The sequence below is a fragment of the Neotamlana sedimentorum genome, assembly GCF_000943565.1.
In the GTDB taxonomy this organism is placed as follows: domain Bacteria; phylum Bacteroidota; class Bacteroidia; order Flavobacteriales; family Flavobacteriaceae; genus Neotamlana; species Neotamlana sedimentorum.
Genome location: NZ_JTDW01000005.1, coordinates 346,028 through 403,698, shown reverse-complemented (window position 1 = coordinate 403,698; position 57,671 = coordinate 346,028). Strand labels below are relative to the sequence as shown.

58 protein-coding genes and 7 tRNA genes (2 of these 65 running past the window's edge) are annotated in these 57,671 nt (G+C 32.8%); 42 read left to right on the top strand and 23 right to left on the bottom strand.

Annotated elements, in window-relative coordinates:
• Positions 1-22, bottom strand: partial view of a YciI family protein gene (locus PW52_RS09090; protein WP_044632600.1) — the 5' end (the start) only. Its footprint begins 326 nt before the window's first position; the window shows 22 of its 348 coding nt (coding positions 1-22); its start codon is at positions 20-22; its stop codon lies off the left edge, out of view.
• Between the two features lie 110 nt (positions 23-132).
• On the opposite strand from PW52_RS09090, the gene PW52_RS09085 reads away from it, so the two are divergent.
• The 24 genes from PW52_RS09085 (at position 133) to PW52_RS08970 (ending at position 22,051) form a co-directional block, all read left to right on the top strand.
• Complete coding sequence (locus PW52_RS09085) at positions 133-1,425, top strand: DUF2851 family protein (RefSeq protein ID WP_044632599.1); 1,293 nt, start codon at positions 133-135, stop codon at positions 1,423-1,425.
• 14 nt (positions 1,426-1,439) lie between these two features.
• Positions 1,440-1,667, top strand: a complete 228-nt coding sequence (locus PW52_RS09080) for a PspC domain-containing protein (RefSeq protein WP_044632598.1) — start codon at positions 1,440-1,442, stop codon at positions 1,665-1,667.
• A 6-nt stretch (positions 1,668-1,673) separates the two neighbouring features.
• The gene (locus PW52_RS09075) at positions 1,674-2,693 is read left to right on the top strand and encodes a potassium channel family protein (protein WP_044632597.1); all 1,020 of its coding nucleotides are present in this window, start codon (positions 1,674-1,676) and stop codon (positions 2,691-2,693) included.
• A 108-nt stretch (positions 2,694-2,801) separates the two neighbouring features.
• Positions 2,802-4,502: an alanine/glycine:cation symporter family protein gene (locus tag PW52_RS09070; protein WP_044632596.1), complete on the top strand. Its 1,701-nt coding sequence runs from the start codon at positions 2,802-2,804 to the stop codon at positions 4,500-4,502.
• 21 nt (positions 4,503-4,523) lie between these two features.
• Positions 4,524-5,405, top strand: coding sequence for a ComEA family DNA-binding protein (locus tag PW52_RS09065; protein WP_044632595.1), 882 nt, complete (start codon positions 4,524-4,526; stop codon positions 5,403-5,405).
• Entirely contained in the window at positions 5,398-6,564 is a 1,167-nt protein-coding gene (locus PW52_RS09060; protein ID WP_044632594.1) for an acyl-CoA dehydrogenase family protein, read from the top strand. Before PW52_RS09065 ends, PW52_RS09060 begins: the two co-directional genes overlap by 8 nt.
• Before the next feature lie 86 nt (positions 6,565-6,650).
• Entirely contained in the window at positions 6,651-6,845 is a 195-nt protein-coding gene (gene rpsU, locus PW52_RS09055) for a 30S ribosomal protein S21 (protein WP_044632593.1), read from the top strand.
• A gap of 116 nt (positions 6,846-6,961) precedes the next feature.
• On the top strand, positions 6,962-7,852 hold the full coding sequence (locus PW52_RS09050; protein WP_044632592.1) for a tyrosine-type recombinase/integrase: 891 nt from the start codon (positions 6,962-6,964) through the stop codon (positions 7,850-7,852).
• A 36-nt stretch (positions 7,853-7,888) separates the two neighbouring features.
• Positions 7,889-8,191: a ribosome hibernation-promoting factor, HPF/YfiA family gene (hpf, locus tag PW52_RS09045; protein WP_044632591.1), complete on the top strand. Its 303-nt coding sequence runs from the start codon at positions 7,889-7,891 to the stop codon at positions 8,189-8,191.
• A 101-nt stretch (positions 8,192-8,292) separates the two neighbouring features.
• Positions 8,293-8,366, top strand: a tRNA-Thr gene (locus PW52_RS09040).
• Positions 8,367-8,430: 64 nt separating this feature from the next.
• Positions 8,431-8,512: transfer RNA gene (locus PW52_RS09035), tRNA-Tyr, on the top strand.
• A gap of 57 nt (positions 8,513-8,569) precedes the next feature.
• Positions 8,570-8,642 (top strand) — tRNA-Gly (locus PW52_RS09030).
• A gap of 80 nt (positions 8,643-8,722) precedes the next feature.
• Positions 8,723-8,794 (top strand) — tRNA-Thr (locus tag PW52_RS09025).
• Positions 8,795-8,869: 75 nt separating this feature from the next.
• Positions 8,870-10,057: an elongation factor Tu gene (tuf, locus tag PW52_RS09020; protein ID WP_044632590.1), complete on the top strand. Its 1,188-nt coding sequence runs from the start codon at positions 8,870-8,872 to the stop codon at positions 10,055-10,057.
• Positions 10,058-10,120: 63 nt separating this feature from the next.
• A tRNA-Trp gene (locus tag PW52_RS09015) sits at positions 10,121-10,193 on the top strand.
• A gap of 67 nt (positions 10,194-10,260) precedes the next feature.
• Complete coding sequence (gene secE, locus PW52_RS09010) at positions 10,261-10,452, top strand: preprotein translocase subunit SecE (RefSeq protein WP_044632589.1); 192 nt, start codon at positions 10,261-10,263, stop codon at positions 10,450-10,452.
• Between the two features lie 26 nt (positions 10,453-10,478).
• Positions 10,479-11,033, top strand: a complete 555-nt coding sequence (nusG, locus tag PW52_RS09005) for a transcription termination/antitermination protein NusG (protein WP_044625858.1) — start codon at positions 10,479-10,481, stop codon at positions 11,031-11,033.
• A 72-nt stretch (positions 11,034-11,105) separates the two neighbouring features.
• Entirely contained in the window at positions 11,106-11,543 is a 438-nt protein-coding gene (gene rplK / locus PW52_RS09000; RefSeq protein WP_044632588.1) for a 50S ribosomal protein L11, read from the top strand.
• Between the two features lie 20 nt (positions 11,544-11,563).
• Positions 11,564-12,253: a 50S ribosomal protein L1 gene (gene rplA, locus PW52_RS08995; RefSeq protein ID WP_044632587.1), complete on the top strand. Its 690-nt coding sequence runs from the start codon at positions 11,564-11,566 to the stop codon at positions 12,251-12,253.
• Positions 12,254-12,272: 19 nt separating this feature from the next.
• Positions 12,273-12,794: a 50S ribosomal protein L10 gene (gene rplJ, locus PW52_RS08990; protein WP_044632586.1), complete on the top strand. Its 522-nt coding sequence runs from the start codon at positions 12,273-12,275 to the stop codon at positions 12,792-12,794.
• Between the two features lie 64 nt (positions 12,795-12,858).
• Positions 12,859-13,236, top strand: coding sequence for a 50S ribosomal protein L7/L12 (rplL, locus tag PW52_RS08985; RefSeq protein ID WP_044632585.1), 378 nt, complete (start codon positions 12,859-12,861; stop codon positions 13,234-13,236).
• Between the two features lie 186 nt (positions 13,237-13,422).
• Positions 13,423-17,235 (top strand): DNA-directed RNA polymerase subunit beta, encoded by a 3,813-nt coding sequence (rpoB, locus tag PW52_RS08980; RefSeq protein WP_044632584.1) that lies wholly within the window; start codon positions 13,423-13,425, stop codon positions 17,233-17,235.
• 70 nt (positions 17,236-17,305) lie between these two features.
• Positions 17,306-21,607 (top strand): DNA-directed RNA polymerase subunit beta', encoded by a 4,302-nt coding sequence (gene rpoC / locus PW52_RS08975; RefSeq protein WP_044632583.1) that lies wholly within the window; start codon positions 17,306-17,308, stop codon positions 21,605-21,607.
• Between the two features lie 126 nt (positions 21,608-21,733).
• The gene (locus PW52_RS08970) at positions 21,734-22,051 is read left to right on the top strand and encodes a DUF3467 domain-containing protein (protein WP_044632582.1); all 318 of its coding nucleotides are present in this window, start codon (positions 21,734-21,736) and stop codon (positions 22,049-22,051) included.
• A gap of 50 nt (positions 22,052-22,101) precedes the next feature.
• On the opposite strand, the gene PW52_RS08965 is transcribed toward PW52_RS08970, so the two are convergent.
• A complete protein-coding gene (locus PW52_RS08965; RefSeq protein WP_044632581.1) occupies positions 22,102-23,691 on the bottom strand; it encodes a peptide chain release factor 3 in 1,590 nt (529 codons plus the stop codon).
• 125 nt (positions 23,692-23,816) lie between these two features.
• Here PW52_RS08965 and idi point away from each other — a divergent pair, with 125 nt between their 5' ends.
• From idi to PW52_RS08945, 4 genes are all read left to right on the top strand, one after another.
• Entirely contained in the window at positions 23,817-24,344 is a 528-nt protein-coding gene (idi, locus tag PW52_RS08960; protein WP_044632580.1) for an isopentenyl-diphosphate Delta-isomerase, read from the top strand.
• Complete coding sequence (locus PW52_RS08955) at positions 24,341-24,751, top strand: 6-pyruvoyl trahydropterin synthase family protein (protein ID WP_044632579.1); 411 nt, start codon at positions 24,341-24,343, stop codon at positions 24,749-24,751. Before idi ends, PW52_RS08955 begins: the two co-directional genes overlap by 4 nt.
• Positions 24,752-24,831: 80 nt before the next feature.
• Positions 24,832-25,101, top strand: coding sequence for a hypothetical protein (locus PW52_RS08950; RefSeq protein WP_044632578.1), 270 nt, complete (start codon positions 24,832-24,834; stop codon positions 25,099-25,101).
• A gap of 59 nt (positions 25,102-25,160) precedes the next feature.
• Positions 25,161-25,234: transfer RNA gene (locus tag PW52_RS08945), tRNA-Thr, on the top strand.
• Positions 25,235-25,297: 63 nt separating this feature from the next.
• Here the strand turns inward: PW52_RS08945 and PW52_RS08940 are convergent.
• Positions 25,298-25,999, bottom strand: a complete 702-nt coding sequence (locus PW52_RS08940; protein WP_044632577.1) for a DUF4369 domain-containing protein — start codon at positions 25,997-25,999, stop codon at positions 25,298-25,300.
• Between the two features lie 645 nt (positions 26,000-26,644).
• Here PW52_RS08940 and PW52_RS08935 point away from each other — a divergent pair.
• Complete coding sequence (locus tag PW52_RS08935) at positions 26,645-27,310, top strand: M15 family metallopeptidase (protein ID WP_044632576.1); 666 nt, start codon at positions 26,645-26,647, stop codon at positions 27,308-27,310.
• Positions 27,311-27,313: 3 nt separating this feature from the next.
• Here the strand turns inward: PW52_RS08935 and PW52_RS08930 are convergent, their stop codons facing one another.
• Together PW52_RS08930 and pruA are read right to left on the bottom strand one after the other, a co-directional pair.
• Positions 27,314-28,555: a DEAD/DEAH box helicase gene (locus tag PW52_RS08930; RefSeq protein ID WP_044632575.1), complete on the bottom strand. Its 1,242-nt coding sequence runs from the start codon at positions 28,553-28,555 to the stop codon at positions 27,314-27,316.
• Between the two features lie 137 nt (positions 28,556-28,692).
• A complete protein-coding gene (gene pruA, locus PW52_RS08925) occupies positions 28,693-30,321 on the bottom strand; it encodes an L-glutamate gamma-semialdehyde dehydrogenase (protein WP_044632574.1) in 1,629 nt (542 codons plus the stop codon).
• Positions 30,322-30,474: 153 nt separating this feature from the next.
• Between pruA and PW52_RS08920 the strand changes: the two genes are divergently transcribed.
• Positions 30,475-31,200 carry an NRDE family protein gene (locus tag PW52_RS08920; protein ID WP_044632573.1) on the top strand — a complete coding sequence of 242 codons (726 nt, stop codon included), beginning with the start codon at positions 30,475-30,477 and terminating at the stop codon, positions 31,198-31,200.
• Entirely contained in the window at positions 31,193-32,191 is a 999-nt protein-coding gene (locus tag PW52_RS08915; protein WP_044632572.1) for a DUF6695 family protein, read from the top strand. The genes PW52_RS08920 and PW52_RS08915 overlap by 8 nt, the downstream gene beginning before the upstream one ends.
• Before the next feature lie 84 nt (positions 32,192-32,275).
• Here PW52_RS08915 and apaG read toward each other — a convergent pair whose 3' ends face one another.
• Positions 32,276-32,662: a Co2+/Mg2+ efflux protein ApaG gene (apaG, locus tag PW52_RS08910; RefSeq protein ID WP_044632571.1), complete on the bottom strand. Its 387-nt coding sequence runs from the start codon at positions 32,660-32,662 to the stop codon at positions 32,276-32,278.
• A gap of 104 nt (positions 32,663-32,766) precedes the next feature.
• Entirely contained in the window at positions 32,767-34,014 is a 1,248-nt protein-coding gene (locus PW52_RS08905) for a type IX secretion system plug protein (protein ID WP_044632570.1), read from the bottom strand.
• Positions 34,015-34,183: 169 nt separating this feature from the next.
• Here PW52_RS08905 and PW52_RS08900 point away from each other — a divergent pair, with 169 nt between their 5' ends.
• From PW52_RS08900 to nqrF, 6 genes are read left to right on the top strand one after another with little or no spacing between them, the layout of a single operon-like run.
• On the top strand, positions 34,184-35,539 hold the full coding sequence (locus PW52_RS08900) for a Na(+)-translocating NADH-quinone reductase subunit A (protein WP_044632569.1): 1,356 nt from the start codon (positions 34,184-34,186) through the stop codon (positions 35,537-35,539).
• Positions 35,539-36,738 carry an NADH:ubiquinone reductase (Na(+)-transporting) subunit B gene (locus PW52_RS08895; RefSeq protein ID WP_044632568.1) on the top strand — a complete coding sequence of 400 codons (1,200 nt, stop codon included), beginning with the start codon at positions 35,539-35,541 and terminating at the stop codon, positions 36,736-36,738. Before PW52_RS08900 ends, PW52_RS08895 begins: the two co-directional genes overlap by 1 nt.
• A gap of 4 nt (positions 36,739-36,742) precedes the next feature.
• Positions 36,743-37,495: a Na(+)-translocating NADH-quinone reductase subunit C gene (locus tag PW52_RS08890; RefSeq protein ID WP_044632567.1), complete on the top strand. Its 753-nt coding sequence runs from the start codon at positions 36,743-36,745 to the stop codon at positions 37,493-37,495.
• 5 nt (positions 37,496-37,500) lie between these two features.
• On the top strand, positions 37,501-38,145 hold the full coding sequence (locus PW52_RS08885; RefSeq protein WP_044625883.1) for an NADH:ubiquinone reductase (Na(+)-transporting) subunit D: 645 nt from the start codon (positions 37,501-37,503) through the stop codon (positions 38,143-38,145).
• 50 nt (positions 38,146-38,195) lie between these two features.
• Positions 38,196-38,915 (top strand): NADH:ubiquinone reductase (Na(+)-transporting) subunit E, encoded by a 720-nt coding sequence (gene nqrE, locus PW52_RS08880; protein WP_044632566.1) that lies wholly within the window; start codon positions 38,196-38,198, stop codon positions 38,913-38,915.
• Position 38,916: 1 nt separating this feature from the next.
• The gene (gene nqrF / locus PW52_RS08875; RefSeq protein WP_044632565.1) at positions 38,917-40,227 is read left to right on the top strand and encodes an NADH:ubiquinone reductase (Na(+)-transporting) subunit F; all 1,311 of its coding nucleotides are present in this window, start codon (positions 38,917-38,919) and stop codon (positions 40,225-40,227) included.
• An 81-nt stretch (positions 40,228-40,308) separates the two neighbouring features.
• Here the strand turns inward: nqrF and PW52_RS08870 are convergent, their stop codons facing one another.
• From PW52_RS08870 to PW52_RS08840, 7 genes are all read right to left on the bottom strand, one after another.
• Positions 40,309-40,707 carry a response regulator gene (locus tag PW52_RS08870; protein ID WP_044632564.1) on the bottom strand — a complete coding sequence of 133 codons (399 nt, stop codon included), beginning with the start codon at positions 40,705-40,707 and terminating at the stop codon, positions 40,309-40,311.
• A complete protein-coding gene (locus PW52_RS08865) occupies positions 40,694-42,193 on the bottom strand; it encodes a PAS domain-containing sensor histidine kinase (protein ID WP_052823441.1) in 1,500 nt (499 codons plus the stop codon). Before PW52_RS08865 ends, PW52_RS08870 begins: the two co-directional genes overlap by 14 nt.
• Positions 42,194-42,328: 135 nt before the next feature.
• Positions 42,329-42,799, bottom strand: a complete 471-nt coding sequence (locus PW52_RS08860; protein ID WP_044632563.1) for a hypothetical protein — start codon at positions 42,797-42,799, stop codon at positions 42,329-42,331.
• A gap of 82 nt (positions 42,800-42,881) precedes the next feature.
• On the bottom strand, positions 42,882-46,109 hold the full coding sequence (locus PW52_RS08855) for a CHAT domain-containing protein (RefSeq protein ID WP_052823440.1): 3,228 nt from the start codon (positions 46,107-46,109) through the stop codon (positions 42,882-42,884).
• A gap of 1 nt (position 46,110) precedes the next feature.
• On the bottom strand, positions 46,111-46,848 hold the full coding sequence (locus tag PW52_RS08850; protein WP_044632562.1) for a tetratricopeptide repeat protein: 738 nt from the start codon (positions 46,846-46,848) through the stop codon (positions 46,111-46,113).
• Positions 46,838-47,425: an RNA polymerase sigma factor gene (locus PW52_RS08845; protein ID WP_044632561.1), complete on the bottom strand. Its 588-nt coding sequence runs from the start codon at positions 47,423-47,425 to the stop codon at positions 46,838-46,840. Before PW52_RS08845 ends, PW52_RS08850 begins: the two co-directional genes overlap by 11 nt.
• A gap of 103 nt (positions 47,426-47,528) precedes the next feature.
• Positions 47,529-48,314, bottom strand: coding sequence for a hypothetical protein (locus tag PW52_RS08840; protein ID WP_165586769.1), 786 nt, complete (start codon positions 48,312-48,314; stop codon positions 47,529-47,531).
• Positions 48,315-48,401: 87 nt separating this feature from the next.
• Here PW52_RS08840 and PW52_RS08835 point away from each other — a divergent pair, with 87 nt between their 5' ends.
• Positions 48,402-48,779: a hypothetical protein gene (locus PW52_RS08835; RefSeq protein WP_044632559.1), complete on the top strand. Its 378-nt coding sequence runs from the start codon at positions 48,402-48,404 to the stop codon at positions 48,777-48,779.
• On the top strand, positions 48,780-49,754 hold the full coding sequence (locus PW52_RS08830) for an FAD:protein FMN transferase (protein WP_044632558.1): 975 nt from the start codon (positions 48,780-48,782) through the stop codon (positions 49,752-49,754). It abuts the gene before it with no gap.
• A gap of 1 nt (position 49,755) precedes the next feature.
• Here the strand turns inward: PW52_RS08830 and PW52_RS08825 are convergent, their stop codons facing one another.
• Genes PW52_RS08825 through gpmI form a run of 6 tightly spaced genes read right to left on the bottom strand, consistent with a single transcriptional unit; the run spans position 49,756 to position 54,514 of the window.
• Positions 49,756-50,124, bottom strand: coding sequence for a DUF423 domain-containing protein (locus PW52_RS08825; protein ID WP_044632557.1), 369 nt, complete (start codon positions 50,122-50,124; stop codon positions 49,756-49,758).
• 1 nt (position 50,125) lies between these two features.
• Positions 50,126-50,896: a class I SAM-dependent methyltransferase gene (locus PW52_RS08820; protein ID WP_044632556.1), complete on the bottom strand. Its 771-nt coding sequence runs from the start codon at positions 50,894-50,896 to the stop codon at positions 50,126-50,128.
• 10 nt (positions 50,897-50,906) lie between these two features.
• Positions 50,907-51,689 (bottom strand): DUF3050 domain-containing protein, encoded by a 783-nt coding sequence (locus PW52_RS08815; protein WP_044632555.1) that lies wholly within the window; start codon positions 51,687-51,689, stop codon positions 50,907-50,909.
• A gap of 1 nt (position 51,690) precedes the next feature.
• On the bottom strand, positions 51,691-52,509 hold the full coding sequence (gene map, locus PW52_RS08810; RefSeq protein ID WP_044632554.1) for a type I methionyl aminopeptidase: 819 nt from the start codon (positions 52,507-52,509) through the stop codon (positions 51,691-51,693).
• Positions 52,510-52,554: 45 nt separating this feature from the next.
• Positions 52,555-52,959 (bottom strand): BT0820 family HAD-type phosphatase, encoded by a 405-nt coding sequence (locus tag PW52_RS08805; protein ID WP_044632553.1) that lies wholly within the window; start codon positions 52,957-52,959, stop codon positions 52,555-52,557.
• 37 nt (positions 52,960-52,996) lie between these two features.
• Positions 52,997-54,514, bottom strand: a complete 1,518-nt coding sequence (gene gpmI, locus PW52_RS08800; RefSeq protein ID WP_044632552.1) for a 2,3-bisphosphoglycerate-independent phosphoglycerate mutase — start codon at positions 54,512-54,514, stop codon at positions 52,997-52,999.
• Positions 54,515-54,745: 231 nt separating this feature from the next.
• Here gpmI and PW52_RS08795 point away from each other — a divergent pair, with 231 nt between their 5' ends.
• Positions 54,746-55,144 carry an ankyrin repeat domain-containing protein gene (locus tag PW52_RS08795; protein WP_044632551.1) on the top strand — a complete coding sequence of 133 codons (399 nt, stop codon included), beginning with the start codon at positions 54,746-54,748 and terminating at the stop codon, positions 55,142-55,144.
• A 71-nt stretch (positions 55,145-55,215) separates the two neighbouring features.
• Here PW52_RS08795 and PW52_RS08790 read toward each other — a convergent pair whose 3' ends face one another.
• Positions 55,216-55,983, bottom strand: a complete 768-nt coding sequence (locus PW52_RS08790) for a M48 family metalloprotease (RefSeq protein ID WP_044632550.1) — start codon at positions 55,981-55,983, stop codon at positions 55,216-55,218.
• A 77-nt stretch (positions 55,984-56,060) separates the two neighbouring features.
• Positions 56,061-56,414, bottom strand: coding sequence for a GNAT family N-acetyltransferase (locus tag PW52_RS17710; protein ID WP_262509262.1), 354 nt, complete (start codon positions 56,412-56,414; stop codon positions 56,061-56,063).
• A gap of 173 nt (positions 56,415-56,587) precedes the next feature.
• Between PW52_RS17710 and PW52_RS08780 the strand changes: the two genes are divergently transcribed.
• Positions 56,588-57,013 (top strand): GNAT family N-acetyltransferase, encoded by a 426-nt coding sequence (locus PW52_RS08780; protein ID WP_044632548.1) that lies wholly within the window; start codon positions 56,588-56,590, stop codon positions 57,011-57,013.
• Between the two features lie 50 nt (positions 57,014-57,063).
• Positions 57,064-57,136, top strand: a tRNA-Gly gene (locus PW52_RS08775).
• Between the two features lie 231 nt (positions 57,137-57,367).
• On the opposite strand, the gene pepE is transcribed toward PW52_RS08775, so the two are convergent.
• A protein-coding gene (gene pepE, locus PW52_RS08770) for a dipeptidase PepE (RefSeq protein ID WP_044632547.1) crosses the window boundary here: on the bottom strand, positions 57,368-57,671 show its end. It continues 404 nt past the right edge of the window; the window shows 304 of its 708 coding nt (coding positions 405-708); its start codon lies beyond the right edge, outside the window; its stop codon occupies positions 57,368-57,370.

The following is a 57,671-nucleotide window of genomic DNA, read 5'->3' as shown; positions in this document are numbered from 1 at the left end:
AAATCATCATAAATTGTTTCATAATTTAATTTTTTAAAAGTTTATATCTTAATGACGTTTGCCAGATTTAAAAAAGGGACATTTTTTTCAAATTTATTAAAATTCTTACTTCAAAATAATTAAATTAGTTGAATGCAAGAAGATTTTCTACATTATTTATGGAAACATAAAAAGATACATATTACGCATTTAAAAACGGTTATGGGTAAAACAGTTGTTGTAAAAAATGTAGGCACGCATAATTTTAATTCGGGCCCCGATTTTTTTAATGCCCAATTAATTATTGACAATCAGCTTTGGGCTGGTAATGTGGAAATTCATATAAAATCTTCCGATTGGTATTTGCATAATCATGAAATAGATAATGCTTACAATAATGTTATTTTACATGTAGTTTGGGAACACGATATTGAAGTGTTTAGAGAGGATAATTCGCCTTTAGCTACCTTACAATTAAAAGATTTTGTTAATGAGGGTTTATTAAAAAGTTATAAGACATTATTTGGTGCCGATAATAGATGGATTAATTGTGAAAATGAATTTAGCAATGTTAATGATTTTGTGCTTGCCAATTGGAAAGAACGCTTATTTTTTGAGCGTTTAGAGCAAAAGGCTGGTGTTATTGATGATTTATTGACTCAATCTAAAAACGACTGGGAGACCGTTTTATTTAAAATGATATTTAAAAATTTTGGTTTAAAAGTAAATGGAGAAGCCTTTTTTAGTTTGGCAAATTCTATGAGTTTTACGGTGGTTAGGAAGATGCAAAATGATTTATTTAAGTTGGAAGCCTTGTTATTCGGTCAAGCAGGATTATTGGAAAACGACACTCAAGAACCTTATTTTTTAAAACTTTTAAAGGAATACAGCTTTACTAAAGTAAAGTTTAACCTAAAAACCATTGGGGTTTTACCTGTTCAATTTTTTCGATTGAGACCTCTTAACTTTCCCACCATTCGATTATCGCAATTAGCAAGTTTATATTTTTTACATCAAAATTTGTTTTCTAAAGTTATAGAAATCAAATCACTCGATGAGTTTTATAAGTTGTTTAAAGTAGAGACTTCTAGTTTTTGGAAAACGCATTATACTTTTCAAAAAGAATCAAAGCCTTCAAACAAAGGAATATCAAAATCATTTATCGATTTGTTGCTAATTAATACTATAATTCCACTAAAGTTTTGTTATGCAAAGCATCAAGGAATTTCCATTCAAGATGAAATATTAGAGTTGATAGCCTCAATAAAATCAGAAAAAAATAATATTATTTCGGCTTTTAATAATTTAAAACCAGTTTCAAAAACAGCTTTAGATTCGCAAGCCTTAATTCACTTAAAAACTAAGTATTGTGACACTAATTTGTGTTTAAAATGTGCCGTGGGAAACGTGTTTTTAAATAATAAACTTTTAAACCAAGAAACTTAATATTAAATTGCGATATGAATGTATTTTACAAACCAGTATATTTTTTTCAAAAACATGGATATTATGTGTGTCAAAGAATTGCCGATAGGTTAGGAATTCGCGCCAAAGTAGTGCGTACAAGTTTTATGTATTTAACATTTGTTACTGTTGGTTTTGGATTTGCATTATATTTATTTTTAGCTTTTTGGATGCGAATTAAGGATTTAATTTATACCAAAAGATCTTCGGTTTTCGATTTGTAATTTTATATGAATCCATTAATAAAGTTTTTTAGAACCAAAATTTACACCGCAGTACTCTTGCTAATAGTAATTTTACTTATTGGCGTTTCTGGGTATCGATTTATTTCTGGTTATTCGTGGGTCGATGCTGTTTACATGACCGTAATTACCATGACAACCGTTGGTTTTGGTGAAGTTGTACCACTTGATAAAGAAGCTAAAATTTTTACCATAATCTTAATTTTAGCGAGCGTAATAATTGTAGGTTACGCACTATCTATTATTACCGAATATATTTTAAGTAAGAATGATATTGAAGAATTAAAACATAGAAAAATGCAAAAAAAGATTGATGGTTTTAAAAATCACGTTGTTATTTGTGGTTATGGGCGCAATGGTAAACAAGCAGCAAGCAAATTAATGGCCTACAATCGTGAATTTGTTGTAATTGAAAAAAATAAAGAATTAGAAGAACGTTTACAGCTAGATGGCGTGCCATATGTAATAGGAAATGCAAATGAAGATGAAGTTTTGCAACAATCTGGTGTAGATCGCGCATCTTGTTTTATTTCGGCTTTACCAAACGACGCCGATAATTTGTTTGTAGTACTTTCTACCAGACAACTTAATAAGGATATTAATATAATTAGTAGAGCATCACAAGAATCATCTTATAATAAGCTAAAATTCGCAGGAGCCAACAATGTTATTTTACCCGATAAAATTGGTGGCGATCATATGGCGTCTTTAGTAGTTGTTCCTGGTTTAATGGAATTTATTGATAATTTATCTATTGTAGGCAAATCAAATATAAATATAGAAGAAATTGCAGTAGAGAAACTATATAATACCAATTTTGCAAAAACCTTAAAAGATTTAGATTTACGCCGTAAAACAGGCTGTAATGTAATTGGTTATAAGGATGCTAGTGGTGAATATATTGTAAACCCTGAAGCGAATTTAAAATTAGAACCGCATTCTAAAATCATTGTTTTAGGTCGTCCTGAACAAATAAATGCGCTTAATTCTGAATTTAATATAGATTAGTGTAATTGCATTTTTAACAACCAATGTTTTAAAATGCCATTTTTTTTTAGCATCTTGCCGCAAATAACTAATTATTCTCTAAATAATAACTAACTTATTCTCATAATTATGAAGAAATATCTTCTAACAACACTTTCATTAATTTTACCAATATTAACATTTGCACAAGAAGAAGAGGTTGGACTTGACCAAAAAATAGATCAAGCATTTGCACCTATTGCAGAATTTTTTACGAATGTTGTGTTTTTTCCTGTTTATAAAGGTGAAGAATTCACAATACCATTCGTACTGTTACTATTAGTAGGTAGTGCGTTATTTTTTACTATTTATTTTGGCTTTCCAAACATTCGTTATTTCTGGACAGCTATAAATACGGTTCGTGGTAAATATGAAGATATTGAAAAACACGGTGCTCAAGAACTTTATGGTGAAGAGGGTATTGCTCAAGGTCAAGATTTAACTAATGTGGATATTGAAGATCATTTGGTAAGTATAAAGGACGATTTAGCGATTGATGGTGATATAGTAGATACTATAAGAGATGAAAGTTCTGAAGGGGAAGTGTCGCACTTTCAGGCTTTAGCAACTGCGGTTTCAGGAACAGTCGGTAATGGTAATATTGCTGGTGTAGCTTTAGCTATTGCTTTAGGTGGTCCTGGAGCAACGTTTTGGATGATTATATGCGGCCTTTTAGGTATGTCTACTAAGTTTGTAGAATGTACATTAGGTGTTCAATATCGCGATGTAGGTGAAGATGGTACTGTTTATGGTGGTCCTATGTATTACATAAGTAAAGGGTTAAAATCAAAAGGATTTAAAACCTTAGGGAAAATTGCAGCAGGTATTTTTGCGGTGTTTTGTATTGGTGGTTCTTTTGGTGGTGGTAACGCAGCACAATCTAACCAAGCAACTATTGTAATTAAAGAACTTTTTAACTGGGAAAGCACAGCGGCAGGAGCAATTGTAGGTTTAGTATTAGCTGTTTTAGTTGGTATTATAATAATTGGAGGTATTAAGCGTATTGCATCGGTAACTGAAAAAGTTGTGCCTTTTATGGCTTTAATGTATATAATAGCTTGTGTTTATATAATATTTAGTAATTTCTCATTAATTGATGATGCTATTGGTTTAATTGTAAAAGAAGCATTTAATCCAACAGCATTTGGTGTAGGCTCGGTAATAGGAGTTTTACTAGTAGGTTTTAAACGTGCGGCGTTCTCTAACGAAGCTGGGGCTGGTTCGGCATCAATAGCACACTCTGCGGTAAGAACAAAATATTCTGCTTCAGAAGGACTTGTAGCTTTATTAGAGCCATTTATTGATACTGTTGTAATTTGTACTATGACGGCTTTAGTTATTGTTATTTTTAACTTTGGAGGATTTTTTGAGTATGGTGGAGATGGTTCTGGTGTAGTGTTTATAGATGGAGAAGCTTTCGAAGGCGCAGGAATTACATCTAAAGCATTTGCGCAATATATTCCTTATTCAAATATATTTTTAACTGTAGCTGTAGTATTGTTTGCTGTATCAACAATGATTTCGTGGTCTTACTACGGCTTACAATCTTGGAAATTTTTATTCGGTAGAGGTAAAGTTGCCGATTTAGTTTATAAAATATTATTCTTAACCTTTGTTGTAATTGGTGCAGCTGCTAGTATGGGATCTATTTGGAGTTTCTCTGATGCGATGATTTTCGCAATGATTTTCCCTAACATGGTTGGTTTGTTCCTATTATTCCCAGTGGTTAAAAAACAATTAAATCGCTATCTTGATGCTATCAAGTTAAAAGCAGATGCGATTGAAGATTAAAATTTAACTAACTCAACCTTAATGCAATCCCATTTCAAGTTTACTAAACAACAGCGAAATGGGATTTTGCTATTATTAGTATTAATTATTGGGTTGCAATGTGCATATTTTTTTATTGATTTTTCTTCGGAAGAAATAAACGTTAATACCGAAGAGTTAATTGCTTTCGAAAAAGAATTCGATTCACTTCAAGCGGTGAAGATAGGCGCACAAAAGCCAAAAATCTATCCGTTTAACCCCAATTATATTACCGATTTTAAAGGTGAAACCTTAGGATTATCTACCCAAGAAATAGATAGGTTGTTTGCATTTAGAAAAAAAGGAGAATTTATAAATTCACCAAAACAGTTTCAAGAAGTAACCCAAATTTCAGATTCATTATTAAATACAATAGCACCATATTTTAAATTTCCCGACTGGGTAAATAAACCAGCTTATAACAAAGTCAAGAAAACAGCAGCTAAAAAAACATTTAATCATTCTCAAAAACAAGATTTAAATACAGCTACAGCCAAAGACTTACAAACGGTTTATGGTGTAGGCGCGGTTTATGCAAAACGTATTATTCGTTTTCGAAATTCCTTTCCAGGTGGTTTTGTTGCCGATATTCAACTTAAAGATGTTTACGGATTAAAGCCAGAGGTAATAACCAACATTACTCAAAAGTTTACGGTAAAAACACCGCGTGTAATTAAAAAAATAAATATAAATACAGCAACGGTTAACGATTGGGTAACTGTGCAACATATCGATTATGAGTTGGCTCATAAAATTATAGAATTTAAAGAATCTCAAAAAGGGTTCAAATCTGTTGAAGAACTTAAAAAAGTAAATGGTTTTCCTGTAAATAAATTTGAGATAATTGAATTATATTTGCAATCCGAAAATATTTTAAATGAATAACATATACTTCACTGAAGAACATCACCTTTTTAGAGAAAGCTTAAAAAATTTTTTACAAAAGGAAGTTGTACCACACATTAACACTTGGGAAAAAACTGGAGCGATAGATAAAGACATCTGGTTAAAACTTGGTGAAATGGGCTTTTTAGGTATAAATTACCCTGAAGCTTATGGTGGATTAAATTTAGATCTATTTTACACGGTAATTTTATTAGAGGAACTTCAAAAAATAAACTCTGGCGGTTTTGCAGCAGCTGTTTGGGCGCATGGCTATTTAGCGATGACGCATTTAAATGCCGAAGCTAGTGATGCGATTAAAGAAGAATATTTATCGGCAAGTATTATTGGAGAAAAAATAGGATGTCTTTGTATAACAGAACCTTTTGGAGGTAGCGATGTAGCAGGAATGCGAACTACAGCTGTAAAGCAAGGCGATAGTTATGTTATTAATGGTTCTAAAACTTTTATAACAAATGGGGTTTATAGCGATTATTTAATTGTAGCAGCGAAAACCAATCCAGAACTTGGAAACAAAGGAATAAGCATTTTTTTAATCGATAGAGAATCTCCTGGTGTATCGGCTACTAAACTAGATAAATTAGGTTGGCGTGCGTCAGACACAGGTGAAATAGCTTTTGATAATGTTAAAATCCCAGTTCAAAATTTAATGGGAGAAGAAAATAAAGGCTTCTCTTATATAATGCAACACTTTGCATCCGAACGTTTAATTATGGGAATTAATGCCCATGCTCGCGCAGAATTTGCTTTAGAGTATGCTCTGGAATACATGCAGGAACGTAAGGCGTTTGGTAAATCAATCAATCAGTTTCAAGCCTTAAGACATAAAATTGCCGATTTATATACCGAGTTAGAATTTTGTAAAACCTTTAATTACGCAGTGGCAAATCAATTAAATAAAGGTGAATATGCGGTAAAAGAAGCGACCATGTCTAAACTAAAATCTACAAAAATGGCAGATGAGGTTATTTATGAATGTTTACAGTTTTTAGGCGGTTATGGTTATATGGAAGAATACCCAATGGCACGACTGCTTCGCGATAGCAGGTTAGGTCCAATTGGAGGCGGAACTTCAGAAATACTTCGAGAAATCTTATCGAAAATAATAATCGATAAAAAGAGTTATAAACCAGCAACTTAAAAAAAAAGTATAAAATTAATTCAGAATTCAGAATTAATTTTATATTTGCACCCACAAAATCTGAAAAAGAGAGGAGGTTAAGAGCTATGTTAATTATACCTATAAAAGAAGGAGAAAATATAGATAGAGCGTTAAAGCGTTACAAGCGTAAGTTTGATAGAACAGGAACTAAGCGCGCGTTACAAACTCGTAAGCAGTTTACTAAGCCATCTGTAGCTCGTAGAGCGCAAGTTCAAAAAGCGCAATACATTCAAACACTTAGAGACGCAGAAGAAGTTTAATTACTGCATTCTAAATAATTTAAAATCCCACTTTATAACAAGTGGGTTTTTTTTTTGCTTCATATTTATGTAAAGATTCGTATTTTTAAGAAATCCAAATTTAAAACGGTCCCAATTTGTCTACTAAATCCTTTTCAAATTATTTGTTGCTCGAAAAAAATTATTCAGCATTAACCGTAAAAAACTATTTAAGCGACATTAACGCTTTCGCGGAATTTATTAATTCCGAATACAATATGGCTTCAATAAATGAAGTAAATTATCAGCAAATAAGAAGCTGGATAGTTTCCTTGGTTGAAGCTGGCTTAAGCAATCGTAGCGTAAACCGAAAAGTGTCTGCATTAAATTCGTACTACAAGTTTCTGTTAAAAACCGAAACCATTCAAATAAACCCTTTATCAAAACATAAAGCCTTAAAAACAAGTAAGAAAGTGCAAATTCCATTTTCAGAAAACGAGGTAAGCCAAGTATTAAATCTTTTTAAAACAGAAAATGATTTTGAAAGTTTGCGCGACAAATTTATAATCGAATTGTTTTACTCAACAGGAATACGTCGTATAGAGCTAGTAGAAATAAACCTGTCTAGCCTCGATTTACATAATAAAACGTTAAAGGTTTTAGGTAAACGAAAAAAGGAGCGTATTATTCCGTTATTAAATACAGTAATACAAACAGCTAAAGAGTACCTAAAAGCAAGAAGCGAACTACAAATTTTAGTCGATAAAAATAAGTTGTTTTTAACAAAAAAAGGAGTTAAAATATATGAAACACTTGTTTACAGAATAATAAATGACTATTTTAGTAAAGCATCTACTAAAGTAAAAAAGAGTCCACACATACTTAGGCACTCTTTTGCAACCCATTTATTAAACCAAGGTGCAAACTTAAATGCTGTTAAAGAACTTTTAGGACATTCTAGTTTAGCTGCTACTCAAGTTTATACACATAATAGTATAGCAGAATTAAAAAAAGTGCATATTAAAGCACATCCAAGAAGTAAAAAATAGTATTAATTTATTGTCTAACTAAACCTTTTATTAGATATGAAAGTAAACACGCAATCCGTAAATTTTAATGCAGATCAAAAATTAATTGAATTTATTCAAAAACGAATGGATAAGTTAGAATTGTTTTATGATAAGGTCATTAAGTCTGATGTTTTTTTAAAAGTTGAAAACACTAGTGAAAAAACTAACAAAATTTTTGAAGCCAGAGTAAGTGTTCCTGGAGATAGCTTTGTTGTAAAAAAACAATGTAAAACCTTCGAAGAAGGGGCGGATACCGCAATTGCGTCGTTAGAAAGGCAGTTAAAAAAGCGAAAAGAAAAATTAAGAGCTTATTTATAGTAAAATTTTTTAAAAAATGTTTTGAATACAAAAATAAATCTCTACATTTGCAGTCCGTTAGAAATAACGGGCTTTTTTTATATGGTAAAAAGTATAAAAACGCCGATGTAGCTCAGCTGGCTAGAGCAGCTGATTTGTAATCAGCAGGTCGTGGGTTCGAGTCCCTCCATCGGCTCAAAAATCCTTAAATATTAAGGTTCGAATTTTCGAGAAAGGTCTTTAAAATATTGAATACCATTGGGGAGATACTCAAGCGGCCAACGAGGGCAGACTGTAAATCTGCTGACTATGTCTTCGCAGGTTCGAATCCTGCTCTCCCCACAAACACGCATAGCGTGGCAAGCTCAAAATTCGATGTATTTTGAAATTTTGAGAATTGCGGGAGTAGCTCAGTTGGTAGAGCGTCAGCCTTCCAAGCTGAATGTCGCCGGTTCGAACCCGGTCTCCCGCTCTAAGAGTTATCGGTTTTGGTTAAAGTGTTACGGTTTGAAAAACTAGAAACTTTGAGCTTGAAACTTTAAACTAAAAATGGCCGGTGTAGCTCAGGGGTAGAGCGTTTCCTTGGTAAGGAAGAGGTCACGGGTTCAAATCCCGTCATTGGCTCAATAAAAATGAACAAAAAATTATTAGATAACACTAATATTATTATATAACTAAGATTAAAATTTTTTTAAAAACATGGCAAAGGCAACTTTCGATCGTTCAAAACCACACTTAAATATTGGTACAATTGGACACGTAGATCACGGTAAAACAACTTTAACTGCTGCTATTACTAAAGTATTAGCTGATGCAGGTTTATCAGAAGCGAGAGATTTCGATCAAATTGATAACGCTCCAGAAGAAAAAGAAAGAGGTATTACAATTAATACATCTCACGTTGAGTATCAAACAGCAAATCGTCACTACGCGCACGTAGATTGTCCTGGTCACGCCGATTACGTGAAAAACATGGTAACTGGTGCTGCACAAATGGATGGTGCTATTTTAGTTGTTGCTGCTACTGATGGTCCTATGCCACAAACTCGCGAGCACATCTTATTAGGTCGTCAAGTAGGTATTCCTCGTATCGTTGTTTTCTTAAACAAAGTAGATATGGTTGATGATGAGGAGTTATTAGAATTGGTAGATATGGAAGTTAGAGATTTATTAAACTTCTATGAGTACGATGGTGATAACGGACCTGTAATTTCTGGTTCTGCTTTAGGTGCACTTAACGGTGAGCAAAAGTGGGTTGATACAGTATTAGAATTAATGCAAGCTTGTGACGATTGGATCGAAGAGCCAGTACGTGATATGGATAAGCCTTTCTTAATGCCTATCGAAGACGTATTCTCTATTACTGGTCGTGGAACTGTTGCAACTGGTCGTATTGAAACTGGTGTAGCTAACACAGGTGATCCTGTGGAAATTATTGGTATGGGTGCAGAGAAGTTAACTTCTACTATCACTGGTATCGAAATGTTCCGTCAAATATTAGATAGAGGTGAAGCTGGTGATAACGCTGGTATCTTATTAAGAGGTATTGAGAAAACTCAAATCTCTAGAGGTATGGTAATTACTAAGCCTGGATCTGTAACTCCACACGCTAAATTCAAAGCTGAGGTTTATATCCTTAAAAAAGAAGAAGGTGGACGTCACACTCCATTCCACAACAACTACCGTCCACAGTTCTACGTACGTACAACTGACGTAACTGGAAACATTGCGCTTCCTGATGGAGTTGAAATGGTTATGCCTGGTGATAACTTAACTATTACTGTTGAATTAATTCAACCAATTGCAATGAACGTTGGTTTACGTTTCGCAATTCGTGAAGGTGGTAGAACAGTAGGTGCTGGTCAGGTAACTGAAATTCTAGATTAATTAGAATAATATAAATTTTATACTAAGGGTGTTCCGTTTTTCGGAATACCTTTAAGTATAAATACGGGTGTAGCTCAGTTGGTAGAGCACTGGTCTCCAAAACCAGGTGTCGGGAGTTCGAGTCTCTCCTCCCGTGCAAAATAAAATAAGTTTAACAGGTTGAATTTTAAATTCAGCTTGTTTTATTAATAAAAAATAACAGTATGGGAATTGTAAATTATGTAAAAGAATCATTTGCAGAACTTAAAAATAATGTGACATGGCCTACTTGGGCAGAAGCACAAAGTTTAACAGTTTTAGTTGCTGTGTTTTCTATTATATTTTCGCTTGCTATTTGGGGTGTCGATACAGTTTTCAGTAAAGTTATTACGGCTTACTTTCAATGGATTGGTTAACATTTAAAAGTTAAAAGAAAAAGATTATGTCTGAAGTAAGTGAAAAAAAATGGTATGTTGTTCGTGCAGTTAGTGGGCAAGAGAACAAAATAAAAACATACATAGAAAATGAAATAGCACGTTTAGGAATGCAGGATTATGTAGATCAGGTTTTAGTTCCTACAGAACGTGTTGTTCAAATTCGTAACGGGAAAAAAATACATAAAGAAAAGGTGTTTTTTCCTGGGTATATTATGGTTCAAGCCAATTTAACTGGTGAAGTTCCACATATAATTCGCTCGGTGACTAATGTTATTGGGTTTTTAGGCGAAACAAAAGGAGGCGATCCTGTGCCATTAAGACAATCTGAAGTAAACAGAATGTTAGGTAAGGTCGATGAATTAACGGTTGAAGAAACAGCTAACGTTGCTATTCCTTACACTAAAGGAGAAACAGTTAAAGTTATTGATGGACCATTTAATGGATTCGATGGTACTATCGAAAATATTAATGAAGAAAAGCGTAAGTTAGAGGTAATGGTGAAAATTTTTGGAAGAAAAACACCATTAGAGTTAAGCTATATGCAAGTAGAAAAAGTATAATAATTGTTACACTATATAAAATGATGAGTTTTTTGCTTCCAATTAAAAACCTATCAAACTAAATTATTAAAAATGGCAAAAGAATTAGGTAAAGTAGTTAAGTTACAAGTTCGGGGAGGTGCTGCGAATCCGTCGCCACCGGTTGGACCCGCTTTAGGTGCTGCTGGAGTTAACATTATGGAGTTCTGTAAGCAATTTAATGCTAGAACTCAAGATAAAGCTGGTAAAGTTTTACCGGTTGTTATCTCAGTTTATAAAGACAAGTCGTTCGACTTTGTTATTAAAACTCCTCCAGCTGCAGTACAATTATTAGAAGCGGCCAAGGTGAAAAAAGGTTCAGGTGAACCAAACCGAAAAAAAGTAGCTAAAGTATCTTGGGAACAAGTGAAGACTATTGCAGAAGATAAGATGCAGGATTTAAATGCATTCGAAATTGAATCTGCAATGCGTATGGTAGCTGGTACAGCAAGATCTATGGGAATAACTGTAACTGGTCAGTTTCCATCTTAATCTATTAAAGACATTACAAAATGGCAAGATTAACAAGAAAGCAAAAAGAAGCTTTAGCGAAAATTGAAAAAGGTAGAGTGTATTCGTTAAACGAAGCATCAGCCTTAGTTAAAGAAGTTACCAATACAAAATTTGATGCATCAGTAGATATTGCTGTACGTTTAGGAGTAGATCCTCGTAAAGCAAATCAAATGGTGCGTGGTGTGGTTTCGTTACCTCACGGTACTGGTAAAGACATGAAAGTATTAGCATTAGTAACTCCAGACAAGGAAGCAGAAGCTAAAGAGGCTGGGGCAGATTATGTTGGTTTAGATGAGTACCTTGATAAAATTAAAGGTGGCTGGACCGATGTAGATGTAATTATTACTATGCCAAGTGTTATGGGTAAATTAGGTCCTTTAGGACGTGTGTTAGGTCCTCGTGGTTTAATGCCAAACCCTAAAACTGGTACAGTGACAATGGATATTGCAAAAGCAGTAAGCGAAGTAAAAGCTGGTAAAATCGATTTTAAAGTTGATAAAACAGGTATTGTTCACGCGGCTATTGGAAAAGCATCATTTAGTGCTGATAAAATTGCAGGAAATGCAAATGAATTATTACAAACATTATTAAAATTAAAACCAACAACTGCAAAAGGTACTTATGTGAAAAGTATTTTTATTTCTTCTACAATGAGTCCTAGTATTGCTGTTGATCCAAAAATTGGTTAATTAAGTTAAAACTTTTATTATGACAAGAGAAGAAAAATCACAAGTTATTGAGGAGTTAACTGCAGAATTAGCCAATAACGCAAATATCTATTTAGCGGATATTTCTGGGTTAAATGCAGGATCAACATCCGATTTACGTCGTGCTGCGTTTAAAGCAAACGTAAAAATGGCAGTTGTTAAAAATACCTTACTTGCTAAAGCAATGGAGGCTTCAGATAAAGAGTTTGGAGAACTTCCTACAGTTTTAAAAGGTAATACATCTGTTATGTATGCCGAGACAGGTAATGCACCAGCAAAGTTAATAAAGACCTTCCGTAAAAAATCAGAAAAGCCATTATTGAAAGGAGCTTTTATTGAGGAAGCAATTTATATTGGTGACGAGCAATTAGACGCTTTAGTTGAAATTAAGTCTAAAGACGAGTTATTAGGAGAGATTGTTGGATTATTACAATCGCCTGCTAAAAATGTTGTTTCAGCACTTAAATCAAGTGGCGGTAAAATTGCAGGTATTATTAAAACACTATCTGAAAAAGAAGGATAGTCTTAGCGAGTACGCACTTTATTACAAATATATTATTTAAAAACACTATTAAAACGATAGAAAAATGGCAGATTTAAAAGATTTCGCAGAACAATTAGTTAACTTAACAGTAAAAGAAGTAAACGAGTTAGCTACTATATTAAAAGATGAGTATGGTATCGAGCCTGCTGCTGCTGCTGCAGTTGCTGTTGCTGGTCCTGCTGCAGGTGGTGGTGACGCTGCTGAAGAAAAAACTGAATTTGATGTAATCTTAAAAGCGGCAGGTGGTTCTAAATTAGCTGTTGTAAAATTAGTTAAGGAATTAACTGGTTTAGGATTAAAAGAAGCTAAAGGATTAGTTGATGACGCTCCATCTCCAATTAAAGAAGGTGTATCTAAAGATGAGGCTGAAGCTTTAAAATCTTCTTTAGAAGAAGCAGGAGCAGAAGTTGAGCTTAAGTAAGCTTAATTACTCTTAAAAACAAAGGTTTAGGTTTATCTCGCTAAGTTGCGGGATAACACCTAAACCATTTTGCGTATATAAAAGTATAGCAAATAAATTATGTATTTTTGGCCTATTTTTGTGCCGTTTATTCCAAGTGTTTAAAGAGCACTTTAACTATTTTTTTAATCAAAATTCCGTCCATTGATGTTGTCAACACAAGCTGAAAGATTAAATTTCTCCTCTATTGTTAATAGAACGGAATATCCAGATTTTTTGGATATTCAAATTAAGTCGTTTCAAGATTTTTTCCAACTAGAAACTAAATCAGAAGAACGAGGAGATGAAGGTCTTTATAATACCTTCATGGAAAACTTTCCTATTACTGATTCTCGTAATCAATTTGTATTAGAGTTTTTAGATTATTTCGTAGATCCACCAAGGTATACTATTGAAGAGTGTATAGAAAGAGGACTTACTTATAGCGTACCGCTAAAAGCTAGGTTAAAATTATATTGTACTGATCCTGAACATGAAGATTTTGAAACCATTGTTCAAGACGTTTATTTAGGAACCATTCCTTACATGACACCTAGTGGTACTTTTGTTATTAATGGTGCAGAGCGAGTAGTTGTTTCTCAATTACATCGTTCACCAGGGGTGTTTTTTGGTCAGTCATTCCATGCCAATGGAACTAAATTATATTCAGCTAGGGTTATTCCTTTTAAAGGATCATGGATAGAATTTGCTACCGATATAAACCAAGTAATGTATGCTTATATCGATAGAAAGAAAAAATTACCTGTAACTACGCTTTTCCGCGCTATCGGTTTTGAACGCGATAAAGATATTTTAGAAATATTCGATTTAGCTGAAGAAGCTAAAGTTTCTAAAACAGGTCTTAAAAAGTATTTAGGTCGCAAATTAGCTGCACGTGTACTTAATACATGGCATGAAGATTTTGTTGATGAAGATACAGGTGAAGTAGTATCAATCGAGCGTAACGAAATTGTACTTGATCGTGATACTATTTTAGATAAAGATAATATTGAAGAAATTATAGAAGCCGATGTTAAAACGATTCTTCTTCATAAAGAATCTAACGAACAAGGTGATTATGCCATTATTCATAACACGCTTCAAAAAGACCCTACAAACTCAGAAAAAGAAGCTGTAGAACATATTTACCGTCAATTACGTAATGCAGAACCACCAGATGAGGAAACGGCACGTGGTATAATTGACAAGTTATTCTTCTCAGATCAACGTTATTCACTTGGTGAAGTTGGTCGTTATAGAATGAACAAAAAATTAGGGTTAGATATTGGTATGGATAAGCAAGTGCTTACCAAAGAAGATATCATAACTATTATTAAATATTTAATTGAGCTTATCAACTCAAAAGCAGAGATAGATGATATTGATCACTTATCTAACCGTCGTGTACGTACAGTTGGTGAGCAATTATCTCAACAGTTTGGTGTTGGTTTAGCTCGTATGGCGCGTACTATTCGTGAACGTATGAATGTTCGTGATAACGAAGTATTTACTCCAATTGATTTAATTAATGCGAAGACATTATCTTCTGTAATTAATTCTTTCTTTGGTACAAACCAGTTATCTCAGTTCATGGATCAAACGAATCCATTAGCAGAAATAACTCATAAACGTCGTTTGTCAGCATTAGGTCCAGGTGGTCTGTCTCGTGAAAGAGCAGGTTTCGAGGTGCGTGATGTTCACTATACACACTACGGAAGACTTTGTCCTATTGAAACACCAGAAGGACCAAATATTGGTCTTATATCATCACTTTCAGTTTATGCTAAAGTTAACTCAATGGGATTCATTGAAACACCATATCGTCCAGTTGAAAATGGTGTAGTAGATATTAAAAATGAGCCAACTTATTTAAGTGCAGAAGAAGAGGAAGAAAAATTAATAGCTCAAGCAACTGTAAATGTTGATGAGGATGGTAAGATATTACATGATAAGGTAATTGCACGTATGGAAGGAGATTTCCCTGTTATTGAGCCAACAGATTTACATTATACTGATGTAGCTCCAAACCAGATTTCCTCTATCTCGGCATCTTTAATTCCATTTTTAGAGCATGATGATGCAAACCGTGCTTTAATGGGATCTAACATGATGCGTCAAGCGGTACCATTATTAAGAGTAGATTCTCCTATTGTAGGAACAGGTCTTGAACGTCAGGTGGCTAAAGATTCTAGAGTATTAATTAATGCAGAAGGAACTGGAGAAGTTTTATATGTTGATGCAAACGAAATTAAAATTAGATACGACAGAACAGAAGATGAAGCAAAAGTAAGCTTCGATTCAGATATTAAAACGTATCCATTAATTAAGTTTAGAAAAACTAACCAAGGTACTTCAATCAACCTTAAACCAATTGTGGTTAAAGGAGATACAGTAACTAAAGGTCAAGTTTTATGTGAAGGTTATGCTACGCAACAAGGCGAATTAGCACTTGGTAGAAACATGAAAGTAGCCTTTATGCCTTGGAAAGGGTATAACTTTGAGGATGCAATTGTAATTTCTGAAAAAGTTGTTCGTGAAGATATTTTTACATCTATTCACATTGATGAGTATTCTTTAGAAGTTAGAGATACAAAATTAGGAAACGAAGAGTTAACTAACGATATTCCTAACGTATCAGAAGAAGCGACTAAAGATTTAGATGAAAATGGAATGATTCGCGTTGGAGCCGAGGTTAAACCTGGTGACATCTTAATCGGAAAAATTACTCCAAAAGGAGAAAGCGATCCTACTCCAGAAGAAAAATTATTACGTGCTATCTTTGGTGATAAAGCTGGTGATGTTAAAGATGCATCTTTAAAAGCTTCGCCATCATTAAATGGTGTTGTAATCGAGAAGAAATTATTTGCAAGAGCAGTAAAAGATAAGCGTAAAAGAGCTCAAGATAAAGATGATATCTTAGCTTTAGAAGCACAATACGATAGAAAGTTCGACGATTTAAAAGAAATTTTAGTAGAAAAACTTTTTGCTATTGTTAACGGTAAAACCGCTCAAGGTATATTTAACGATTTAGGTGAAGAAGTTTTACCAAAAGGTAAAAAATTCACTTTAAAAATGTTAAATGCTGTTGATGATTATGCGCATTTAGTTTCAGGTAAATGGACTACCGATGAGCATACAAACCAATTAGTTGCCGATTTAATTCACAATTACAAAATCAAAGAAAACGATTTACAAGGTGCATTGCGTCGCGAGAAGTTTACTATTTCTGTAGGTGATGAGTTACCATCAGGAATTATTAAACTAGCTAAAGTTTACATTGCTAAAAAGCGTAAACTTAAAGTAGGTGATAAAATGGCAGGACGTCACGGTAACAAAGGTATTGTTGCACGTATTGTTCGTCAAGAAGATATGCCATTCTTAGAAGATGGAACTCCTGTTGATATAGTACTTAACCCACTAGGTGTACCATCTCGTATGAACATTGGTCAGATTTATGAAACTGTTCTTGGATGGGCTGGACAAAAATTAGATAGAAAATACGCTACGCCAATTTTTGATGGTGCAACTATCGATCAGATTAATGCATTAACAGACGAAGCTGGAATTCCACGTTACGGACATACATATTTATATGATGGCGGTACAGGAGAGCGTTTCGATCAGCCAGCAACAGTAGGTGTAATCTACATGTTAAAGTTAGGACACATGGTAGACGATAAAATGCACGCACGTTCTATAGGACCTTACTCATTAATTACTCAACAACCTCTTGGTGGTAAAGCACAATTTGGTGGTCAGCGTTTTGGTGAGATGGAAGTTTGGGCACTTGAAGCATACGGTGCATCAAGTACTTTACGAGAAATTTTAACTGTAAAATCTGATGACGTAATTGGTAGAGCCAAAACTTACGAAAGTATAGTTAAAGGTGAGCCAATGCCAGATCCTGGTTTACCAGAATCATTCAATGTATTAATGCATGAATTGAAAGGTTTAGGATTAGACATCAGATTAGAGGAGTAAAAAAACATAGTTAACATCCACAGTTCATATTGAAACATAAATTGTGGATGAAAACTGAAGACTAAAAAACATGGCAAGAAAACAAGATAAGAATACAGTAAAGAGATTTAATAAAATCTCAATTGGTTTAGCATCACCAGAGTCTATTTTAGCAGAATCTCGTGGCGAGGTTTTAAAACCAGAAACTATCAATTATCGAACTCACAAACCAGAAAGAGATGGTTTGTTCTGTGAGCGTATTTTTGGTCCTGTAAAGGATTACGAGTGTGCTTGTGGTAAATATAAAAGAATCCGTTATAAAGGTATTGTTTGCGACCGTTGTGGTGTTGAAGTAACAGAGAAGAAAGTACGTCGCGATAGAGTGGGACACATTAACTTAGTAGTGCCAGTAGCACATATTTGGTATTTCCGTTCTTTACCCAACAAAATAGGTTATTTACTTGGTTTACCATCTAAGAAATTAGATATGATAATTTACTACGAACGTTATGTAGTAATTCAACCAGGTAATGCTAAAAATGAAGAAGGCGAGCCTTTACAAAAATTAGATTTCCTTACGGAAGAAGAATATTTAAATATATTAGAAGCACTTCCTCAAGACAATCAATATTTAGATGACACCGACCCTAATAAGTTTATTGCTAAAATGGGAGCAGAGTGTTTAATCGAGTTATTGGCTAGAATTGACTTAGAGGCTTTATCATACGAATTACGTCATAAAGCAAACACCGAAACGTCTAAACAACGTAAAACAGAAGCCTTAAAGCGTTTACAAGTGGTTGAAGCTTTACGTGAATCTAACAATAATCGCGAGAACAGACCAGAATGGATGATTATGAAGGTAATTCCAATCATTCCGCCAGAATTACGTCCGTTAGTGCCGTTAGATGGTGGTCGTTTCGCTACTTCAGATTTAAATGATTTATACCGTCGAGTTATTATCCGTAATAACCGTTTAAAGCGTTTAGTTGAAATTAAAGCACCTGAAGTAATTTTACGTAACGAAAAACGTATGTTACAAGAATCTGTCGATTCATTATTTGATAACACACGTAAATCTTCAGCAGTAAAAACCGATTCTAACCGTCCGTTAAAATCTTTATCAGATAGTTTAAAAGGTAAGCAAGGGCGTTTCCGTCAAAACTTACTTGGTAAACGTGTAGATTATTCGGCACGTTCGGTAATTGTTGTTGGTCCAGAATTAAAATTATTCGAATGTGGATTGCCAAAAAATATGGCAGCAGAACTTTACAAGCCTTTTGTAATTAGAAAATTAATTGAAAGAGGTATTGTAAAAACTGTAAAATCTGCAAAGAAAATTATAGATAAAAGAGAGCCTGTGGTTTGGGATATCTTGGAAAATGTTCTTAAAGGACATCCGGTATTACTAAACCGTGCTCCAACATTACACCGTTTGGGTATTCAAGCTTTCCAACCTAAGTTAATTGAAGGTAAAGCAATACAGTTACACCCATTAGTTTGTACGGCATTTAACGCCGATTTCGATGGTGACCAAATGGCGGTACACTTACCATTAGGGCCAGAGGCAATCTTAGAGTGTCAATTATTAATGTTGGCCTCGCATAATATTTTAAACCCTGCAAATGGTTCTCCAGTAGCAGTACCATCTCAAGATATGGTGCTTGGTTTATATTATATGACTAAAGAGCGTAAGTCTACACCAGAAGTGCCAATCAAAGGAGAAGGCTTAACATTTTATTCTCCAGAAGAGGTAGAAATCGCTTTTAACGAAAAACGTGTTGATTTAAATGCATCAATAAAAGTTCGTACTATCGATATTAATGAAGAAGGTAAGTTAGACAGAATGATTATCGATACAACTGTTGGTCGTGTATTATTTAATCAACATGTACCTCAAGCAGCTGGTTATATCAATCAAGTATTAACAAAGAAATCGTTAAGAGATATTATTGGTGATATCTTAAAAGCGACATCTGTTCCTGAAACTGCAGATTTTTTAGATGCTATTAGAACCTTAGGTTTCAACTTTGCATTTAAAGGTGGTTTATCTTTTAGTTTAGGTGATATTATTATTCCAGCTGAAAAGCAAAGTATGATTGATGCTGCTAATAAGCAAGTTGACGGTATTATGGGGAACTATAATATGGGACTTATTACCAATAATGAACGTTATAACCAAGTTATTGATATTTGGACATCAACAAACGCAGAGTTAACCGAGTTATCGATGAAGCGTATTCGCGAAGACCAACAAGGATTTAACTCGGTATTTATGATGCTGGATTCTGGAGCTCGTGGTTCTAAAGAACAAATTCGTCAGTTAACCGGTATGCGTGGATTAATGGCTAAGCCTAAAAAATCTAACGCAGGTGGTGGTGAAATTATTGAAAACCCAATTCTTTCTAATTTTAAAGAAGGTCTTTCAATTTTAGAATACTTTATTTCTACTCACGGTGCGCGTAAAGGTCTTGCAGATACGGCTCTTAAAACTGCAGATGCAGGTTACTTAACACGTCGTTTAGTAGATGTTTCTCAAGATGTTATTATCAATTCAGAAGATTGTGGTACATTAAGAGGTGTTGAAGTTGAAGCACTTAAGAAAAACGATGAAATCGTTGAAACACTTGCTGCTAGAATTGTAGGTAGAGTTTCTTTGAACGATGTCTACAACCCTTTAACAGATGAATTATTAGTTTCTGCCGGTCAGTTAATAGACGATCAAATCGCAAAAACTATTGGAGACTCTCCGGTTGAAACGATAGAAGTACGTTCGCCATTATCGTGTGAAGCTTTGCAAGGTATTTGTGCTAAATGTTACGGTCGTAACTTAGCCACAGGAAAAATGGTTCAACGTGGTGAAGCTGTTGGTGTTGTAGCGGCACAATCTATTGGTGAGCCTGGTACGCAGTTAACACTTCGTACATTCCACGTTGGAGGTATTGCAGGAAATATTTCAGAAGAAAACAAGCTTGTTGTTAAGTTTGACGGTGTAGCTGAAATTGAAGATTTAAAAACAGTTAAAGGTCAGGATAATGAGGGTAATGATGTTGATATTGTTATTTCTAGAACATCTGAGCTTAAACTTGTTGATAAGAAAACTGGTATTGTTTTAAGCACAAATAACATTCCTTATGGTTCTACGCTAAACATTAAAAATGGTGCGAACTTAACGAAAGGAGATGTGGTTTGTTCATGGGATCCATATAATGGTGTAATTATTTCGGAGTTTGCTGGTAAAGTAAAATACGAAAACATCGAGCAAGGAATTACATATCAGGTGGAGATTGATGAACAAACAGGTTTCCAAGAAAAAGTAATTTCAGAGTCTAGAAATAAAAAACTTATTCCTACGCTTCATATTGAAGATAGTAAAGGAGAAACTATACGTTCGTATAACTTACCTGTAGGCGCACACTTGATGATTGATGATGGTGAGAAGATTAGCGTTGGAAAGATTTTAGTTAAAATCCCACGTAAATCAGCAAAAGCTGGTGATATTACGGGTGGTTTACCTCGTGTAACGGAGTTATTCGAAGCGCGTAACCCATCTAATCCAGCAGTTGTTTCAGAGATTGACGGTGTTGTATCTTTTGGTAAAATTAAGCGTGGTAATCGTGAAATTATCGTAGAGTCTAAATTAGGTGAAGTTAAAAAGTACTTAGTTAAACTATCAAATCAAATTCTGGTACAAGAAAACGATTTTGTAAAAGCTGGTATGCCACTTTCTGATGGATCTGTAACACCTAATGATATCTTAAATATAAAAGGTCCTTCAGCAGTACAACAATATTTAGTAAACGAAGTACAAGAAGTTTACCGTTTACAAGGTGTAAAAATTAACGATAAGCATTTCGAAGTTGTTGTAAGACAAATGATGCGTAAAGTAAGAATTATTGATTCTGGAGATACTTTATTCTTAGAAGATCAATTAGCACACAAAGCTGATTTTATTAAGGAGAATGATGATATTTTCGGTATGAAGGTAATTGAAGATGCTGGAGATTCTGTTAACCTTAAAGAAGGGCAAATAGTTTCACCTCGTCAATTACGTGATGAAAACTCAATTTTACGTCGTGAAGATAAAAATCTTGTTGTAGCTCGTGATGCACAACCAGCAACAGCAACACCAATTCTTCAGGGTATTACAAGAGCGTCATTACAAACCAAGTCGTTTATTTCTGCAGCATCCTTCCAGGAAACTACAAAAGTACTTAACGAAGCAGCTGTAGCTGGTAAAGTAGATACTTTAGAAGGCTTAAAGGAAAATGTAATTGTAGGTCACAGAATTCCTGCAGGTACAGGTATGCGTAAGTATAGCGACATTATTGTAGGTTCGAAAGAAGAATTCGACCAAATGATGCAAGTAAAGCAAGAATTAAATTATAATTAATAATTTTTGTTATTCCCGCGAAGGCGGGAATCTATAAAATAAAAGCCTTCATGTATAAACGTGAAGGCTTTTTTTAATGAATTTATAATAATAAAACTTTTATTTAAAGTTAAAAAATAGTTTCAAATGGTAGACGAAAAGAATAAACCAAAACAAGGGCAAATAAATATAGAGTTAGATGAAAAAGTAGCAGAAGGCACATATTCTAACTTGGCCATAATTAATCATTCTGTATCCGAATTTGTAGTAGATTTTGTGAATATAATGCCAGGTGTACCTAAGAGCAAGGTTAAATCTAGAATTATATTAACACCACAACATGCTAAACGATTATTAAAAGCATTAAACGACAATGTACAACGTTTCGAGCAAGCACATGGTGAAATAAAAGATTACGAGCAACCTCCAATTCCTTTAAATTTTGGACCAACAGGACAAGCATAAAAAAAAGCCTTTAAAATTAATTTTAAAGGCTTTTTTTATTGAAGTTAAATTTATTCAAACTCCGATGTGAAATGTAATTTTACACTCGGGTATTTTTGCTGAGTCATTTGCAGTGAAAATGGAGAGTCTGATAAAAACACCAACTGTCCTTGCTTATCTTTAGCTAAAAAGCGCTGTTTAACTCTTAAGAACTCTTTATATTCATCAGATTTTGGATCTTCTGGATCCACCCAACAGGCCTTATGAACATTTAAGTTTTCGTAAGTACATTTTGCACCATATTCATGTTCTAATCGATATTGAATTACCTCGTATTGTAAAGCGCCAACGGTACCAATTACTTTTCTACCGTTAAGTTCTAAGGTAAAAAGTTGTGCTACACCTTCATCCATTAATTGATCGATACCTTTAAAAAGCTGTTTCGATTTCATTGGGTCAGCATTGTTTATATATCTAAAATGCTCAGGAGAAAAACTTGGAACGCCTTTATAGTTTAAAATTTCTCCTTCTGTTAAGGTATCACCAATTTTAAAACTCCCTGTATCTTGTAAGCCAACAATATCTCCAGGATACGATATATCTACAATTTCTTTCTTTTCAGCAAAAAACGCATTTGGGCTCGAGAATTTAAGTTTTTTATTATTTCTTACATGAAGGTATGGCGTATTACGTTTAAATTCACCAGAAACAATTTTAACGAAAGCTAAACGGTTACGATGATTTGGGTCCATGTTTGCATGAATTTTAAAAACAAAGCCTGTAAATTTCTTTTCATCTGGTTTTACCAAACGTTCTTCACTTTGTTTAGCTCTTGGTTTTGGTGCTATTTCAACAAAACAATCCAATAATTCGCGAACTCCAAAATTATTTAATGCCGAACCAAAAAATACAGGTTGTTGATTGCCTTCTAAGTAATCCGTTTTATTAAACTCTGGGTATATACCTTCAACTAACTCTATTTCTTCTCTTAAGGTGTTAGCCGATTTTTCTCCAATTAATTCATCCAATTCAGGAGAAGATAAATCAGAAATTTCAATAGTTTCTTCAATATTTTTTCGGCTATCTCCACTAAATAAGTTTACATTTTTCTCCCAAATGTTGTAAATACCTTTAAACTCATAACCCATGCCAATAGGGAAACTTAAAGGAGCCACTTTTAAACCTAGTTTTTGTTCAACTTCATCTAATAAATCAAAAGCATCTTTACCTTCACGGTCAAGTTTATTAATAAATACAATCATAGGAATGTTTCTCATACGGCAAACTTCAACCAACTTTTCAGTTTGTTCCTCAACACCTTTTGCCACATCAATAACTACAATTACACTATCTACGGCTGTTAAAGTTCTAAAGGTATCTTCAGCAAAATCTTTATGTCCAGGTGTATCTAGAATGTTTATTTTTGTACCGTTATACTCAAATGCTAAAACAGAGGTAGCCACCGAGATACCACGTTGGCGCTCAATTTCCATAAAGTCACTGGTAGCGCCTTTTTTAATTTTATTACTTTTTACAGCGCCAGCTTCTTGAATAGCACCACCAAAAAGTAATAGCTTCTCTGTTAATGTTGTTTTACCTGCATCTGGGTGAGAAATAATACCAAAAGTCCTTCTGCGTTGTATTTCTTTTAAAAAACTCATAAAATTTTAAATAAATGGGATGCAAATATACTACTTAATACACCAAATATTGTAGAACTTTAAAGGGCTTTTTAATTTAGTAAATACATTGTTAGTTTAAATTTTACTTGGTATTTTTGTTTACTATGGAAGAAGAAAAAGTAATTCTTGTAAATGAACAAGATGAACAAATAGGATTAATGGGTAAAATGGAGGCTCATGAAAAAGCATTATTACATCGTGCATTTTCAGTTTTTGTTTTTAATGATAAGCATGAACTAATGTTACAGCAGCGTGCTTTTAGCAAATACCATTCTCCGGGTTTATGGACAAATACATGTTGTAGCCACCAGCGTGAAGGTGAAAGCAATATAGAAGCTGGAAAACGTAGATTATTTGAAGAAATGGGATTTGTAACCGAGTTAGAAGAAACAACTTCATTTATTTATAAAGCCCCTTTTGATAATGGATTAACAGAACATGAGTACGACCATATTATGCTAGGGTACTTTAATGATGCCCCAGAAATTAATACAGATGAAGTTGAAGCTTGGAAATGGATGCCTTTAGAAGCCGTAAAAAATGATATTAATTTAAATCCAGATACTTATACCGAGTGGTTTAAAATTATTTTTGAAAAGTTTTATAAACACATAAATATTACAAAGCCATGAAAGCCACAGTAAGCAGAAAAGCCCATTTTAATGCTGCTCACAGACTTTATCGAGCAACTTGGAGCGACGATAAAAATAAAGCTGTTTTTGGTAAGTGTAGTAACCCTAACTTTCATGGACATAATTACGAGTTAATTGTAAGTGTAACAGGAGAGATAGATAAAGAAACAGGTTTTGTTATAGATATGAAGGTTTTAAAAGATTTAATTTATGAAGAAATTGAGCAAACTTTCGATCATAAAAATTTAAATTTAGAGGTTGAAGTCTTTAAAACACTAAACCCAACAGCCGAAAATATTGCTGTTGTTATATACAACATTTTAAAACCAAAACTATCAAAGCATCTAGATTTACAAATAACACTGTACGAAACTCCACGAAATTTCGTTACCTATAGTGGTAAATAAAAAACTTTATAAGTTGTAAAAATAAAAAGAGTTTTATATTTATTTTAAATGTAATTTTGCATTAAATTAAAATTTATATTATGGCAAATGTTAGAGATTTAAAAAAAGACATAAATTATGTTTTAGGGGATATTATTGAAGCTGTTTACGTATGGGAAATGGAAAATACAGATAAGGATACAAAAGAAAGCGAAGCAATAATTGATGAAGCTATTGAAACGTTTGATGTTTTAATAGCAAAAGTAAATGCAAAAGATGTAGAAAGGCCAAAGGCTCATTTTAAGGCAATTAACCTTGAACTGGAAGAAAAAGGGAAGGCGTTAATAGAAAAGATTAATAAATTAAGTTAATTTTTTTAGAAAGTGCTTGCAAATTTAATTTTTGCGATTATATTTGCACCCGCAATTACGCCGATGTAGCTCAGCTGGCTAGAGCAGCTGATTTGTAATCAGCAGGTCGTGGGTTCGAGTCCCTCCATCGGCTCTAAAAAACAAAAACCTTTCAAATGATTTTGAAAGGTTTTTTGCATTTTAAAACGGTTGTGTTTTATTTTTCGGTTTCTTTTATAATTTTAATAAAAGCTTCTAGCTCTTTACCGTATTTAGAGTTTTTAATATCTGGCGTAAGCGTTTGGTTAATGGTATCTAAAAATTTGAGTTGCGCGTTATAAATTTCAGAAAGCGCTAAATATGGAGCAACCTCACTGTCTTTGTGGTTTAAGGCGAAATTAACTGTATATAAATAACGTCTTCTTAATAAGCCATTATCAAGATTAACTAAAGAGTCTAAAGCAATAGAGTCTCCAGCGCGTTGTGCCTCAAATTTTTCTTTAATTAGCTCTAATCGTTTATTGTTAACTTTAGAAATCATTAATAAATATTCTTCATAAATCTCTTGTTGCTTAGAGCCTTTAATTTTGGCATCGAAAACAAAATTTTTAAGACTAGTATTAATTTCTGTAACACCTTTATCTGCAAAAAATTTAATTCGATCTTGTTCTGCACTATGTTTATCTAAATCTAAGAAGAAAATTTCGGGAGATTCTAGGTCACTTTGTAAACTAAAATTGGAGTCGCCGTTTATTACTAAACTATCTACAGTAATTAATAGTGTATCTTCTATTTTTTTAAGATAAACCGTCCCTTTTTTTAGACCTTTTATAGTTCCATTTACTGTTAAATCCTTTTCTGTTTTTCCACAAGAAATTAGTGTTATTAAAGTAACAAGCGTTATTGTTATTTTTTTCATATCTCTATAATTTTAAGGTGAGCAAATATCTTATAATTTAAATTATTAAGCTAGTAGGATATTAAATAAAATAAGTGTGGCTAAAACTTTTTATTAATAATTAGAGATATAATCTTATAAATTAAAGTTTGGCACAAGTATTGTTATACAGATAGTAATTACGTTCCTATTAAAAGTTTATTGAGTGGTTACTTTAAACTTAGAGAAAGTAAATCATATTTTTGGTTAGTTAGTTAGAGAAAGACACCTCGATTTCGAGGTGTTTTTTTATACATTAAATTTAGTTAGAGCGCATCCAAACGACTAACAACTGTGCATTTCGTCGATAAAATACATTTTATCGACGAAAAATGTTAAAAAAATACGCGTTTCATCGATTTTAGTCGCTTTTAGTCGTTTTTATGTTTTTAAGAGTTTTATATTTGAAGTGTACTAAATAACACACTTTTTAGTTCAATGGATTAATTAATTAATATTTGCATTATGTTGTTGATGCGGTTTCCCCAAATCTAACCTACATAAAAAATTAAAGCAAATTGAGAGAAAACCGAGTTTGAGGGAACTCGGTTTTTTTATGCAATAAAATCAAGTATAATAATAGGTTTATTGAGTATGCCTTAATATATTTTCTAAATTAGCATAATTATGAAGAATTTATTACTTGTTTTAATCTGTTTAATTGGTTTATTATCCTTTGGACAGTTACCTAATGGATTTGTTTACGTAAAAGATGTTATACCAGATTTAGATGTTGAATTAAGGTATAACACTACCAACAATTTTTTAGGTAAACACGTTGAAGGGTATTTTGCAAACCAATTAATTTTAACTAAACAAGCAGCAGAAGCTTTAAAATTGGTGCAAGAAGAACTTCAACAACAAAACTTATGTTTAAAAGTTTATGACGGTTACCGACCGCAGCAAGCCGTTAATCATTTTGTTAAATGGGCTAAAGCATTAGATGATACTATAAATAAATCGATTTTTTATCCGAAGGAAAAGAAAAAAAACTTGTTTAAAAACGGTTATATTGCTTCAAAATCGGGACATAGTCGGGGTAGTACTGTCGATTTAACTATAATTGATGCCGATACGGGAAGGCCAATAGATATGGGAAGTCCATTTGATTTTTTTGGACAACAATCGTGGGTTACGTATGGCAAAATAACCAAAAAGCAGCATGATAATAGAATATTGCTTCAGCGTGTTATGCAAAAGCACGGATTTAGAAGTTACTCTAAAGAATGGTGGCATTTTACTTTACGCGGTGAGCCTTTTCCTAAAACCTATTTTAATTTCCCTATAAAGTAAAGTTTAATACCAGCGCTTTTTCTTCTTTTTTGAAGCCGTACTTTTTCGTCCTTTTTTATGTTTACTACCTGTTTTTTTAGATTTATGAACAACAGGTTTAGCTTTAGGGTCTAATGGATATGGATGTTCATCTTCAATAGGAATTTCTAATTGAATAAGTTGTTGAATAGTTTTAATGTAACTCTTTTCATCTGCAGAACATAGTGAATAAGCCGTTCCGGTTTTACCAGCGCGAGCAGTTCTACCAATGCGATGCACATAGGTTTCTGGTACGTTAGGTAAATCGAAATTTATAACGGCATCTAATTCATTTATATCTATTCCACGTGCCGCAACATCTGTAGCAATAAGAATATTAACGTAACCATTTTTAAATTTATTTAAAGCATCTTGTCGTAAATTTTGTGTTTTATCGCCATGAATACTATCAACTTTATAACCGTTTTTAGTTAATGTTTGTTCCAGCTTGTTTACTCCAAATTTGGTTCGTCTAAAAATTATAATACTACCTTTAATAGTGTTTCGTAGTAAGTGTAAACACAATTCCATTTTATTACGTTTAGGTACGTAATATAAAATTTGATTAATATTTTTTGAAGTTGAAGAATTTGTAGCAACTTCAATACGTTCTGGAGTATTTAAAATGGTGTTGGCAAGTTGCTCAACTTTTGCAGGTATGGTTGCAGAAAATAATAAAATTTGCTTTTCTTTTGTACAAAGGCGTTCAATTTTTTTAACATCATCAATAAAGCCCATATCTAACATTAAGTCGGCTTCATCTAAAACTAAAATTTCAACATAGTCTAAATTTAGTAAATCTTGTTTGTGTAAATCTAGTAGGCGACCTGGTGTTGCAATTAAAATATCGACACCTTTATTTAAAATATCCTTTTGAGGTTCTATAGAAGTACCTCCAAAAATTACAGCAGATCTTAAGTTGGTATATTTTCCTAAGGTTTTAAAGTTATCTTGAATTTGAGAGGCCAATTCTCGAGTTGGACTAACAATTAAAGCTTTAACTTTTTTGCCTTTTTTAGGTGCATCTTGATAATCGAAAAACTTTTGAAGAATAGGTAAAGCAAAAGCAGCTGTTTTACCTGTGCCTGTTTGTGCAGAAACAATAACATCTTTATTGTTTAAAACAGAAGGAATTGTTTTTTCTTGAACCAATGTAGGAGCAAGGTAACCCGCTTCATCAATAGCTTTTAAAATAGGTTTGTTTAACTTAAAATTTGAAAATGACATACAAGAATTTTAGGCAAAGATACGGTAAAGAAAGTCAATTTGTTTTTAAATATTTTTTAGGTTATGTAAAAGAATTAAAACAAAAAAGCCATCTAATAAAGATGACTTTTTGATATATATGATATAATTGTAATTAATTATTCGCCTAAAAACGGGTAACGATAATCGGTTGGTGTTACAAATGTTTCTTTAATCATTCTTGGAGACACCCAACGTAATAAGTTTTGTGCGCTACCTGCTTTATCATTTGTTCCAGAAGCTCTAGCACCACCAAATGGCTGTTGACCAACAACGGCTCCGGTAGGTTTATCGTTTATGTAAAAGTTACCTGCACTGTTTTGTAAAGCTTCAGTAGCTTGTGTAATTGCATATCTATCGGTTGATAAAATGGCACCGGTTAAGGCATACTCGCTAGTTTCATCTACTAATTTTAAAGTTTCCGCGTAAGCGTCATCTTCATAAACATAAATAGTAATTACAGGTCCAAAAAGTTCGGTACACATGGTTGTGTATTTTGGGTTTGTTGTTACTATTACCGTAGGTTCTATAAAATACCCTTTGCTTTTATCGTAATTTCCACCAGCTATAATTTCGGCATCGGTATCGTTTTTAGCACCATCAATATATTTTGCTAATTTATCGAAAGAACCTTCGTGAATTACAGCAGTAATAAAGTTGCTCATATCTTCTGGAGACCCCATTTTAAAAGAAGCAATATCTTCTAAAACAAAATTCTTAACATCTGCCCAAATGCTTTTTGGTATGTAAGCTCTAGAAGCTGCACTACATTTTTGCCCTTGAAACTCAAAAGCACCACGTGAAATAGCTGTTGCCACTTGTTTTGCATTAGCCGATTTATGTGCTACAATAAAATCTTTACCACCAGTTTCACCAACAATTCGTGGGTAAGTTTTGTAGTTGTGAATGTTGTTACCAATTTGTTTCCACAACTCTTTGAAAATAAAGGTAGAACCTGTAAAATGTAAACCTGAAAAATCTGGACTTGCAAGTACAGTTTCGGTAATCATTGCTGGATCTCCAAATACCACGTTAATTACACCGGCAGGTACACCAGCTTCTTTAAATACATCCATTATAACTTTAGCTGAATATACTTGGCTATCGCTTGGTTTCCAAACAACAACATTACCCATTAATGCCATACATGCTGGTAAATTTCCTGCAATTGCAGTAAAATTAAATGGTGTAACAGCATAAGTGAAACCTTCTAATGGTCTGTATTCAATACGGTTCCAGGCATCGCTTGTGCTTTCTGGTTGCTCCATGTAAATATCAGTCATAAACTGTACGTTAAAACGTAAAAAGTCTATAAACTCGCAAGCTGCATCAATTTCGGCTTGGTGAATGGTTTTAGACTGAGCAATCATAGTTGCAGCATTAATTTTTGCACGGTAAGGACCGGCAATTAACTCGGCAGCTTTTAAAAATATACCAGCGCGTTGTTCCCAAGGCATTAAACTCCACGTTTTTCTAGCTTCTAAAGCTGTAGAGATGGCGTTTTCAACATGACTTTTTTCTGCTAAATGAAACGTTCCTACAATATGTTTATGGTCATGGGGAGGCGACATTTCTTTAGTGTTACCTGTTTCGATATTTTCACCATTAATATATAGTGGTACATCAATTTTGCTATTAAACATGTCCTTGTATGCAGTAAGTACTTCTGTGCGTTCTGGTGTTCCAGGGGCATAAGATTTTACAGGTTCGTTTACGGCAATAGGTACGTTAAAAAAGCCTTTTCCCATGATTTGTTGTTTTTTGTTATTGAAAATTCATTAATTGAGCCACAAAATTACGAATTTTTAAATGAATAATGATGATTGTATTTCCCCAAAAATGTGTTAATATTTAGTTTATATTTGTAAACTGCTAACCCTGTTTAAAAGTTTATTTGTAACATGTGTACAGTTTCTATATTTCCAAAAGGAAATAATGATTTTATTTTAACTTCCAACCGAGATGAGGCGCCTAGTAGAATATCTTTGCCTCCAAGTTTTTACGATTTTAATGGAAAAAAAATGTTATATCCAAAGGATGAATTATCTGAAGGTACTTGGGTAGGTGTTAGTGAAAACAATCGACTAATTTGTTTGCTTAATGGTGGTTTTAAACTCCATACACGACAACCTATATACAGAAAGAGTAGAGGTATAGTGGTTAAAGAGTTATTGGTTGCTCCGCACATTATAAATATATTTAATGATTACAATTTTTTAGGAATTGAACCATTTACATTGGTAATTGCAGATTGGAATGATGATTTACAATTTTATCAGTTTGTTTGGGATGGTTTAGAAAAATACTTTGAAAAATTACCTTTAGAGCCTAAAATTTGGTCTTCGACAACTTTATATACAGCAGATATGAAAGTTGAAAGATTAGAATGGTTTAAAGAATTTGTAAGTACTAATGAAAATTCAGTAAACAATATTCTTGATTTTCATAAATACGCGGGCAAAGATAATAACGAATACGGTACGGTAATGAATCGTGGTATTGTAAAAACCACAAGTATTACTCAAGTTTGTAAAACAGGAACAATAGTAGAAATGAGATACGAAAACGTTCGTAATAAATTTGTTTCTAAAGAACAGTTTAAATTTCCTGAGCCTATAAATGAATAATACCGGAATTATTATAACCTTAGCTTATCCTGAAACTATTGTTATGGTTGCCGATGAGTGGTATTCTCCTTTTTTAAGATTTATTGGTATTGGTAAAAAAGATTATTTGCGAGCAGGACACGCTGCCTTAGTTTTAATAAATAAGGAAACCGGAATTTTAGAGTATCATGATTTTGGTAGGTATATAACTCCAGAGCCAACAGGGCGGGTTAGAGGTAAAGATACTGATAATGAATTACATTTTCCTATTCAAGCAAAAATTCAAGAAAACCAAATAATTAATTTAGATGAAATTTTAAAATTTCTTGCTACTAAACCAAAATTAACTCATGGCGAAGGTAAACTAGTAGCATCAGTTTGTACGAAAGTTGATTATTTAAAAGCGCGTACACATATTACCAAAATGCAAAATAAACATTTTATTAGGTATGCCGCTTTTATAAAAAATGCTTGTAATTGTGCGCGATTTGTAACTGATAGTTTAATAGCTTCGGTTACAGATGGTAATGTTAAAAAAGCTTTGAAAAAATCATTATGGTTTACGCCAAGTACTGTTGGTAATGTTTTATTAGCAAATACAGAAAGCGAGGTTTATGAAGTTACAGAAACTGGTAAAATTTCAACATTTAAAGGTTCTCAAAAAAGCGTAAACTTACGTTGTTTTTTAGATAGATTAAAAAATCACCAAGTTAATCTAGTGGGCTCTTTAAAACCTAAAATTGTTTCGGGTTTGCATGAAAATGCACAATGGTTATCTGGAATTGCAGCTGGAGCTTGGTTTGAATTACATAGAACCAATAAATTAAATGTTTACCGTTTTAGAAGAATTTCTCCCTACGGCAATATTGATGTTGACGATTTTTATGAAGCTGAAAATTCGAATTTTAATTTTGATTTAGACTACGCGTTTGTACATTATTCCAATTGTGAATTTTTTAATATAAAACAAAACGGAACAGTGTTTAAGTTTAACAGAATGACTGTAATTTAAGGGTTGCGTTAGGGATTGAAGTGGCATCCTTTTTTTGAGGTATGAGAAAAAAGATATAACGTAAAGCTCGCCCGAACGCCAAAATTAATTTACTGCAAACGGAGCGCTTAATTTAAATGTTGGTATGGTAACATCAAACTTTTTAGTGGTTGTAAAGTTTACCATGCTATAAAAGCCTTGCATAGCTCCAAATGGAGACGATAATAAACAACCGGAAGAATAGGTGTGTGATTCGCCAGGTTTAATAACAGGTTTTTTACCAATTACACCTTCTCCAGCAACTATTTCTACATTATTTAAGGCATCTAAAATTTCCCAGTGACGTGCATTTAATTGCACAGAATCTTTGCTTTGATTTTCTATGGTTACTGTATATCCAAAGGCGTACTGTATTTTATAATTTTTATAAAATGAGCCTTCAAAATTGGTTTCTACCGATATTTTTATACCTTTTGTTACTTGTTGAACCATACTAATTGCTGATAAACAATGTGTTTAGTAGCAAAAATAAGAAATAATTTTTTGCTTCGTGCTAATTTTTGATCGATAACTTTAAAAATTAGTTAAACGGTACATTAATTCGAGATATTTACCGATGTTCCTTCTCCAAACCCTATTATTTTGTCGTAGCGGGCGCCTAAATCGCGATAATAAACTAAAACTTTATAATTGTTTTCGGTTTGATAAAAGTTACCACCTATTTCTCCTTCGTTTATGGTGCCGTTGTTTAACGTAATATATTTATAGTTGTAAAACCCTTGCTTTAATAATAGGGATTTAAAATAGGTGTTTTGTTGTGCGTCGAATTGCATTTTTGTTTCGGCATCGAGCGAAAAGTTATTAAAGTTACCATATACATAAATGTCTTTGCCCAACAAGTTGTCGGTAGCTTTTAACGAAAAATGAACCCATACATAATCGGCTTCGATGGTTGAATCCTCGGCATCTATATTTAATACGGCGTAGTTACCGTTTATGTCTGGGAAATAGGTGTAAGGGGAGTTATTTCGAGGTAAATTGGTGTATAAATAACTGTGATATAAATCTTTTAAATCGATGTATTGTACGCCTGTGTTTGCGGCTCTAATATCTTTGTTTTCGAAGTAAAAATATTCGTTTCCAGCCCAAAAGCTAGTTTCTTTGTCGTAACGGTAAATAAGTTGTGAGCCTACTGTATATTGGGGTTTAATATTATTTATTGCGGTTTTTAAATTGTTGTTTTTTATAATGACTGTTTTTACCGTTTGTGAAGGGTTATTTAAGGTGCTGCTGCCTGTGTTTACCAAAATTTCAACGCGTTGTTTTTGTTCTACAAATTGTAAATCTCTTGCCCTTTTTAGCGTAACACCAACATTTACTTGGTTTTCGTAAAGCATGAATTTTCGCGAAAAAACTAATTCGTCGTCGTTATTAAAAACCGAAATAATATAGTTGCCCGAAACTTTTAAGCTTTTAGTAAAGCGGTTAGGAATTGTTAATTTATAATGCGAATAGATTTGGTAGGTGTTATATGAGTTTTCGTAGTTGCGAATACGTTGGTTATCGAACCCCTCTAAAAACTCCGGTTTCATTAATTGAGAAGGTGTCCAATCGTAATTATAATGATCGATTTTATAATAATAGTCGTCTTCGTTACCATTTAAGGCATCAAATGATAATTGAATAGCTTCACCCAATTTTAAAATAGGAAGTTGTGATAAATCGGTGTTGCTTTTAAAAATTATGGTTTTAATATAATCAGGTGGATTAATTTCTTCTATTTGTGCAAAAACAAACGAAGAAATAAAGCAAAATACTAAAACAAAGCGGTTTAAAATAGTCATTAAATCTATTAAAATTTTAGTAAATATAAACAAAATCTATGCCTAATTAAAAAGTATTATTTAGAATTAGTATAAATAGATTATTAGCGCTATTATAAATAGAATTTATATGAATTACTTCGTATTTTTGCCCCGATTTTTATTAAAATAAATTCAACAAAAAAATAATATGTCAAACGACATTCGTATTAAAAAGGGTCTGGACATTAAACTTAATGGTGAAGCTGAAAAAACTGTAGAACAAGCAGTTGTAAGTAACTACTGCACCATAAGACCAGAAGATTTCCACGGTGTTATTCCAAAACTTGTTGCAAAAGAAGGAACCTCTGTTAACGCAGGTGGTGTTTTGTTTTACAATAAAGCCAACGAAGCGGTAAAGTTTTTATCGCCAGTTTCGGGTAAAGTTATTGAGGTTGTACGTGGACCAAAAAGACGCATTGATGCTATTAAAATTGAAGCAAGCAAACCACAAACTTTTGAAGATTATGGTAAGTTTGATATTGATGGCGCAACAGCGGAAATTGTTAAATCGCATTTGCTACAAGCAGGTTGCTGGCCGTTTATTAAACAACGACCGTACGATGTAATTGCAAACCCAGAAAAGGCACCAAAAGCCATTTTTATTTCGGGTTATGCTTCTGCTCCGCTTGCTGCCGATTTGGATTTTACCTTGCAGGGTAAAGAAGCCGAATTACAAGCAGCAGTTACAGCCTTAGCAAAACTTACTGAAGGTAAAGTGCATGTGTCGGTTGGTAAATCGTCATCATCGCCACTTGCAAGTTTATCTGGTGTAACATTGCATAAAGTATCTGGACCACACCCATCGGGGAATGTAGGTACGCTAATTAATAAAATAGATCCTGTAAATAAAGGTGAAGTTGTGTGGACGGTAAATCCGCAGGACTTAGTTATTATTGGAGAGTTATTATTAACTGGTAAGTTTAATGCAGAGCGTATAGTTGCTTTGGTGGGTTCTTCAGTTCAGAAGCCAAGATACTTTAAAACTATTATTGGTAGTGAAGTTTCTACAGTGATTTATGATAAAGGTGTAGAGCAATCTGGAAACGATCGTATTATTTCAGGCAATGTGCTTTCTGGTAAAGAAATTAAAGCCGATGGTGCTTTAGATTATTACAGTAATACAATTTCTGTAATTCCTGAAGGCGATGATTACGATTTTTTCGGTTGGAACAAACCAATATTTAATAAAGTATCTACTTCAAGAGCTTTAACTTTTTCTTGGTTAAGCCCTAATAAAAAGTACGATTTAAATACAAATACAAATGGTGAACATCGCGCATTTGTTGTAACTGGTAACTACGAGGAAGTTTTCCCTTTAGATATTTTTCCGATGCAAATTCTAAAAGCTTGTATGTATAAAGACTTAGATGAAATGGAAGCGTTAGGCATGTATGAAGTAGCTCCAGAAGATTTTGCACTTACCGAGTTTGTTTGTGTGTCTAAACAACCGCATCAAAAAATTATTAGAGAAGGTTTAGACTTAATGATTAAAGAGATAGGATAATGAGTTTAAAAAGTAATTTACATAACTTAAAAGAAAAGTATAAAGGAACCAAAATGGCTCCTGCTTTTAACGCATTACATACGTTCTTATACTTGCCTAACGAAACTACTCATGGTGGTACGCATATTAAGGCAGCAGACGATTTAAAGCGAACTATGAACACCGTTATTATGGCATTAGTACCATGTTTAATTTTTGGTATGTTTAATGCGGGTTATCAGCACTTTGCTGCAGTAGGAACTCCTGTAGAGTTCTTATCATGGGATGCCTTTTACATTGGTTTAATTAAAGTTTTGCCTTTAGTAATTGTATCTTATGGTGTTGGTTTAGCTATAGAATTTTTATTCGCGGTAATTAAAGGACACGAAGTAGAAGAGGGTTACTTAGTAACTGGAATGCTTGTACCATTAATTGTACCTGTAGATTTACCACTTTGGATGCTTGCTGTTGCAGTTGCCTTTGGTGTTGTAATAGGTAAAGAAGTGTTTGGTGGTACAGGAATGAATATATTAAACCCAGCATTAACTATTCGTGCTTTTTTATTCTTCGCATATCCAACATGGATGTCTGGAGATAAAGTATGGGTTCACGGTGCTGTAGAGCGTGCTCAAGAGGTTGCAAATGGTGCGAATGTAGATGTTATTTCAGGTGAAACTATTTTAGGTAGTTTGGCACAAAGCAATGGAGCAGGTTATTCTGTAGCTGATATGTTCTTTGGATTTATACCCGGTTCGGTTGGAGAAACATCAACGTTATTAATATTATTGGGAGGATTATTTTTAATCTTTACTAAAATAGGAAGCTGGAGAATTATGTTATCATCTGTTGTTGGAGCCTTAGTAATGGGGTTAATATTCAATGGTGTAGTAAGTTCTGGTTGGATAACAGAAAGTAGCAAGTTTTATGGATTAATGAGTGAAACCTTTTGGCATCATTTATTAATTGGTGGTTTTGCTTTTGGTACTGTTTTTATGGCTACAGATCCAGTAACAGCATCTCAAACAAATAAAGGAAAATGGATTTACGGATTTTTGGTAGGTTTCATTTCAATTTTAATTCGTGTGTTCAACCCAGCGTATCCAGAAGGTGTCATGTTAGCCATTCTATTAATGAATGTCTTTGCACCAACCATAGACCATTATGTGGTACAAGGGAACGTTAAGAAAAGAATGAAACGTTTAAAAGTTAAAACAGCTTAAAAAGATGAGTAATAAAACAGATAGTAACGTATATACCATAATATTTGCCATTGCCATGGTAATTATTGTAGGAGCTTTATTAGCATTTACTGCTTCATCTTTAGCTCCAAAAATTTCAGAAAACCAACGTATAGAAAAACAACAAAACATTCTATATGCCATGGGAGTAAATAATAATGATGAAGGTAGTGCTGTGTTTGTTGATGCAGGTGAAGCTCAAGAGTTATTTTCAAAATATATTACTAAGCAATTGGTAATGCAAAATGGAAATGTAACAGAAGATGCTGAAGCTTACCTTATCGATATTAAAAAGCAAAAAACTATAGGAACAAATAATCCAGAAGAAAGAAAGCTACCTATATTTTTAGGCGATAAAGATGGTAAAACATACTATGTTATTCCAATTTATGGTAAAGGTTTATGGGATGCCATTTGGGGATATGTTTCTTTAGATAAAAATATGGTTATTCAAGGTGCTTATTTCGATCACAAGGGAGAAACACCTGGTTTAGGAGCAAATATTAAAGAGCGCTTTTTTATGGATGACTTTATTGGAGAACATTTATTAGATAGCAACGGAAACTTTAAAGGTGTAGATGTTGCAAAAGGTAATGCCGATCCAAAAAATGAAAACAAAACCGATAACGAGGTTGATGCAATTGCAGGAGCTACTATTACTGGTAATGGAGTTACTGCAATGATAAAAAGCGATTTAAAGCTTTACAAACCTTATTTCGATAATCTTAAAAATAACTAAAACGTATGGGACTTTTATCAAAAAAAGATGCCAAGTTAATCACCGATCCGTTAGCAGATAATAACCCAATTACTATTCAAGTATTAGGTATTTGTTCGGCTTTAGCAATTACTGCTCAGTTAAAAGCATCAATTGTAATGGCTGTGTCTGTAATGGCTGTATTAGGTATAGGTAACGTGGTAATCTCGTTAATGCGAAACATTATTCCTTCAAAAATTAGAATTATTGTTCAGCTAGTTGTAGTTGCCGCTTTGGTAATTATTGTAGATCAAGTTTTAAAAGCCTTCTCGTACGAGTTAAGTAAAACCCTATCGGTATTTGTAGGTTTAATTATTACCAACTGTATCATTATGGGACGTTTTGAAGCGTTTGCTTTAGGTAATGGACCATGGCGTTCGTTTTTAGATGGTATTGGTAATGCTTTAGGTTACGGTGTAATTCTGGTTATAGTAGGTTTCTTTAGAGAATTATTAGGTTCTGGTACATTGTTAGGATTTAAAGTTTTAGGAGATCCAATTGAGAAAACAGGATTATATGCTATTGGTTACGAAAACAATGGTTTCATGTTATTATCGCCAATGGCGCTAATTGTTGTTGGAATTATTATTTGGGTACAACGTAGTAGAAATAAAGATTTAATCGAAGACTAATTGACTTGTTATTCTGAACTTGTTTTCAGAATCTCATCAAAATAAAGAATATGGAACATATAGAATTATTTTTCAAATCAATATTTATAGATAACATGGTATTTGCCACGTTCCTTGGGATGTGTTCTTACCTTGCGGTATCTAAAAAAGTAAGTACAGCCGTAGGTTTAGGTGCTGCAGTAGTTTTCGTATTAGCAGTAACAGTGCCTGTAAACTGGTTGTTAGACCAGTATATTTTACAACCTGGTGCTTTAAAATGGCTAGGGGCAGAATATGCAGAGTACGATTTAAGTTTCCTTTCGTTTATCATGTTTATTGCAACTATTGCAACTATGGTACAATTAGTGGAAATTGTGGTGGAAAAGTTTTCACCATCTTTATACAACTCTTTAGGGATATTTTTACCACTTATTGCTGTAAACTGTGCGATTTTAGGAGGTTCGTTATTTATGCAATCTCGCGAAATTCAAACTATAGGCTTAGCGTTTAATTATGGTATTTCTTCAGGAATAGGATGGTTTTTAGCCATTTTAGCTATCGCAGCAATACGTGAAAAAATACGTTACTCTAACGTACCAGCTCCATTAAGAGGTTTAGGTATTACTTTTATTATTACTGGTTTAATGGCCATTGGTTTTATGAGTTTTGGAGGAATGCTTACAGGAGGTGATGAAGAAGCTCCAGCAGAAGAAAAAGCTGCCAAAATTGAGAAAAAAGAAGATTCAAAAAAAGACATTGAAGTCGCTAACAACATAAAAGTTATAAAGTAATATGATTTTAGCAGCAGGAACATTAGGAACCGTTATTGCAACAGTAAGTGCTTTTTTAGTAATTACATTGTTGTTAGTGGCGTTATTATTATTTGTAAAACAAAAATTATCGCCATCTGGTCCAGTAAAAATTACTATCAATGGTGAAAAAGAAATTGAAGTCGCTTCAGGTGGTAGTTTATTATCAACTTTAGGTAATCAAAAAATATTCTTACCATCGGCTTGTGGTGGTGGTGGTACTTGTATACAATGTGAGTGTCATGTTTTAGAAGGTGGAGGAGAGGCTTTACCAACCGAAACACCTCACTTTACAAGAAAAGAATTACAACATGGTGCACGTTTAGCTTGTCAAGTAAAAGTTAAACAAGACATGAACATTACAATTCCAGAAGAAGTTTTTGGAATTAAGAAATGGGAAGCAGAAGTTGTACGTAACTACAATGTGGCATCGTTTATTAAAGAATTTGTTGTGCGTATTCCAGAGGATATGAATTACAAAGCAGGTGGATATATTCAAATTGAAATACCTAAATGCGAAATTAAATATGCTGATATAGATATTACAGCACACCCAGAAGAGCATGAAACACCAGATAAGTTTCAAGCAGAATGGGATAAGTTTGGATTATGGCCTTTAGTAATGAAAAATGACGATATCGTGGAGCGTGCATATTCTATGGCTTCTTATCCTGCAGAAGGGCGTGATATTATGCTTAATGTACGTATTGCTACGCCACCATGGGATAGAAATAAAAACGGTTGGATGGATGTAAATCCAGGTGTGGCATCATCTTATATTTTCTCAAGAAAGCAAGGTGATAAAGTAACTATTTCTGGTCCTTATGGAGAGTTCTTTATTAACGAAAGTGATTCAGAAATGCTTTACGTTGGTGGTGGTGCTGGTATGGCGCCAATGCGCTCGCATTTATATCATTTATTTAAAACATTAGAAACAGGAAGAACGGTTACTTATTGGTATGGTGGACGATCTAAACGAGAATTATTCTATTTAGAGCATTTCTATGAGTTAGAGCGTAAGTTCCCTAATTTTAAGTTCTTCTTAGCATTATCTGAGCCTTTACCAGAAGATAACTGGAAAGTGAAAAAAGATATTCATGACACTGAAGGTGATGGTTTTGTTGGGTTTATTCACAACTGTGTAATCGATAATTATTTAAGTATCCATGAGTCGCCAGAAGATATTGAATTATATTTTTGTGGGCCACCATTAATGAACAAAGCGGTTCAAAAAATGGGTGAAGATTTTGGTATTCCAGATGAACATATCCGATTTGATGACTTTGGTGGTTAAACACCGAATAGTGAAATTAAAAAAAAACCAACTCAAAAGAGTTGGTTTTTTTGTTTTTAGAAATAAAGAATTAATAAAAATTTATTTTATTAATTCTTTAGAAATTTTTCCAAGTAAGTCTATAGTTACTGGTTTTATTATAAACTTAGAAACTGATTGATAGTTTTTTAATCTATTTTTATCTTTAGGATCTATTGAGGAACTTACAATATAAATAGTAATTTTTTTGTGAGATTCAATTTTTATAAATTCATCCAAGAATTGCCAGCCATCCATAATAGGCATGTTTAAATCTAATAAAATAACAGAGGGCATATTTTTGCCAGATTCTAAAATAGGGGTTAAATTATTAATAGCTTCTTCTCCATTATTAAAAATCATGAAAGATTCACAAAAGTTTGCAATCTTCATGAGTTTTTTTAATCCATAAACAAAAATGGGATCATCATCAATTATACATGCAATATCAATTTTCTTCATATTTTTTTAACTCAATAGTAAATGTTGTACCAATGTTAACTTCACTTTCTACGTCAACTTTTCCTCCAATAGCTTCAATTTGATTTTTTGTTATAAATAAGCCAATTCCTCTAGAATCTTCATGCTTATGAAAGGTTTTATACATGCCGAATAGTTTTTCACCGTGTTTTTTCAAATCGATTCCCATACCATAATCACGTATTTTTAAAATTACCAAATGATCGGTGATTTCAGCATTAATATCAATTTTAGGTACTTCGTTTGGCTTTTTGTATTTTATTGCATTTGTTAAAAAGTTTAAAATAATACTATCTAAATAGGCTGGTATTGCCATAACTTTCAGGTTATCATTTAAATTAATTGACAACTCTGCTTTTGACGCTATTATTTGAGCGGCAATGCTATTGGTAATATTGTTAAACGTATTTGTTAAACTAATAGGTTCAAGTTGAATATCTTTTTTTGTATTTATTGAAGCTACTTCATTTAAGTTGTCAACAGTCTCTCCTAAATGGTCCACTGCTTGTTTTATTAAAGGGTATATTTCGTTATCGGTAGATTCAGGAATTTCAATTTTTGCTAAATCTAATAACATATTTAGATTAGAAAAATGAGATCGTAAATTATGCGAAACGATATGTGCAAAATTTAGAAGTCTTTTATTTTGATTTTCGGTAGTATCTAATAAGTTAACTATTTTTTTTGTGCTTGTTTTAATTTGAGATATATCGTTAATTTGAGTTATAAAGTGTAATGGAGTACCGTTATTATCTCGAATTACAGTAGACGAAATATATGCCCAAACGGTTTTACCGTTTTTTGCAAAATACCTTTTCTCTGCTTGAAAATAGTTGATTTTACCATCAATCATATCCATGATAGCTTGCCGACCTTTATTTTTATCGTCTGGGTGGGTAATATCTAGAAAAGTGAGTTCTAATAACTCTTTTTTAGTATAACCAAAAGTATTACAAAAACTTTTATTGGCATCTAAAAATTTACCTTTTAAGTTTAAGGTAACCATACCAACAGCACTTAAATCGAATGTTTTGGTTAGCAATTGTTCTCTGCGACCTAGCTCTAAGGTTATTTTTGTTTTTTCATCTATATCTTGGAACAAACCAATAACTTTAACACATTGGTTATTTTCAATAATTGGTCTACCTATGGAGCGTATCCATTTGTTATTACCTTTAGCTGTTATTATCTCTAATTCCACATCAAAGCTTTCATGTTTTTCAACACAATTGTTAAATAAGGTTTCTATTGTGGATCTACTGTAGCCTTCCTTGTAATAATTAATAGCTGTTTCAAAAACAGGTTTATAGCTTAAAGGTTCTTCATGTATATTCTTTGTTTCATCACTCCATATTAGGGTGTCATTAACAATATCGCATTCCCATGTACCTATGGATGCATATTTTTGTATGAAATTTAAGAAAAAGTCCTTTTCTGATGTAGAAGTTGCTTTTTGCGAACGTTGCATTTTTTTGGAGGGCTTAGGGGATTTAAACTGCAATATAGTAAATATAAATTACAAAACAAGATAAAGTGCTTAAAAATCAGGTAAAATGCATTTTTTATAAGAAATTAACTGATTTATAATCTTTAATTAGCACTATTAGCTTTTTTGTAAAGAATTGTTGCGTATAGATTTCGGTGTTTTTTCATTGTTATGAGTGAACAATTTGGTATAATTTAGCACATCATCTACACCTTCAAAATCGCAGAGTAGTTTAATAACTTCACATAGTCCAATAAATAGAGTGTCTTTATCAGTTGCATTTTCTGGTTTTAAGCTTTTGTGATTGAAAGGAAGTTGATAACCGCATGCTTTTAAAAACGTTGTCTCAATTTTTAATATTTGCTCTGGAGAGTAACCATTAAAACGTTTGCCCATAAGTTGGTTTACGCGGCCAATATAATTAAGGTTTATAGAACCATGTACATCAGAAAAATGCTTCCAATTGTCTGTATTATCTAGAATATTACCTACAGCACATTGTTTACAACATTCTGGGTTTAGTGAATTAGAGTTGAAGGCAATGTAAAGTTTTTGTACGGCATTTTCTAAACGAGAAACATTTTGCATGATTTACTTTTTAACTAAGATACCAAATAAATTATTTTGATAAATAAAATTATTGTCTAAAATTTTTATTTCATAAAATAATTTAGGTTGAGGTATTATTTAGTTTTTTCTTAAAAATAAAAATTGAAATAGCTAGAAATAAAATAACTAGAAAGGTAATACCAATTAATGAGTTATATGATGTGTTAAACGTAATGGGAGATGTATTACCAATTAAAACTAAACCCGACCAATATGATGGCGCTAACAAGCGCCCTTGATTGTTTTTTAAAAAATTGAGTTTAGCTTGTTGTAAAGCTTCATGTTTTGGTAAGCCATTTTTTAAATTATTGTAAAACGATTTTAAAATTTCGGAACTGGTTTTTTCGTCTATTTTCCATAAACTAGTTAAAATACTTTCGCTTCCGGCATAATTAAAGGCATGTGCTATTGAAATCATACCTTCTCCAGCTTGATAAGTTGGTTTTCCTGTTTCGCAAGCAGTTAAAATAGCTAAATTTGAATTGAAGTTCTGATTGTAAATTTCGAACGTATATAACGAGTTATCGTTGCTTTCTCTTTTTTTAGCAAAAATAAGTCTTGAAAATTCTGGTGAAATATTATTTGATTCGGCATGTGTACCAATGTGTATTATTTTATGTTCTTTGGCTTTGTTAGTAAAAATTTGTTTTGATGCCTTTTCATTTATAAAACACTCTCCATCAAATAAATTAGAATATTGTTTTGCTATATCTACACTAAAGGGTTGTGGTATTAGAGTTAAGTAAGTTTTGTCGATTGTTGTAGAGTCGTTTATTGCTAATTGGTATTCTGTTTTCATAGCATCATTAAACTCTGGAGCAAAAGCTATAAAATCGTTTTTATAATCTACTATCTTTTCTTGGGGGTTTATTAAAAGCAGACTGTAGTTGTAAGAAATAGTATGTTTTGAAAGCAAACTTGATACAGCAAGTTCGTTAAAGGAGGTAATTTTTTTTGATGTTAAAGTTTCAAAACTTAAATTAAACAATTCGCCATCTGGTATTATAATAACATTTTTTGTTTTTACTTTATCTTGAATAGGTAGCCAAAGCTCATTATACAAATTATAAAGACTTGCGCTAGTGCTTTCAATATTAAAACTACTAGATACCTGATTTATATTAGCACTTAAATTTGTCGTGTTTAATTTTACAATGTTTATTCCTAAATTATTTAATATTAGTATATACAAATCAGAATCAATAAATAAATATCGTAATATAGTTGTGTTTTTTGGTATGTTTTTTAAGGCGTTATCTAACGATTTTGTAATAGTTGCATATTTTAGATTGAAGTATTTCGGGTGATCTTGTTTTAAAGAACTTAAAAATTGAACCCATTCTTTTTCACTATTATAATAATTTGAAATATCCTTATTTGAATTTAAGGCTTTTGCCATGTTTTTTTGCAAAATATCTTCACGCTGTAACACCGATTTAGGCATATTGGCAACAACTGAATTGGTTTTAAAATTTAATCTTGATCGAATACGATTGTATATACTCGATTCATGTAATTCTAATAATTTGTTTAAATAGGTGTTATGCTTAGTCAGCTGAAATAAATCTAATTGAATTTGTTTGTTAAATGAAGCTATTGAGGCATAGTCATTTAACAATTCAGAAATATCTTTTTGATTATAAAGTGCTTTTTTACGCCATTCTAAAATGGCTTGGGCTTTTTTTAAAGTTATAGCTAAAGTGTCTAAAAACGGTTTTGTTTTGTTTTGTTTAAGATTATATTTTGCCTTACTAGATAGTAATAAAAGGCTTGGATTGTTAAAATCTAATTTTAAGGAATCTATTGCTGTATTTGCTGTTTTATATTGTTCACGTAAAATAGTTTCTCCTTTATTACTCCACTTCAAAGCGTTGCTGAAGTCGCCAACTAAATAGTTAATTTCTGCTAGATTAATTATTTCGTTTAATAACAAAAGGTCATTAGTGTTATTTTGTTTTTGTATATATTGGTAGGTTTGGTTGGCGATTGTGATGGCTTTTGCTTGTTTATTATGTTTTGCTAGAAATTTGGCATAGTCGTGCAATAACGTAATATAATCTCTGCTAAGCTCTTTAGGATAAGCTTTTTTATAGATAGACTCGCTCTCCTTGAAATATTTAAATGCATTTATCGTATCGTTTTTTTCGGCATAAGCTTTAGCGTGTAAATATAAATTATCGGCTTCCAACGGTAAATATGGGTTTGTTGATGCTCGTAGCATTGCTAAACCTTTTTTTAAGGTATTTAAACTATTATCGAATTCTTTTAAATTAATTTCGGCTAATGCAATTTGATTTAAGTTTGAAGCCAAGCGTGGGTTGTTAGCATCGAATACTTCCTGTTTTTGCATAAAAGCATATTTAAGTAAATAAAGAGATTTACTATAAAAACCAATGTCGTTGTACATGCCAGCCAAATTAGCATATGCAGATGCTTGTAATTGCTTTGATTTTAAAATCAAGGATTTATCGGGACATTCGTTTATTATATGCTGAAGGTTTTTAATAATAAATTCCTTCGTTTTAATAGCGTCGCTAACTTGCCCAGAATCATCATAAACTAAAGCTAAATTAAATTTAAAAGCGTTAACGTAGTAATCTCGTTTAAAGGATTCTAATTTACTTTTATTCACGGCCTTTATAGCTTTATTAAAATAAATTTCGGCACTATCTAATTGGCGCATGGTCCACATAGAAACAGCAACACCGTTATAAGCATCGGCTAATACGTCTTTTCCTATCGATTTAGATTTTTCATATAATTGCGATGCGTTTTTAAAATAAATAGAGGCTTGTTCAATATCGTAAATCGCATAATAGCAACCACCAATTATGTAGTTTATTAATCCTATTTCTCGAGGTTTTATATCGGGTAATTGTTCGGCAATTACTAAGGCTTTTTTTGCTGCAATAATAGCATTTTTATCATCGATTAAATCGACATAAAAATCAGATAATCTTACATACGATTTATAAAGAGTTCTGTTATTTGTTGTTTGTTTTTTTAAATATAAAATAATGCCAGCTGCTTTATTACTAGCTTTAACGGTATCGTTATGTTTTAATAATTCTAACTTGCCAATGTAATAGGGTAAGTGATAGAGCGAATCGGTATCCTTGTTGTTTATAATATTTTTTAGTAATAAATTGGCTTGTTTAGTTTGTTTTGCGGTAATTAAAGAATCTAATAAATTAAACTTTAATTCATTTTTATTTTGAGCCTTAGAAGTTGTTATGTAACATATAACGAGGCTTAAAAAAGCAAATTTAAAGTTTAGTTGAATCTTCATTTTAATCAGAGAGCTTTAAAATCAATTCTTTACTTAAATCATTATTACTTTTACTTAAAAATTGTTTTGCAAGTTCTGTGTTACCTTCTTTTAAATAAGCCAATCCTAAGTAGTAATTGGCATCATTAATTAAAGGAAAATCTTTTTTACTTTGAACAGTACGTTCTAAAAACGGAATAGCAGAATCAACATTTTTATTCGCCAAATGTGCAACTCCAATAAAATAATTTAAGGTATCATTTTCGGGGGTTTTAGCGACCAGAGCATTCCAAGATTGAATTGCTGATTTGTACTCACCGTGCTTATATTTTACCATAGCACTGTAAAATTCGAAATTATTGGTGCTACTCATGGTTGTTGGTAAACCTGGGTCGTTTTTGTAATATTTTGCATATAGTTTTTCGTTTTGCGGAATGCTAAAGTACCAAATACTACCAAGGCCAATAATAAAAGCTGCAGCTATGGCAATGCGCTTAAAGTTTAAAAATATTAAATTACTTTTTTGCGCCACATTAGGTTGGTTTTTAGTAGCTTCATGAAAGTCGTCTAGTTTTTCTTTTAAAGCTTGAGTTTCAATACCGTGAATATAGGTTTTTACCTCTTCAACTTTTTGTTTAAAATCGGTATCTAGTTCAATAAGCTGGTTAATATCTTGTAATTCTTTTAGCGTCATATTACCTTTAATATAACGTTCTATTATTTCGAATAATTCTTTCGATATGTATTCTTTATCTTCCAATGCGTTCTTTTTTTGGAGCTATAACCATGTTTCTTAATTTCTGCATACAGCGATATTTTTTGTTTCTTGCTGTGTTCTCTTCAATTTTAAAGCTTTGTGCAATGTCTTTTAACGATTTCTTTTCAAAATAGAAATCACTTAATAATTGTTTACAGGGCTGATCTAGATTTTTAAAGGCAGCCATCGCTGCTTTTAGTTTTAACTCTTGCTCGTTCGTAGTACTTTCTTTATTATCCTTTATTTCAGTCAAGGTCGTTTCATTTAATACATTAGAGTTCTTATATGCTTTCGACCGTAAAATATCGGTCCATTTATTTTTTGCAATACTGTATAAATAGCCTTGTAAGGCCGTATCGTTTTTTGGAACAAACTTGTCATTTTTTACATGTGTCCAAACAGTAATAAAAGCATCTTGATACACATCTTTGGCTTGTTCTGTAGAACCACTGTTTTTTAAAACTAATGCTTCAACTTTTTTATAATGTAACGTGTAAAACTGCTTTAAAATATACGAATTGTTCATTTTTAAAGCATCTATAAGTTCGGTTTGACTTAATGCGTGTATAGATTTCCTCATGATAATAGCTAAGGAAATATACAACTAAATCGATTTACAACAAATACATTACTATTAAATGATTTATAATTTCGTTTATCTACTTTTTTTTTATTTAAATGGTTTATTGTACTCTTGGATCGTCCGGATCACTATCAAATATATCGGGTGTGCCATCGTTATCTCTATCGGACAGAGGACTTCCTCCAGTAGGATATAATTGAAAGTGCAATGGTAAAAATATATCCATAACTAGATTGTCGTACTCTGAAATAGGGCCAGCTGCAACAACATGAGAAACGTTAACTGTAAATAAGCTTTCTAAATACACAGCTGCAATTAAAACTAATGCCCGCGTATTATTGAATTCAATCATTCGCGCTTTTACTATACGTACTACGCCGTTTTCGTTAAAAATATTAGGAGTTGCTTCGCAAAGTATTTTGTAATTACCGTTAAATCCAAAAGCGTTAGTAACGTTGTTAACCTCAATATTTAAAATATTAGTTTCACTAAAATTAGCGGGATAGGTCGACGATGGTACATAACGCCATACCGCTGCACCATCATTTCTAATAACGTTTACTCCAAACGGGTTGCTATTAGGGTTTGTGTAATCTATTGCCGTATATCCTTGTGGAGGCGTTAATATTAACGGTGCGAATGCACCATTGCTATTAGAATATGAAAAAGAGGCTTGAGGGTTTTTTAATACTGGTATTTCCGATAATGGAATTGGTGTGCCCTTACCGTATTCCCAATAAACGGATGTAGCCCCTATTGGTAATTCTGGGCAATTATCAAGCGAAGAGAATTCATTTAAATTATTATTGTTTTCTTGGTCATTTGTACTGCAGTTTAAAGTGACGATTAAGAGGCACATAAAACTACATACTTTTAAATATTTCATAATTTTCCTTGTGTTAATTTTAGAATCATCGAAACATTTTTAAAATGTCATCATAATCATCAAAAAATTTATTTTTACTTTTGCTTTATGAAAAAGCCTCTTACGGAACAAGAATTGCATAATTTAGCAATGAATCATGTTGGTAAAGACTTAGAACGACGTGGTTTTGAGTTTGTAGCTGTAAACAGCAAATTAAAAAAACACCCACAGTTTGTTTGTATTGATAAAAACAGTCAATATTATTTTGTGATTGTTAGGGCAGTTATTTTGCCTGAAAACCCTAATAATTATGATGTAGTTTGGATGGAGACTTTTAAAAAACATGCGAGACAAAATAATGCTAAAGTATTATATGCAGGAGTTGGTTTGGGTAGTAAAGACGATACCCAAACACCTATTTATTTACATGAAGAATATTTGTTGCAGTATAATGGCATTCAAGTTTTAGACACGAATTTAAATTAAATGGAAAGAGTCTTTTTTATTATAGTCTGTTTGACGGTTTTTAGTTGTAATAATGAGAAAACAAAGAATTTAAAGCTTCATGGGGCTGTATTTGGTACTACTTATTCGGTTATATATGATTCCGAAATTAATTTTTCAGCCGATTTAGATAGTTTGTTTGCTCAAATAAATAATTCACTTTCTAATTATCAAGATAGTTCTATAATTTCGAAAATAAATAGGGGAGAATCGGTTGCTACTGATGCTCATTTTGATAAGGTTTTTAAAATATCAAAAGAAATTTTTTATAATACAGAGGGGGCTTTCGATCCCACTATTGGAGCAGTTGTTAATGCCTGGAATTTTGGGTCTGAGCACACAATAATTAGCGTAGATAGTTTAATTATTGATAGTTTAATGCAATCGGTCGGGTTTGATAAAATTTTTAAAATTAACAACAAAATTACGAAGCCTAAAGATGCATTTATAGATTTTAATGCTATAGCTAAAGGTTATGGTGTTGATGTTGTTGGTGAATTTTTAGAATCGAAACAAATTAAAAACTATTTGGTTGAAATTGGTGGCGAAGTGCGAGTTCAAGGTAAAAACGCCGAGAAAAATGCGCCATGGCGTATTGGCGTTGAAAACCCTAATTTTACTGGGGAACAATCCATTTTAAAAGCGGTAAAATTACATAATAAAGTTATGGCTACATCTGGAACTTATCGCAAATTTAAAATAGATAAAAATGGAAACCGATATGCTCATATAATTGATACAAAAACAGGTTACCCAAGCAAAACAAATTTATTAAGTGTTTCTGTAATTGCAGATGAATGTATGGTTGCCGATGCATATGCTACAGCATTTCAAGCCATGGGTGTAGAAAAAACAAAACTATTTTTAGAAAACCATCCTGAACTTAAAGTGTTTCTAATTTTTGAAAATGAAAATAAAGCGTTTGAAACGTTAGCCATTAATGGTTTTCCTGAATAAGTTAAAGGGCATTAATTATTATGTTTGCCCAACCAATTACAAAAAGTAAACCGCCAATTGGAGTAATAGGTCCTAACACTTTTAGTTTCTTTCCTTTTGCGTCACTTATTACTAAGCCGTAAATACTAAATGAAAATAAAAGTATTCCAATGGTAAAACACCAATACATTGTAGAAGTAGAAAATGTATAGTTAAATCCTAAAAGAAGTAAAACTATAGCATGATACATTTGATATTTTACACCGGTTTCAAAACTTTTTAATTGTTCTACAGATAGTAACTTTTTTAATGCATGGGCGCCAAAGGCTCCTAAAATTATGGCTAACATACCCAAAAAGGCACCAGTTATTATAAATGTTTGTTGCGTCATTTTAATTAGTTTTTCTAACCAAAGGAATTATTTCGCCTTTTGCTAAACGATATTTATCTATGTTTTCTTCAGTTAGTTTAGCTGTATAATCTACTTCTTCAACTGTAAAACCAATACTTCTAAGTTTGTCAAAGTAATCTTTACCATAAACCCTAACATGGTCGTATTGTCCAAATATTTTAGCACGTTCGGCTTTATCGGTTATAGTATCATCTTCAAAAGTAACGTCTCGGTTTAAATCTTGCGGTATTTGAAAAATGCCCCAACCACCGGTTTTCATGACGCGATAAAGTTCTTGCATGGCCTTTGTATCGTCTGGAATATGTTCTAAAACATGATTACAGAAAATAATATCGTAACTATTATCTTTAAAAGGTAAATCGCAAATGTCTGCTTTTACATCGGCTATAGGTGAAAGTAAATCTGTTGTGGTGTAATCTATATTTTTTAAAGCTTTAAAACGTTTTAAAAAGCATTGTTCTGGTGCAAAATGAAGGACTTTAAATTTATTAGAAAAAAACGAGGTTTCATTTTTTAAAAACAACCATAACAATCTATGTCTTTCTAAAGATAGGGTAGAGGGCGATAAAATATTTTCGCGCTGTTTTACATAACCGTAAGATAAAAATGCTTTGAAACTTTTACCATCAATAGGATCGGTATATCTATCTCCTTTTAATAATAAAGCTAAAAAAGGTTTTGCTAAATAGCTTAACCTAATTAATAAAGGCCTTGGAATTAGGTTTAATATGAGCTTAAAAAGAGATTTCAAAGGTAAATTATTATACTAAAATAGATTTATTAGCCTCTATTAAGTTGGCAATATTATCCCAAAGGGCAATACGGTGCTTAATGGCTTCAAGAGCTATTTCTTTAGCTTCATCCCATTTTGTTTGGTCATTTCCACAAAGTTCTTCTATCATTTTTAATGATAAAGGCCCGTGTTCATCACCATCTAATTCAATATGTCGTTCTAAGTAATAGGTTAATTTGCTATAGGATTTGTCTTTAGTTTTTGATTTGTTTATAATTTGAAAAAACATATCAGGAATTAAATCTTCCCGCCCAAAAGTAAAAGCAGAAGCAATTAGGTGTGCTTTTTCTGAAGCAATAACATTAAATGTAAATTCAACGAACTTTATAATTTCTAAGTTAACTTTAGTTTGTTTTGACGCTTCTTTTATAGTTATACCATTGTGAATATTTTTTACAAAAGCTTCAATTTGATTTGTATTTGCTCCAATTTGAGTCATGGCATCCAAGTACATTTCGTAATGGCTTTTAGGTTCACCAAGCTCGTTTACATCGGTTTCTTCGCCCAAAACAATTTCGTTTATAAACCGTGCTGTTGATGGCGTTTTAACAGGTGTCCATGGCAATGTTGTGCATGTTAATTTGTTTTGCAGGGCTTTTAATAAAGACATAAAATCCCAAACCGCAAAAACATGGTGTTCCATGAAGATTTTAACATCATCAATGGTTTGTAAATTTTTATAAAGTTTATGATTGTTTAATTTTGATAATAAAGGTTCTAGTTCTTTTTGTATATCTTGAATGTAATTCATTTTATAAAACTAAGGCTTCTTGTCTAAACTCGTTTTCTTCGTCATTTTTTATTCCTAATGCGTCATAAATGTATGCGAAAGTCGAAAGTAACTCCGGTTTACCATCAACTAAGGCAACATCGTGCTCAAAATGTGCGCTTGGTTTATTGTCTCTGGTTGTAATAGTCCAACCATCACTGTGTTGTTTTATGCGATGCGTTCCTAAATTAATCATAGGTTCTATTGCAACTACCATACCCTCAACAAATTTTTTGCCTCTGCCACGTTTACCGTAATTCGGCATTTCAGGATCTTCATGCATTTTCTTGCCTAAACCGTGACCCACAAGCTCACGAACTACACCATAGCCATGATCTTCACAATATTTCTGAATAGCAAACCCAACATCCCCTACACGGTTATTTACTTTAAATTCGCGAATACCAACATAAAGAGACTCTTTGGTTACTTGTAAAAGTTTTTTGGTTTCGGCATCAATTTCACCTACAGCAAATGTATAAGCGTGGTCACCGTAAAATTCATTTTTTAATGCACCGCAATCTATAGATATAATATCACCTTCTTCTAAAGGCTTATCGTTAGGTATGCCATGAACCACTTGTTGGTTAGGGCTCATGCATAAAGTGTTTGGAAAATCGTAGAGTCCTAAAAAACCAGGAATAGCACCATGATCGCGTATATGCTCTTCTGCAATTTTATCTAATTGTAGGGTAGTAACCCCAGGTTTTATTTCTTTTGCCAAAACGCCTAAAGTTTTAGAAACTATTAGGGCGCTTTCTCTCATTAATTCAATCTCTTCTTTTGTTTTTACTACTATCATGGTTTTAAAAATAAAAGGCAAAGATACAATATTGTAACGATTAGGCTATTTAAATAAACCTAAAAAGCCTTTTTTCTTTTCAGGAATATTGGGTGTTTCGTTAGTAATAATTTGATAAATTTTACCCCAACCTATAAAACCGCCAATGTTTCTATCATCAATAAAAACATCGGCGTTTATTTTTCTACTAGCATCATTGCTAAATTTTTCTTCAGGAAAACTATTGTTAATGGCATAGAAGAAAATACCATGATCTTCACAAAACTTTACAGCTTCATTAAGTCGTTCACCATGTCTGTAAGTCCATAAAATAAGACGATGTCCTTTACTTTGAAGCTTTTTTAAGGTTTCAAATGCAAAAATTTTAGGTTTCCCAATTTTTGGAAAGGCATCTTCTACAATGGTACCGTCAAAATCGACAGCTATAATTAATTGTTTATTCAAATTCATTGTAATAGACTTAGGTTATGGTTTACTGTAATGGTAATTATACAAGCGGGTGCTGTGTCATGGCCTCTGGTTGTGGTACACCTATTAACTTTAAAATAGTTGGAGCTACATCACCTAAAATACCATCTTTTATTTCTTTAATGTCTTTATCTACTAAAATAATTGGAACTGGATTTGTTGTATGTGCAGTATTGGGTGATCCATCTGGGTTTATCATGGTTTCACAGTTACCGTGGTCTGCAATTACAATAGTAGTGTAATCGTTTTCTAAAGCGGTTGTAATAACTTCTTTTACACATTCATCTACAGCTTCACAAGCTTTTATGGCAGCTTCCATAACTCCTGTATGGCCTACCATATCGCCATTTGCAAAGTTTAAACAAACAAAGTCGGTTTCGCCTTTTTGTAATTCTGGTATTAAGGCATCTTTTAATTCAAAAGCACTCATTTCAGGTTTTAAATCGTAAGTTGCTACCTTTGGCGAGTTGCGTAAAATTCGGGATTCACCTTCAAATTCTGCTTCTTGACCTCCAGAAAAGAAAAAGGTTACGTGAGGATATTTTTCGGTTTCAGCAATACGAATTTGTTTCTTTCCGTTTTTAGAAAGTACTTCACCTAAAGTCTCTTTTAAATTTTCTTTATTGAAAATTACATTTACATTTTTATATGTATCATCGTAATTTGTGAGTGTTACATAATGTAAATCGAGTTTATGCATGTTTTGTTCATGAAAATCTGTTTGGGATAAGGCTTCAGTTAATTCACGACCACGATCGGTTCTAAAGTTGAAGAATATAACCACATCGCCATCTTTTATTTTGGCAACAGGCTCATTATTATCATCAACCATAATTATAGGTTTTATAAATTCATCCGTTACATCATCATCGTATTGTTTTTGAATCGAATTGGTCACGTTTGAAGATTTTTCACCAATACCCTTTACAACGGCGTCGTAAGCTAACTTAACACGTTCCCAACGCTTATCACGATCCATGGCATAATAGCGACCAGTTACAGAAGCTATTCTCGCTTTACCTTTTTCTAAATATTCTTCTAGTTCGGTTAAAAAACCGTACCCGGATTTTGGATCAACATCGCGACCATCTGTAAAGGCATGAACATATGTGTTTTCTAAACCAAAATCGTCTGCAGCATCTAATAAACCAAATAAATGATTTATGTGTGAGTGCACACCACCGTCGCTTAACAATCCTAAAAAGTGCACATCTTTATTATTAGCTTTAGAATAATTAAAGGCATCAACCAAAACCTGTTCGTTGTTAAGTGTTTTATTTTTAACGGCTAAGTTAACTTTTACTAAATCTTGATATACAATTCGTCCTGCTCCTAAATTCATGTGTCCAACTTCACTGTTTCCCATTTGGCCTTCAGGTAAACCTACGTGTAAACCATCGGTGCGAAGTGTCGCGTATGGGTAATTATTATAAAGCGAGTCTATAAATGGTGTGTTGGCATGGTCTATAGCAGAAACTTTTGGATCTGGAGAATTTCCCCAGCCATCAAGTATCATTAAGATAACTTTCTTGTTCATTTTTAATAAAATTTAATTTAAAACAAATATAACTAAGTTTCGTAAAAAACACTTATAAAAGTCTTATAAATACTAAGGTTTGGGGGTGTTTTGGTGTTAGTGTAACTGCTTGTAAATGTGTGAAATAAATGTTAAAATATGGATTTTTAATAAGTTTTATGTAACAATAAAATAAAAGAGGCGTCTATTAAGTAAATCAAAAAACAATCATAAATCATTAAATCTTTCATCATGAAAAAAACAATCATTATTTCCGCAATCGCATTAAGTTTAGGTGTAACCAGTGTTAATGCAAACTCAATTTCAAACGATTTTAACGTAGTTAACTACGAGTATTTTTTTAAAGTGAACTCGTTTTGTGTTTCTATCGCACATGGCGATTTAGAAACGGTACAAAAGTTAATAGCACGTGGTGCAGATGTTAATCAAAGATCTAACGGAATGACACCCGCAATGTATGCTGCGAAGTTTAATCGTACTGATATTTTAAAGTTGTTAATAACGCATGGCGCCGATTTAAAATCGAAGTGTTCTGGTAAAAAAATGACAGCTTTACAGTATGCCAAATTACATGGCGCAAAAGACACTGCTGTAATTATAAAAGAGGCATTATCGAAAAAGAAAAAATAATTGTATTCATTTTATAATTATTTGAGCTAGTCACTCATAAAAAAAGCCTTGTTTTTACAAGGCTTTTATTTTTATAGACTTTTATATTTTTGAATAGATTCTTGTATTTTTTCAATACGATTATCGGGATCGGGATGTGTACTTTGAAACTCTGGTACCCGATTAGGTCCGGCGGCCGCTTTTAATATTTGCATAACGCCAATCATTTCTTCTGGATTGTAGCCTGCGCGTATCATAAATTTTACACCCAAATCGTCGCTTTCTAGTTCGTCGTCGCGCCCGTTGGTTAATAAGGTGTTTTGTCCTATACCGCTTATAACGCCACCCATATCTGCACCAACCGATCCTGCTGTTGTTAAGCCTTGCCAATATTCGCTTTCTGCAATACGCTCAGCGCTATGTCGACCTAAAACGTGTCCAATTTCATGGCCTAAAACTCCTGCAAGTTGGTCTTCGTTTTCAAGTTTTGCAAATAATGCGTAGGTAATAAAAATTTGTCCGCCAGGTAAGGCAAATGCATTTATAGTGTTGGGATCGCTAAGTAAATGAAATTCGTATTGGTATGGTGTTTCGCTAGCAATACTGCTGTTTACTAATTTGTTTCCAACATTGTCAACTAAAGCTTGGTATTGTGCATTCTCGTGTAAACCACCGTGTTGCTGCGCCATTTGCGGTGCGCTTTGTAAACCAATGGCAATTTCCTCGTTCGGATTCATTGATATGGTTTGAGTTCTTCCCGTATACGGATTTACTTCTTGTTGGCTACAGCGTTTAAAAACAAAAAATAGGGCAATGGCAACACCTATTAGTAACCTTACTTTTAAATTTCTTCCTCTCATTTTAGGTATAATAGTTGATTTAAAAATACATAATTTTGGCTTACACAATATTAGACTCTAGTTTTTTGATTAAGTCACTAATTTAAAACCTTGAACATGGCATAATGCGTGCCAATGCCTTCTATATTAAAAGGTTCTCCAAAAATAGAATAGTCGTTTTTTACATAGAATTTGGTCGCTACTTCGCGAGCATTACACCAAACGATTTTTATGCCTAAAGATTTAATATGGTTTTCGGCGAAATTTAAAACAAGTTTGCCCAATCCTTTACCTTGTTGGTAGTTTAAAATAGCCATACCACGTAATTGATATTGCGTATTATAATCGAGGTTTTTATGATTATTTTTGAAGAATGAGCAAATGCCTAAAAGTTCGTTGTTTAGAAAAACACCAAAATGAAATGTGCTTTCTAAAGTGTCGCCATCAAAAATACATGTTTCAAAAGGTCGTCCTGGTCTTAAAACGGGGTGCCTAACCTTATAACTTTCTTCTGGAGAAATTAATTTTAAAGTATAATTTGAAGTTTTTATTTTAAAGCGTTTAAAAATTAATAATTCAAACTTAAAATATTTTAAGTAATTATTACCTTAAGGCCAAAAAAAATATGGCGATTGAATTTAAAATTTTAAATACATCTCGAATTGAAGACATTGTACCACTGGTAGAAAAACTGAATAATTATAAAATACCAGCCCATGTTTTAAAAGATCGTGTTTTAAATATGGTGGGGCAAAATTACGAGTGTGCAGTTATTTTTGATGCCGATAAATTAATTGGCATTTGTGGTTTGTGGTTTTGTACACGCCATTATGCAGGAAAAAGCGTGGAGGTAGATCATGTTTTTATTGATGAAGCTTACCGTAGCCAAGGTTTAGGAAAACAATTTTTTAATTGGATTTATAATTATGTTAAAAGCAAAGGCTGCGAAACCGTTGAATTAAACACATACTCAACCAATTACGCATCGCATAAGTTTTATTATAATGAAGGCTTTAAAATATTAGGGTATCATTTTTTAAAAAAGTTGTAAAAATTTTGCAGAACTACTAGGAGTTTTTATATTTGCAGCCACTTATTAAGGCGGGAGTAGCTCAGTTGGTAGAGCGTCAGCCTTCCAAGCTGAATGTCGCCGGTTCGAACCCGGTCTCCCGCTCAAGAAACTCTGTTGGAAACAATGGAGTTTTTTTATGCCTTATAGTTTCAAGTAGCTAGGGTTTTAGGGTGAGAAGTTTATCCTGAGCGCAAAGAATATTAATTTTTTTAGCCTGTATTTTACAAAACGTGAATACTGCGTGAGGGATAGCAGTGGAAAGCCCACAGCGAGGTACGAGCGCGGACTTGTAACGTATAGCCCGACCCCGAAGCTTCGGGGGGCACGCCCAAATTATTTTAAGTCGCTTAAATTGGTTTCGGGTGTAACTTCGTAAGCAACTTTTTTATATTCAAAAATTCTTGCCGAAAGACTTCCTTTTAATATTATGGTTTTTCCTGTTACTTCTAGCCAACTACCTTCACGCAGCCCAATTACTGGTGGTGTGTTATAATAATGAAATTCGTTAATGCGCGTTTCGCGAGTTTCTCCCATGTGTTTACTGTTTTTATCTGGGTCGAGATAATGCGGATTAATATTGAAGGGAACTAAAGCCAGTGCGTTAAAATTTGGAGGGTAAACTATAGGCATATCGTTT

What these genes read in the sequence shown, in the direction of transcription:
- PW52_RS08825 (WP_044632557.1), bottom strand. Translation starts at nt 50,124, where the DNA reads ATGACGCAACAAACATTTATAATAACTGGTGCCTTTTTGGGTATGTTA.
- rpsU (WP_044632593.1), top strand. Translation starts at nt 6,651, where the DNA reads ATGTTAATTATACCTATAAAAGAAGGAGAAAATATAGATAGAGCGTTA.
- rplJ (WP_044632586.1), top strand. Translation starts at nt 12,273, where the DNA reads ATGACAAGAGAAGAAAAATCACAAGTTATTGAGGAGTTAACTGCAGAA.
- PW52_RS09070 (WP_044632596.1), top strand. Translation starts at nt 2,802, where the DNA reads ATGAAGAAATATCTTCTAACAACACTTTCATTAATTTTACCAATATTA.
- PW52_RS09085 (WP_044632599.1), top strand. Translation starts at nt 133, where the DNA reads ATGCAAGAAGATTTTCTACATTATTTATGGAAACATAAAAAGATACAT.
- PW52_RS08835 (WP_044632559.1), top strand. Translation starts at nt 48,402, where the DNA reads ATGAAAAAGCCTCTTACGGAACAAGAATTGCATAATTTAGCAATGAAT.
- PW52_RS08955 (WP_044632579.1), top strand. Translation starts at nt 24,341, where the DNA reads ATGAAAGCCACAGTAAGCAGAAAAGCCCATTTTAATGCTGCTCACAGA.
- PW52_RS08790 (WP_044632550.1), bottom strand. Translation starts at nt 55,983, where the DNA reads ATGAGAGGAAGAAATTTAAAAGTAAGGTTACTAATAGGTGTTGCCATT.
- rpoC (WP_044632583.1), top strand. Translation starts at nt 17,306, where the DNA reads ATGGCAAGAAAACAAGATAAGAATACAGTAAAGAGATTTAATAAAATC.
- nqrF (WP_044632565.1), top strand. Translation starts at nt 38,917, where the DNA reads ATGATTTTAGCAGCAGGAACATTAGGAACCGTTATTGCAACAGTAAGT.
- nqrE (WP_044632566.1), top strand. Translation starts at nt 38,196, where the DNA reads ATGGAACATATAGAATTATTTTTCAAATCAATATTTATAGATAACATG.
- PW52_RS08865 (WP_052823441.1), bottom strand. Translation starts at nt 42,193, where the DNA reads ATGCAACGTTCGCAAAAAGCAACTTCTACATCAGAAAAGGACTTTTTC.
- rpoB (WP_044632584.1), top strand. Translation starts at nt 13,423, where the DNA reads ATGTTGTCAACACAAGCTGAAAGATTAAATTTCTCCTCTATTGTTAAT.
- PW52_RS08845 (WP_044632561.1), bottom strand. Translation starts at nt 47,425, where the DNA reads ATGAGGAAATCTATACACGCATTAAGTCAAACCGAACTTATAGATGCT.
- rplL (WP_044632585.1), top strand. Translation starts at nt 12,859, where the DNA reads ATGGCAGATTTAAAAGATTTCGCAGAACAATTAGTTAACTTAACAGTA.
- PW52_RS08840 (WP_165586769.1), bottom strand. Translation starts at nt 48,314, where the DNA reads ATGAAATATTTAAAAGTATGTAGTTTTATGTGCCTCTTAATCGTCACT.
- PW52_RS08930 (WP_044632575.1), bottom strand. Translation starts at nt 28,555, where the DNA reads ATGTCATTTTCAAATTTTAAGTTAAACAAACCTATTTTAAAAGCTATT.
- idi (WP_044632580.1), top strand. Translation starts at nt 23,817, where the DNA reads ATGGAAGAAGAAAAAGTAATTCTTGTAAATGAACAAGATGAACAAATA.
- PW52_RS08805 (WP_044632553.1), bottom strand. Translation starts at nt 52,959, where the DNA reads ATGAATTTGAATAAACAATTAATTATAGCTGTCGATTTTGACGGTACC.
- PW52_RS08895 (WP_044632568.1), top strand. Translation starts at nt 35,539, where the DNA reads ATGAGTTTAAAAAGTAATTTACATAACTTAAAAGAAAAGTATAAAGGA.
- PW52_RS09075 (WP_044632597.1), top strand. Translation starts at nt 1,674, where the DNA reads ATGAATCCATTAATAAAGTTTTTTAGAACCAAAATTTACACCGCAGTA.
- PW52_RS08885 (WP_044625883.1), top strand. Translation starts at nt 37,501, where the DNA reads ATGGGACTTTTATCAAAAAAAGATGCCAAGTTAATCACCGATCCGTTA.
- PW52_RS08950 (WP_044632578.1), top strand. Translation starts at nt 24,832, where the DNA reads ATGGCAAATGTTAGAGATTTAAAAAAAGACATAAATTATGTTTTAGGG.
- PW52_RS08830 (WP_044632558.1), top strand. Translation starts at nt 48,780, where the DNA reads ATGGAAAGAGTCTTTTTTATTATAGTCTGTTTGACGGTTTTTAGTTGT.
- pruA (WP_044632574.1), bottom strand. Translation starts at nt 30,321, where the DNA reads ATGGGAAAAGGCTTTTTTAACGTACCTATTGCCGTAAACGAACCTGTA.
- PW52_RS08970 (WP_044632582.1), top strand. Translation starts at nt 21,734, where the DNA reads ATGGTAGACGAAAAGAATAAACCAAAACAAGGGCAAATAAATATAGAG.
- PW52_RS08860 (WP_044632563.1), bottom strand. Translation starts at nt 42,799, where the DNA reads ATGCAAAATGTTTCTCGTTTAGAAAATGCCGTACAAAAACTTTACATT.
- PW52_RS08905 (WP_044632570.1), bottom strand. Translation starts at nt 34,014, where the DNA reads ATGACTATTTTAAACCGCTTTGTTTTAGTATTTTGCTTTATTTCTTCG.
- PW52_RS08890 (WP_044632567.1), top strand. Translation starts at nt 36,743, where the DNA reads ATGAGTAATAAAACAGATAGTAACGTATATACCATAATATTTGCCATT.
- PW52_RS09060 (WP_044632594.1), top strand. Translation starts at nt 5,398, where the DNA reads ATGAATAACATATACTTCACTGAAGAACATCACCTTTTTAGAGAAAGC.
- rplA (WP_044632587.1), top strand. Translation starts at nt 11,564, where the DNA reads ATGGCAAGATTAACAAGAAAGCAAAAAGAAGCTTTAGCGAAAATTGAA.
- hpf (WP_044632591.1), top strand. Translation starts at nt 7,889, where the DNA reads ATGAAAGTAAACACGCAATCCGTAAATTTTAATGCAGATCAAAAATTA.
- tuf (WP_044632590.1), top strand. Translation starts at nt 8,870, where the DNA reads ATGGCAAAGGCAACTTTCGATCGTTCAAAACCACACTTAAATATTGGT.
- PW52_RS08780 (WP_044632548.1), top strand. Translation starts at nt 56,588, where the DNA reads ATGGCGATTGAATTTAAAATTTTAAATACATCTCGAATTGAAGACATT.
- apaG (WP_044632571.1), bottom strand. Translation starts at nt 32,662, where the DNA reads ATGGTTCAACAAGTAACAAAAGGTATAAAAATATCGGTAGAAACCAAT.
- PW52_RS08915 (WP_044632572.1), top strand. Translation starts at nt 31,193, where the DNA reads ATGAATAATACCGGAATTATTATAACCTTAGCTTATCCTGAAACTATT.
- PW52_RS08920 (WP_044632573.1), top strand. Translation starts at nt 30,475, where the DNA reads ATGTGTACAGTTTCTATATTTCCAAAAGGAAATAATGATTTTATTTTA.
- PW52_RS08855 (WP_052823440.1), bottom strand. Translation starts at nt 46,109, where the DNA reads ATGAAGATTCAACTAAACTTTAAATTTGCTTTTTTAAGCCTCGTTATA.
- nusG (WP_044625858.1), top strand. Translation starts at nt 10,479, where the DNA reads ATGTCTGAAGTAAGTGAAAAAAAATGGTATGTTGTTCGTGCAGTTAGT.
- PW52_RS09065 (WP_044632595.1), top strand. Translation starts at nt 4,524, where the DNA reads ATGCAATCCCATTTCAAGTTTACTAAACAACAGCGAAATGGGATTTTG.
- PW52_RS08870 (WP_044632564.1), bottom strand. Translation starts at nt 40,707, where the DNA reads ATGAAGAAAATTGATATTGCATGTATAATTGATGATGATCCCATTTTT.
- PW52_RS08815 (WP_044632555.1), bottom strand. Translation starts at nt 51,689, where the DNA reads ATGAATTACATTCAAGATATACAAAAAGAACTAGAACCTTTATTATCA.
- rplK (WP_044632588.1), top strand. Translation starts at nt 11,106, where the DNA reads ATGGCAAAAGAATTAGGTAAAGTAGTTAAGTTACAAGTTCGGGGAGGT.
- PW52_RS08795 (WP_044632551.1), top strand. Translation starts at nt 54,746, where the DNA reads ATGAAAAAAACAATCATTATTTCCGCAATCGCATTAAGTTTAGGTGTA.
- PW52_RS08940 (WP_044632577.1), bottom strand. Translation starts at nt 25,999, where the DNA reads ATGAAAAAAATAACAATAACGCTTGTTACTTTAATAACACTAATTTCT.
- PW52_RS08935 (WP_044632576.1), top strand. Translation starts at nt 26,645, where the DNA reads ATGAAGAATTTATTACTTGTTTTAATCTGTTTAATTGGTTTATTATCC.
- secE (WP_044632589.1), top strand. Translation starts at nt 10,261, where the DNA reads ATGGGAATTGTAAATTATGTAAAAGAATCATTTGCAGAACTTAAAAAT.
- PW52_RS08965 (WP_044632581.1), bottom strand. Translation starts at nt 23,691, where the DNA reads ATGAGTTTTTTAAAAGAAATACAACGCAGAAGGACTTTTGGTATTATT.
- PW52_RS08900 (WP_044632569.1), top strand. Translation starts at nt 34,184, where the DNA reads ATGTCAAACGACATTCGTATTAAAAAGGGTCTGGACATTAAACTTAAT.
- map (WP_044632554.1), bottom strand. Translation starts at nt 52,509, where the DNA reads ATGATAGTAGTAAAAACAAAAGAAGAGATTGAATTAATGAGAGAAAGC.
- PW52_RS09080 (WP_044632598.1), top strand. Translation starts at nt 1,440, where the DNA reads ATGAATGTATTTTACAAACCAGTATATTTTTTTCAAAAACATGGATAT.
- gpmI (WP_044632552.1), bottom strand. Translation starts at nt 54,514, where the DNA reads ATGAACAAGAAAGTTATCTTAATGATACTTGATGGCTGGGGAAATTCT.